We start from the raw sequence: 55,236 nt of genomic DNA, 5'->3' as shown, positions 1-55,236 counted from the left end.
TGACGACCACATCCGGCCGGTAGTGCCGCATGAGCTCCGCCAGTCGGGCCGCGCCCTCCTCCACGGGGGTCTGCCAGAAGGATCCGGGGGCGTCGTTGCTGGGCCAGCCCATCATTCCGGAGTCGGCGTAGTCCAGCAGCTCCAGATCGCTGACCTTCAGAACCTCGCAGCTCGCCTCGAGTTCTTGACGGCGCATCAAGGCCACGGCAGCCGGATCGTGCCCGGGGTCGCCCGGCTTGACACCCCCCGGTCCGTCACCGCAACTGCCGTCGGTACATGTCACGAGAACCGTGCGGATGCCTTCGGCGGCGTACCGCGCGAGGACCCCTCCGGTTCCGGTGGCTTCGTCGTCGGGGTGGGCGTGCACTGCCATGAGCGTCAAGGGGCGGTCAGTCATGTGAACAATCCTCCTGCAGAAATACTTCTCTGTGCGTGTGCGCGGCGGCGTGCCGCGATCCCCTAGGGCCCGGGTTCTGGTGGGTCGGACGACCTGCGGTCTCCCGGTTCCCCACCTGCGGCCCCGATCCCTCAGTCGATGCAACTGCGCCGACGGGACCGCCTGTTCCCGGCACGGCACGGTGCCGGCGTCGACCATCTCGCGGAGCAGGTCGGCGTGGCCGTTGTGACGCGCGTACCCCTCGATCATGTGGAGCTTCAGGTGGTGGGCAGGAGGTCGGCGACGAGGGCGGCGAATTCCTCGGGGTCGAGGATGCGGATGCCCAGTTCTTCGGCCTTGGTGCGCTTGGAGCCGGCCTTCTCGCCCGCCACCAGGAGGGTGGTGCGCTTGGACACCGACGACGAGGCCTTGCCGCCGGCCCGCTCGATCAGCTCGTTCATCTCGTTCCGGGACAGCACCGCGAGGGGGCCGGTCATGGAGCCGGTGACCACGACGGCCTGTCCGGCCAGCGGGCCGCCCGCCGCGTCCTCGCCGTCGTTCGCCTCGGTCGCGGGCTTCTGGGGCTCGGTGACCTGGGTGCCGACCTGCTGGGCCTGGAGTTTGTCGAGGAGCGGGGCGAGTTCGAGGAGTTCGGCCGCGATGACGCGGGCCTTCTCGGTGCCGATGCCGTCGACCCCGGCCAGCATGTCCGCGTCGGCGGCCCGGATCGCGGCCATCGAACCGAAGTGCGCGGCGATCCGGCGGGACATCGTGCGCCCGGTGCCGCGGACGCCGAGGGCACAGAACACGCGGCTCAACGCGGCTCCGCGGGCGGTCTCGATCGCGGCCAGGAGGTTGGCGGCGCTGGTCTCGCCCATCCGTTCCAGACCGAGGAGCTGCTCGCGGGTCAGTGTGAACAGGTCCGCGACGTCCTTGACCAGACCGGCCTCCACCAGCTGGATCGCGCGCGTGCCGCCGAGGCCTTCGATGTCGAGCTGGTCCCGGCCGGCCGCGTAGATCACCGACGCCACGGCCTGACAGCTCCGGCCGCGCACGCACCGCCACCGCTGCTCGGAGGTGTCGATCGCGTCGCCACAGCGGGGGCACGCCTCGGGGAAGACGATCGGGCTTTCGGCGCCGGTGCGCTGGTCGACCAGCGGTGCTTCGACCCGGGGGATCACGTCGCCGGCGCGGTACACGAACACCTGGTCGCCGATCATGAGCCCGCGACGGGTGATGTCGGACGGATTGTGAAGCGTGGCGTAGGTCACCGTCACCCCGTCGATGACCACGGGCTCCAGGACGGCGCGCGGGGCGATGATCCCGGTCCGGCCGACGTTCCACTCCACCGCCAGCAGACGCGTCACCTTGTGTTCGGCCGCCAGTTTCCGGGCCACCGCCCACCTCGGGGCGCGCGAGCCGTTGCCGGCCTGCCGCTGGTCCTCGGCCGTGTCGGCCTTGACGACGACACCGTCGATCCCGAACGGCAGGTCTGCTCGCAGGCCGGCGATCGCGTCGATGCGTTCCTGCACCTGTTCCACGGTCTCGTACCGCATCGGGGCGGCGGCCGTGGTGGCGGCCGTGTTCGCGCCGAGCGCGGCCAGGTTCTCCAGGAGGGCGAGGTGACCGAGGTCGTCCAGACCGATCGCGCCGTAGGCGAAGAAGGTCAACTCGATCCGGTAGGGGCGGTCTTTGGCCCGCAAGGTGCCGGCGGCCCCGCTGCGCGGGTGCGCGAACGGCGTGGCCGCGTGGGCGAGCCTGATCCGGTTGGCTTCCTCGAACTGCGCGGTCGTCAGCAGCACTTCGCCGCGCAACTCGACGTCGACCGGCTGGGTGAGAACCGTCGGCAGGCCGAGGACGGCGTCGGCGGCGTGGGTGATGTCCTCGCCGGCCAGGCCGTCGCCGCGGGTGAGGACCTGGACGAGCCGTCCGCCCCGGTACCGGGCGGCCACCGCGAGGCCGTCGAGCTTCGGCTCCACGCACCATCCGGCCACAGGGTGCCCCAGGCGCCGTTCCAGGCCCGCGGCCCACTCGGCGAGCTCGTCGGCGTCGAAGACGTTGTCGAGGGAGAGCATCGGCACCGAGTGCGGCACGTCCCCCTGCACGGCCCCACCCGCGACCTTCCCCGTCGGCGACTCTGCGAGCGCCTCGTCCGGGTGGGCCTCTTCGTAGGCCGCGATGGCGCGCAGCAGACCGTCGTACTCGTCGTCACCGAGCGGGGTGGTCCCGTCGCCGTAGTACGCGGCCGAGGCCGCCACGGCGGTGGTGACGGCCTGCACGTAGGCGGCCGGAGAGAGCAGGGCACTGTTTTCGGTCATGAACGTCATCATCCTGCCCCCCACTGACAACGCCGTCGCCCGGCCCCGCCCCCATGCCCCGTCGGCTCCCGTGCCGCACCGCGGCACAGGACGGGAACGGCACCGGCAACTGATCGGCCCCGCCCTCGCGGGAGATCGCACGGCCCGCACCGGCTCTCGGCGGATCGTCCGGACGCACGTCGTGACCTGCGGAGACGCCGCTCGTTCCGACATGTGGCCCGATTCCCACCGGCTGCCCTCTAGGGGGGTATCGTCCCCCGGTCACGGACGGCAATCGGATCGTCCGTCCAACCCGAGGGAACCGACATGACGGATCTGAACTCGCTCCGGGCCAGCCTCGCGTCCGGTGAGCACCAGTTCGCCGACACCCTGGCCTTCATCGCCGCGCACTACGAGTACCAGCCGCAGGCGTTCCGCAACGGAGACGTGGAGAACGCCGCAGGGGAGAACGAGGGATCCTGCAAGACGCTGGGCCTGGCCCTGCTGGAAGGCCTGAGCGACCAAGAGGCCCTGCAGGCGTTCGGTGAGCACTACCGCAGCGTGCTGGCAACGCCGATCGACACCGATCACGGCAACATCCGCAACCTCATGGCCCACGGCCTCGCAGGGGTGAGCTTCGCCGGGCAACCGCTGGCCCGCAAGAGCTGAACGGCGAAACCCGGGCGAGCACCCTGCGCCGTGTTCGACGTGGCTGGCTCCCCCCCTTTCCCGAGCGCGGCACCATATCGGCGCCGTCCAAGGGCGGGCTTTCATAAGGCATACGGACACCGGAAACGCAATTTCTCATATCCGGAACAGGGGAATGCGTGATGCGCCCTGTGTCCGGCCGCCGCACATCATGGATTCAACCGCAGGGCCATGACCCAGCGAGTAAGTCAAGACTTACCTTCAGGGAAATCTACTCCTATGGTGTGGATCGAATCGAAGGAGTCCCCTGTTGTCGAAACCAAATGACCCCGCTGTGCGTGCGGTGGAATCCGAACGGGATTACGTGTCCTCGTTATACGAGTTGCTCACCGAGCGGCTTTCCGAGGCGCGAGCCCACCGAGCGACCGTGTTGAAGAAACCGGCGGAAAGCGCCGAAGAGGCGTACGAGAGGGAAATCGCCGCCGCGCGTCTGGCCAAGGAAATCAGCCGGCTGGAAGGCGCCGAAAAGGGGCTGGTCTTCGGGCGCATCGACCGGACGGACGGCACGGCCCTGCGCATCGGGCGGATCGGACTGCACACGCAGGAGGACGACCTGCCTCTGCTCGTGGACTGGCGCGCGCACGCGGCGCGGCCCTTCTACGAGGCGACACCAGTCCACCCGATGGGCCTGCGGCGGCGCCGGCACCTGCGCCTCGCCCAGCGCACGGTCATCTCGGTGAGCGACGAGCTGTTGGACGGGACCGCCCCGACCGACGGGGACGTCGTGGGGGACGGCCCGTTGACCGAGGCCCTGTCGGCACGGCGTACGGGCAGGATGCACGCGGCCGTCGCGACGCTGCAGGCCGAGCAGGACGAGATCGTCCGCTCCACCCACCGCGGGGTGACCGTGGTGCAGGGCGGGCCCGGCACCGGCAAGACGGTGGTCGCCCTGCACCGGGCGGCCTACGTCCTGTACGCGTTCCCGCGCGCCGCGGAGGAGGGTGTCCTGGTGGTGGGCCCGAACGCCCGGTTCCTCGACTACATCTCCCAGGTCCTTCCCTCGCTCGGAGAGAACGACGTCGTGCTGGCGACCTGCCGGGAACTGGCCGGAGTGTCCACGGACGCCGTGGAGCCCTTCGATACGGCGCGCCTCAAGGGCGGTTCCGACCTCGCCGACGCCTTGGCCGGCCTGCTGCGCGTCCACCAGGCCCCCGCCGGAGACTTCACCGTGCGGGTCGGACAGGAACTGCTTCACCTGTGCGGTGCGGAAGTCGCCACGGCACGCGATGCCGCCGTGAAAGCCGTACCGGGGCACAACCCCGCGCGCCAGGTGTTCAAGGAGCTCCTGATCGACGCCGTCACCGACGCGGTGCAACGGGACATGGGCGACCTCCTGGAGCAGATCGACGCCGATACCGAAGCGATGACGGGCCTCAACCTCGACCGGTTCACCGGGGTCGCCCAGCGCCGTGTCGAAGGTGCGGCCGACCCGGGTCCGGTCCACGAGTTGGACCTGGACGCCCTCCGTGCCGATCTCCTCGGCGACGCCGGCGTCGACCGGGCGGTCGAGGTGCTGTGGCCGCGGTTGGCACCGGGTGACCTCGTGAAGGCGCTGCTGACGGACGCGGGCGCCCTCGCCGAGCACCTGCCCCGCCTGACCCCGCAGGAGCGGTCCCTCCTGCTGTCCGGTCCAGAGGCCCCGTGGACCGACGCCGACGTGCCGTTGCTGGACGAGGCGGCGAGCCTGGTCGACGGTCCCCCCGAGCGGACGTACGGGCACGTCGTCGTCGACGAGGCGCAGGAACTGACCGCCATGCAGTGGCGAATGATCGTCCGCCGCTGCCCGGCGAGGGCGATGACGCTGGTGGGTGACTTCGCCCAGGCAGGGCCGGTCGCGACGGCACGCGACTGGAAGGAGGCACTGGGCCCCCACGTCGGACCGCGCTTCACCCTGCACGAGCTGACCGTCAGCTACCGCACCACGCAGGAGATCCTGGAGAGCGTCCGGGGCCTGCTCACGCGGATCGCTCCGGACCAAAGGCCCACACGGTCACTGCGCAGCGGGGAGAGCCCTCGCACCGTGACCACGCCTTCGGACGGGTTGGTCACCGCCGTCGTCTCGGAACTCCGCGCCCAGAGCACCGCGCACCCGGGCGAGCTTCTGGGAGTGATCTGCGCGGACACCAGGGTGCACGAGCTGACGGCCCGGGGCATCGCCCACCACGCACGCATCGTGCCGGCGTCCGAAGCTCGCGGCCTGGAATTCGACGGGGTCGTCGTCATGGAGCCCGAGGAAATCATCACGGCCCGCCCCGGTGGGGAACGGGACTTGTACGTGGCCCTGACCCGGGCCACCAAGCGCCTGTGCACCATCACCGTCCAGCCCGCCTGACGGCGGTCTCGGCCGCTGCGGGAAGGCCGAGCCGAGCCGTGCCGGGCCGTGCGGTCGGCTTCAGCCAAGGTCGGTGGCGGGCCCGGGGGTATCGCTGCAGCGTCGAGTTGCGGAAGCCGAGGCGACGAAACCGCCCTGACGGTCCGTGCGCTGCGGGCCGATCTCGTCGGCGCACTCCGGCGCGCCGACGATCCGCCAGCGACCCCGCCGTTGCACGAATCCGTCCGGATTGACGGCAATTCACGGATCTGGTCGATCAAGAGTGTCCGGATCGTGCCCGAACAGAGGCCAAGGCGACGCATTTCCCCAGGGCAGCGCGTGGATAAGATCACGAACGCCCGGGCGACACGCCCCACGGGCACCATCCGGTGGGGCGCACCATCTCACGCCCGCTCACTCTGAATCGACTGCGCACGTAGGGCGCATCGGAAGGACCATCCGTGTCTAAGTCGCCGCAGGCCGACACCCTCACGCCGCTCGCCAAGAAGAAGAAGCTGTTCGAGGGACTCGCCCCGTGGCAGGTGGTTCTCTCCGTGCTCCCCCTGGGACTGCTCTTCGTAGGCGGTGCGATCGGCGGTGGGCTGGGCGCGCTGGGCATGGTCACCAACGTGAAGATCGCCAAGACGCAGCTGCCGACTGCCGGCAAGGTGGCCGCCATGCTGGGGGTCGGTGTCGCGGCGGTCGTCGTCTTCGTGGCGATCGCCGGACTGCTGTCCAACGCCGTGAACGGCTGATTCCACAGCCCGGCGGCTCCTGGCCGAAGGAGCCGCCCGTGGGGTGAACGCGCGTGAGCGCGGCCGACCGGGGAGGAAGCCGGGGCCGCGCTCACGTGTCACGCGGGGAAACGGCAAGGCTCCCCGGTGCGCTGCTGGGGCCGGATCAGGCGTTGACGCAGGTGTTGCCGAAGGCCGGGTTGAGCAGCGCGATGATGTTGACGGTGTTGCCGCAGACGTTGACGGGAACGTGGATCGGGACCTGAACGACGTTCCCGGAGGCAACACCCGGCGAGCCGATGGCCGCACCGTGGGCACCGGCGTCGGCCGAAGCCATGCCCGCCGCGCCGAGGATGATCGCGCCGGTAGCGGTGATGACGGCCGTGGTCTTCTTCACTGGGGTCTCCTTCAGGATGTACGTCTAACGGTGAACGAAAGCGGGCGCTGGCAGTGGACCGAGCAGACAGGCCCTGGCCGGGCGCTTGTCCTCTCCAACCCCTCCACCCGGTGTATGGACACGGTGGTCAACCCGTTCGGGTGCCGCGCGTACGCCGACCTGCGCAGGGCGGACCCGACGGCCCTCCGCTCCCAAGGCCCTTCCCGCCGTCCGACTGACGCGCCGACGGCTCAGCGGCGGAGTGCCGGTGCGGTGCTCTTCGCGAGCGACTGCATCCTGTGACCTACTGCGCCTTCGGCCCGTTGAAGGACCGGGCCGCCGACCTCCCACGAGGTGCGCCTGCGCGCCGAGGCCGGGCCGTGCGAACCCGCATGCACGTGTACCCCTACGCTGGTGCCCGCGATCTTCAACAGGGCGACGAAACGGAGCGTGACGGGTGACGGGGGCGAACGGCGCGGAGCTGGTCGGCAAGGCTCTGGGTGGGCGGTACCTCGTGACCGGGATGATCGGGCGCGGTGGCATGGGCGTGGTCGCCCGGGCGGTGGACCAGCTGCTGAACCGCGAGGTCGCCGTCAAGGTCCTGCGGGCCTACACCGACGCCTCCCCGGCCGAACTGGCCGATCTGCGGGTCAGGATGCAGCGGGAGGCACAGGCCGCGGCCCGTATCCGGCACAGCGGTGTGGTCACCGTGCACGACGTGGTCGAGGAGCAGGGACTGCCGGTCATCGTCATGGAGCTGGTCGACGGGCCCTCCCTCGACGACGTGTTGGCGGAGCGCGGCCCGCTGGACCCGCGGGAAGCGGCCGCGATCGGCGCCAAGCTGATGGACGCGCTCGACGCGGCGCACCGGGCCGGGGTCCTCCACCGGGACGTCAAGCCCGGCAACGTGCTGCTCGAGCGCAGCGGCCGGGTCGTGCTCACCGACTTCGGCATCGCCAGCATGGAGACCACCGGTGACGAGGCCCTGGCCAAGCTGACCCAGAGCGGTCAGATCGTCGGCTCCCTCGACTACTTGCCGCCGGAACGCGCTCAAGGCCGGGACCCGGGTGCCGCGTCGGACATCTGGGCGCTCGGCATGACGCTGTACGCGGCCGTGGAGGGCTCTGCGCCCTTCCGCCGTACGTCGGTGTGGTCCACGCTGGCGGCCATCGTCGGCGAACCGCTGCCGGAGCCCCGGCGCGCCGGTCCGCTCACCCCGGTGCTCCAGGCGCTGATGGCCAAGGACCCGCTGCGGCGGCCCGATGCAGGGCGGGCACGCGACATGCTGGAGGCGGTGGCCGGGGGCAGGACGGCGGACCCCGCGCCGGCACCGGCCCCCCAGCCCGTCCCTCCGCCGGCCTTCGGTCCCCCCACCGCACCGTTCTCCCCGCCCGCCCCCCGGCCCGTCGCCTCCTACACGCCGACCGACGCCTACGGCGCCCCTCCGCAGCCGGGCGCCGCGCAGCCGGCCCCGGCCCCCGGTGTACCCGACGGTCACGGCAGCGGTTCCGAGACCCGTGCCACGGCGGTCCGCGCACGGGGCCGGCGCACCCGCACCGTCGTCGCGGTGGCCGCCGCCACCGTCCTCACCTGCGGCGGCGTCGCCTACGCCCTGATGGACGGGCGGGGGGAAGCGGGCGGCCGGTCGCACACGGCGCTTCCGACGGCAAGCACCGCCGGCGACGGCGACGTGTCGAAGGGCGCGGCCTCCCCGGGAGGCCGGACGTCCGCCACTCCCTCGAAGAAGGACGAGAAGACGGGACCCACGCCGACGCCCGGAAACGGGGGCTCGGCCACGAAGGCGTCCGGCTCGCCGAAGCCGGCGACCAGCCCCCCGGTGAAGGCACCCGCACCGGTGTCGACGGCGTGCACCGGCTGGGCCCACGCGAACCGCAGCGACGGCTGGGGGCACACGGCGCAGGAAACCCACCTCTACACCGGCCCGTACGCGGAGTGCTCCTATGTGACCGGGGTCAAGTCCGGCGTGAAGGTGTACTACCACTGCTACGTGACCAATGCCCACGGCAACCAGTGGATCTACGCCCGTATCGAGGGGACGAGCACCGAAGGCTGGCTGGCCGGCGACAAATCCACCCTGAAGGCCGGCACACTCGCCCGCTGCTGAGACCGCCGCAGGGTTCGGCACGGCGCCCTCGGCTCGCTCGCCGCGGCGCGCTGTCGGCGGGGCGTCAGTGCAGTGCGGGCTCGCTCGCCGGGACGGCACGCAGGGCGCGTTCGACGGTCTCCTGGTTCTCGCCGACCGGGGCCACGTAGTCGAGGACGTCGCGCGCGGCCTGCTCCCCCAGCGTGCGGGTGATCACCCATGTGGCGAGGTACTGGGACGCCATGCACCCGCCTGCCGTGGCGATGCTCCCCTCGGCGTGGAACGGGGCGTCCAGCACGGTGACGTCGCAGGCTTCGACGAAGGGCCGGCTGGTCCGGTCCGTACAGGCAGGCATGCCGGTCAGCAGCCCGAGCCGGGCCAGGACCAGTGCGCCGGAGCACTGGGAGCCGATGAGCTGGCGCGCGGGGTCGAGGGACAGCCTGGAGATCAGCCTGTCGTCGGCGACGACGTCGCGCGTCCTCACCCCGCTGCCGATCAGCACGACGTCGGCTTCGGTCACGAACTCCATCGGGCGCTGCCCGGTCACTTCGACGCCGTTCATCGAGGTGACCCGGGGCGTCGGGGTGGTGATCCAGGCTTCCAGGCCGTCCTTGCGGCAGCGGTTGATCAGCGCGGAAGCGATGAAGCTGTCGAGTTCGTTGAATCCGTCGAAGGTGACCACTGCTACCTGCATGACGACTCCCTTGCGTACGGAAACGATCGGACCGGCACTCTCACAGACGCGTCGTTCCGGAGGGAGACCCAATCAGCGGCCAGTGGCCTGCTTCCCGGCCAGTGTCCCAAGGCTCCGGTCCTGAGCAACGGGCGGCCCCGCCCACGAGTGCGGCGGGGTAGGGCCCGTCGGTCAGGTGCGCCGGGGACCGTCCGACCTGCGCGATCGTCGGTCGCCGAGGACTACGGGTGCGGCGGGGAAGGCGGCGGCGGTCAGCCTCCGTGGGCGGCCGTGCGGGCCCGTACCTCCTCCGGGGTGAGGTACTGGTCCGTGTACTCGAAGTCGCGCAGGGTCCCCGGCTTGTCCGTCTGGAAGCCGGTCCGGACGAAGTCGTCTCCGGCCACGGCGTTCAGGAGCCAGTTCGTCATCACCCGGGTCTTCGCGGCCCCGGTGCGCAGCGCCGCCCAGTGGTAGCCGCGGGCCACGGCCTGGGCGGGCATCCCGCGCAGGTCGATGCCGAGCGGCCGGGAGACGCCGTCGCGGCCGCCGAGGTCCACGACCAGGCCGAGGTCCTTGTGGACGTACCGGCGCAGCGGTGTGCCCCGCAGCGTGGCGACGACGTTGTCTGCGGCGACCCTGCCCTGGCGCTCGGCGTGCTGTGCGGTGGGCGGGCAGACCTTGCCGTCGCCGCCGGCGGCGAGGTCGGGCACGGCGGCCGCGTCCCCGAGTGCGAACGCGCCGTCCGCCCCCGGCACCCGCAGGTCCGCGGTGACGACGAGCCGGCCGCTCTTCGCGGTCTCGGCGCCGAGCGTGGCGATGAGCGGGCTCGCGGCGACGCCGGCCGTCCAGATGAGGGTGCGGCAGGGCAGGACGCGGCCGTCGGTGAGGGTGACGTCCTCGGGGCCCGCCTTGGCGACGGAGGCGCCGAGCGAGACCTCGATGCCCCGGCGGCGCAGCACGTCGAGGGCTGCCCGGCCCAGTCGGTCGCCGAGCTCGGGCATCAGCTTGGGGGCCACGTCCACGAGGTGCCAGGTGATCTCGCGCCGGTCCAGCCGGGGGTAGCGGTCGACGGCGTTCGTGGTGAGCCGCTCCAGGGAGGCGGCCGTCTCGGTGCCCGCGTAGCCGCCGCCCACCACGACGAAGCCGAGCCGTGAGGCCCGTTCCGCCGAGCCGGGTGCGGCGGCGTCGGCCAGGTCGAGCTGGGCGATCACGTGGTCGCGCAGGTGGGCCGCTTCGGCGAGCGTCTTCATGCCGCGGCCGTGGTCCGCCAGGCCCGGGATGTCGAAGGTGCGGGTCACGCTCCCCGGCGCGAGGACCAGGTGGTCGTACGGCTGGTCCACCAGCTCCCCGGTGATCTTCCGGATGACGCAGACCTTGGCCTTGGTGTCGATGCCCACGGCCCCGCCGGGCACGATCCGGGTCCGGTGGCGGCGGCTGCGGCGCAGCGACACCGCCACGGACTGGGGGGTGAGCACCCCGGAGGCCACCTGCGGCAGCAGGGGGAGGTAGAGCTGGTAGGAGAACGGGGTGACCAGCAGGATCTCCGCCTCCTCGGGTGACAGTGTCCGCTCCAGGCGGCGTACGCAGGAGACGCCGGCGAAGCCCGCGCCGACGACCACGATCCTCGGTCGTGCCATGGTGTCCGTCCCTTCTCGGGTGTACGGGTCCCCGACACACCTTCCCCGGCATGCCGTTCCATGCACGCGGAAACCGGTACGGAGGGCTCCGCGAGGCCGAATGGCCACCGAACGGCCTGAACGGCGCCGCCCCGGGGTGCGGAAGTGGGACACGTCCGGCGGTCGGGGCCACTGCCACGCACCCGCTTGTCCCACACGGGAGGTGTGAGATCCGCCCAGTCCGGTTATCCCGAGGGGAGATATATCAAGAATCATGGACAAAGGGGCAACAGTGGCGCATCCAATGCCGGAGACCCGCTCCCGCGTCGGGCTGCATGTCAACGGTCGGCGACACGAGCTCGACGTGGACCACCGGGTCACCCTCCTGGACCTGTTGCGGGAGCACCTCGGCCTGACCGGCGCCAAGAAGGGCTGCGACCACGGCCAGTGCGGTTCCTGCACCGTGCTGGTCGACGGCCGGCGCGCCAACAGCTGCCTGCTGCTCGCCGTCGCCCACGACGGGGCGCGGGTCACCACCGTGGAGGGACTGGGCGGCGACGGAGCGGGCGGCCTGCACCCGCTGCAGGAGGCCTTCATGGAACGGGACGCCTTCCAGTGCGGCTACTGCACGCCCGGCCAGCTCTGCTCCGCCGCCGGTCTGCTCGCCGAGGCGGCCGCCGACCCCGGGGCCGCGGACCTCAGCCGCTCCGGGATCGCCGAGGCCATGAGCGGCAACCTGTGCCGCTGCGGCGCGTACCCCCGCATCGTGGACGCCGTACGGGACGTGGCCGCGATGCCGCAGGCCGCTGCCCCGGTCCGAGTCCAGGACCAGGCTCCCGGTGACGGGCGGGTGGGCGCGTGAAGCCGTTCGCGTACGTACGCGCCACCGGCCTCCCCGAGGCGATCGCCGCCCATGGCGCGCGGCCCGGCTCCCGCTACCTCGGCGGCGGCACCAACCTCGTGGACCTCATGAAGCTCGGGGTCGAGGCCCCCGACACCCTCGTCGACCTGACCGGCCTGCCCCTCGACTCCGTCGAGGAGACGCCGGACGGCGGCCTGCGGATCGGGTCCGGGGTGCGGAACACCGATCTCGCGCTCCATCCCCTCGTCCGCACCCGCTACCCCGTCCTGTCCCAGTCGCTCCTGGCCGGTGCCTCCACCCAGTTGCGCAATGTCGCCACCACGGGCGGCAACCTGCTCCAGCGCACCCGCTGCCCCTACTTCCAGGACCTGTCCAAGCCCTGCAACAAGCGGGAGCCCGGCACCGGCTGCGGCGCCCGCGACGGAGTCCACCGGGACCACGCCGTTCTCGGCCACTCCCCGCGGTGCATCGCCACCCACCCGTCCGACATGGCCGTCGCACTCGTCGCGCTCGACGCGGGCGTCGAACTCCAGGGGCCCGACGGCGCCCGTACGGTGCCCGCGACCGCCTTCCACCGGCTGCCGGGCGACCAACCCGAACGGGACACCGTCATCGAGCCCGGCGAGATCCTCACGGCGGTCACCCTCCCGCCGGAGTGCGCCGGCCTCCCTTCGCGCTACCGCAAGGCCCGCGACCGCGCCTCGTATTCCTTCGCGCTCGCCTCCGTCGCCGCCGTGTTCGACATCTCCGGGGGGCGCGTCCGCCATGTCGCGCTCGCCTTCGGCGGGCTCGCCCACCGTCCCTGGCGCGCCACCACCGCCGAGGAACGACTGCTGGGCGCCGCCCCCACGGAGAGCGCCGTACGGGAAGCCGTCGAGGCCGAGCTCGAATCTGCGGAGCCACTGCGCGACAACGCCTTCAAGGTTCCCCTCGCCCGCAACCTCGCCTGCGACGTGCTCAACTCCCTCTCCGGAAGTCCCCGCTCGGGCGGCTCCCGCTCCTGAAAGTTCCTCAGCCCGTCAGCCCCCCCAGCCCCCCAGCCCCTCAAGCCCCTCCCCCGATCGCGAGGACCGCCATGGACTCCAGCCCCGCCGCCCCGGCGCCCTCCCTCGGCACCCCCACCCCCCGCCTGGAGGGCCGGGAGAAGGTCACGGGAAGGGCCCGCTACGCGGCCGAGTACGCCCTGCCGAACCGGGCGTACGCATGGCCGGTGCCCGCCACCGAGCCCCGCGGACGCGTCACCGCCGTCGACACCGCCGGCGCGCTCGCGCTGCCCGGCGTCCTCGCCGTCCTCACTCCCTCCGACGCGCCCCGGCTGGGCCCCTCCGACGACCCCACCCTCCGCGTGCTCCAGGACCTCGAAGTGCCCCACCGCGGCTGGTACGTGGCCCTGGTCGTCGCCGAGACCCCGGAGGCCGCCCGGGCCGCCGCCGCGGCCGTCCGCGTCCGCTACGCCGCCGAGCCCCACGACAGCGTGCTGCACACCGGCCACCCCGCCGCCTACACCCCCGAACTGGCCAACGGCGGCTATCCGGCGCACCGCGAGAAGGGCGACGCGGCCGCCGCGTTCGCCGCCGCCCCGGTACGCGTCGACTGCGCGTACGCCGTACCGCCCCTGCACAACCACCCCATGGAGCCGCACGCCGCCACCGCCCACTGGGACGCCGACGCCGGCACCCTCACGGTGTACGACTCCAGCCAGGGATCCGGATTGGTGCGCTCCACCCTGGCGGACCTCTTCGACCTGCCCGCCGACAGCGTCACGGTGGTCTCCGAGCACGTCGGCGGCGCCTTCGGCTGCAAGGGCACCCCGCGCCCGCACGTCGTCCTCGCCGTGATGGCCGCACGGCACACCGGCCGCCCCGTCACCCTCGCCCTGCCCCGGCGCCACCTCGCGGCCGTCGTGGGTCACCGCGCGCCGACCCTGCACCGCGTGCGCCTGGGCGCCCGTACGGACGGCACGCTCACCGCCCTCGCCCACGAGGTCACCACCCACACTTCCCGCGTGCGGGAGTTCGTCGAACAGGCCGCCGTCCCGGCCCGCGTCATGTACGCCGCGCCCGACCTCCTCACCACTCACCGCGTCGTGCCCCTCGACGTGCCCACGCCCTCCTGGATGCGGGCGCCCGGCGAGTGCCCCGGCATGTACGCCCTGGAGTCGGCCATGGACGAGCTGGCCTGCGCCCTCGGCATCGACCCGGTCGAGCTGCGCGTCCGCAACGAACCCGACGCGGAACCCGACAGCGGACACCCGTTCAGCAGCCGCCATCTCGTGGAGTGCCTGCGCGAGGGGGCCGCCCGCTTCGACTGGGCGGCGCACCGCAGTCCGCGCCGGGACGGGCCGCTGCTGATCGGCACCGGGGTCGCGTCCGCCACGTACCCGGTGTACGTCGGCCCCTCCTCGGCGCGGGCGCACGCCCTCCCCGACGGGACGTACCTCGTGCAGACCAACGCCACCGACCTCGGCACCGGTGCCCGCACCGTCCTGGCGCAGATCGCCGCCGACGCGCTGCAGGTCGCCCTGGACCGGGTGACGGTGGAGATCGGGCACTCCGCGCTGCCGCAGGGGACGGTGGCCGGCGGCTCGGCGGGGACGGCCTCCTGGGGCTGGGCGGTGCACGACGCCTGTACGAGCCTGCTCGCCCTGCTCGCCCGCCGCTCAGGGCCGATCCCGGAGGGCGGGGTGTCCGTCCCCGCCGATACGACGGCCTCCGCCAAGCAGAAGTCCCCGTACGCCCGGCACGCGTTCGGCGCCCACTTCGCGGAGGTGCAGGCCGACACCGTCACGGGTGAGGTCCGGGTCCGCAGACTGCTGGGCGTCTTCGCCGCGGGCCACATCCTCAATCCGCTCACCGCCCGCTCGCAGTTCGTCGGCGGCATGGTCATGGGCCTGGGCATGGCCCTCACCGAACACAGCACCATGGACCCGGCTTTCGGGGACTTCGCCGAGAACGACCTCGCCTCCTACCACGTCCCCGCCCACGCCGACGTGCCCGACATCGAGGTGCACTGGCTGGACGAGCACGACAAGCACCTCAACCCGATGGGCGGCAAGGGCATCGGCGAGATCGGCATCGTCGGCACGGCGGCGGCCATCGGCAACGCCTTCCACCACGCGACCGGCCGCCGCATCCGCGAACTCCCGCTGACCCCGGACCGCGTCCTGGCGGCTCTCGACTGAGGAGGGCCGGCCGCCCGCGGAGCCGGCCCCGGCACGCGGGGGATCCTCCGGTAGGGGCTCACGGGTGCGGCCTGGCGCACGACGGCGCGGGCGAGGCTCCTTGGCGGACCCGCCGGCCGGCGAGTTCCACGGCCGCGGCCGCGGTGGTGGTCCCGTGCGTCCGGGCCGTGTGGAAGACCTGCCGGAGCGTGTCGCCGATGCGGGGCGCCTCGGGCGATGGGGACCGGCGTGCCCGGGTCCTCCCTCGCGGGGTCAACGCCCGTAGCGGGTCACCAGGGTCCGTGCGGTCTCGGCGATGCGGTCGCGCAGCTCGGCCGGTGCCATGACCTCGACGTCGGTGCCCATCCGCAGGAACTCTCCGTGGGCGTGGTCGATCGACTCGATGGGCACCCGGGCCTGCGTCCATCCGTCACCCGTGGGCGTGGGCGTCACGCCGAGCCGGCGGGCGCCCTCCGGGGTGAGCCGCACCAGGGCCTCTGCCGTGTGCAGCCGCGCTCGGAAGTCGGCCAGGTGACTGGTCCAATACCCGGCCAGGTCGAAGCCGTCAGGAAGGACGAACTGCTCCCCCAGCGGCCGGAGTCCGAGGATCTGGTCGATCCGGTAGGTGCGGATCCCGGACGGCCCGCCCGCGACCAGGTACCAGCGGCCGGCCTTGAGCACGAGCCCGTAAGGCTCCACCCGCCGCTCGATCTCCTCCGGAGCCCGCCAGCGCCGGTACCGCAGGAGCACCGCCCGCCGTGCCCACACCGCGGCGGCGACCGGGGCCAGGTGAGGCGTGCGGTCGGCATCGCCGTACCAGCCGGGGGCGTCGAGCAGGAAGCGCTCCTGGATCTGCCCGGCGTGCTCTCGCAGCTCGGCCGGAAGGGCGGCCCGCAGCTTGAGCTGGGCGGTGGCGAGCGCCTCGCCGAGGCCGAGCTCGGCGGCGGCGCCGGGGAGTGCGGCGAGGAACGCGGCCTGCGCCTCGTCCGCGGTCAGTCCGGTGAGCCGGGTCCGGTAGCCGTCGACCAGCCGGTAGCCGCCCGCGTGTCCGGCCGCGCCGTACAGGGGGATCCCGGCGGCGCCGAGCGCCTCGACGTCCCGGTAGACCGTACGGACGGAGACCTCCAGTTCCTCGGCCAGCTCCTGGGCCGTCATCCGTCCCCGGTTCTGGAGCAGGAGGAGCAGGGTGACCAGTCGGCTCGCGCGCATGCCGCCCAGTATCCACTGACAGTGGATGTCAGTGGAGTGCCCCTAGCCTGCGGCGCATGAACGACTTCGACTTCCTGCACGGCTCCTGGGACGTGGCCAACCGCCGTCTCACCGCACCGCTCGGCTCCGGCACCGCCACCTGGACGGAGTTCCCCGGGCACGCGGTGGTCCGGCCGCTGTTCGGGGGCGCCGGCAACATCGACGAGATCACCTTCCCCACGCTCGGCCGCCAGGGCGTGACCCTGCGGCTGTTCGACCGCGAGACGGAGCACTGGTCGATCCACTGGTCCGACAGCCGGACGGGTCGTCTGGATCCGCCGGTGGTGGGCGGCTTCACCGGCGACCGCGGGGACTTCCACGGCGAGGACACCTACGACGGCCGGCCGATCGGGGTGCACTTCACGTGGTACCGCCTCGGCCCGGACAGCGCCCGCTGGGAGCAGGAGTTCTCCTGCGACGGCGGCCGGACCTGGGAGCTCAACTGGACCATGGACTTCGCCCGCAGCGGATGCGCCGGCGCATGAGCATCGTCGAACTCCGCCGGTACACACTGCACCCGGGAGCCCGGGAGACGCTGATCGAGCTGTTCGAGCGCGAGTTCGTGGCCGGTCAGCAGGCGGTCGGCATCGCCGTCGGCGGCCGATTCCGCGACCTGGACGATCCGGACCGCTTCGTCTGGCTGCGCGCGTTCCCCGACATGGCGCGCCGTCGGCGCGCGCTGGAGGCCTTCTACACCGGCCCGGTGTGGCGGGAGCACCGCGCCGCCGCCAACGCCACGATGATCGACAGCGATGACGTCCTGCTGCTGCGCGGCCCGGGCTTCACACCGGCGCCGGGCACCCGCGAGGTGGTCGCGACCGTCTGCCGTCCGACCGACGCGGCCGCCTTCGACTCGTACGCCGCCCGGCACCTGGGCCCGGGGCATGCACTGCACCGCACCGAGCACGCCGAGAACGACTACCCCCTCCTGCCCGTCCGCACCGGGGAGGACGTCCGGGTCTGGTTCGGCCCGCCGGCGTCACCGCCACCGCCCTGGCCGACCCGGCGGCTGCGGCTCGAACCCGTGAGGGCGGCTGCGCGGCGGGCCGTCTGACAGCCTGGGGCGGCTGCCTGCTCGCCGGCGCAGAGCACCCTCCGGCCTGCACCTGACGATCGTCGCGCGCCGACCGCGCAGTGTCGTGGGAACCAGCCGGCCGACTCGGTCGCTGCCGGCTCAGGAGCCTTCGATCGGCCCGGCCCGATCCCATCCAGGCGCCCGCACGTCGATCGTGAGGCCTCCCGACCGGGCCTCCTCACCGCAGGTCCGGCACATCGCCATCAGATCGAGGTCGTGCTCGGCGTGGTGATCCGATCCGGGCCCGCCGTGATGCCGGAAGGCGACCGGTGGAGCGTCCACCGCCCAGCGATCACCCCAGGCCAGCAGCGCGTGCATCACCGGTGCGAGATCGCGGCCTGCCTCCGTGAGGTGGTATTCGAACCGCAAGGGGCGCTCGCTGTAGGGGCGGCGCTCCACCACGCCCGCCTCCTCCAGCGCGCGCAGTCGGGCGGCGAGCCGGTCGCGGGGCGCGCCGGTGTTGCGGACGATCTGGTCGAAGCGCTGGTTGCCGTAGAAGATCTCGCGGATCGCCAGGAGGGCCCAGCGTTCACCGACGAGTTGCAGCGCGGCGGCCGCAGAGCACGGCCGACCAGGCACTTCGGGGTGCGGAACCGAGTTCTCGTCCTGCTTCGCGTTCGAGGTCACGGCCCCATCCTCTCGCGAGTCCATTGTGTTTTCAAACCTGCCCGGCTAGCCTCCGGTCCATGACAGTTGGAATTTCAAACCGACCCATGGCGTCCCGAGCCGTGTTCGCGACCGTCGCGGCCGCCGTCTTCATGTCGAACCTCGACCTCTTCATCGTCAACGCGGCCCTCCCGGCGATCGGCCACTCGTTCGGCGGCAGCGGCCTCGGCTCCCTCTCCTGGGTCCTCAACGGCTACGCGATCGTCTTCGCCGCGCTCCTCGTGGTCGCGGGCCGCGTCGCCGACCGTTCCGGCCACAAGTCGGTCTTCCTGACCGGCTTGGCCGTGTTCACCCTCGCCTCGGTCGGCTGCGCCCTCGCTCCCAACGTCGGGACGCTGGTCGCGGCACGGCTCGTACAGGCCGCCGGCGCTGCGCTGCTGATGCCGACCTCGCTCGCGCTGCTGCTCGACACGACGGCCCCCGAGAAGCGCGCCGGGGCAGTGCGCGCCTGGGCGTCGATCGGCGGGATCGCCGCCGGGCTCGGGCCGGTGGCCGGCGGGCTGCTGGTCGAGGCCGGATGGCACTGGGTGTTCATCGTCAACGTGCCGGTGGGGATCGCGGCGTTCGCGCTCGGCGTCAGGGTGCTGCCGTCGCCCGGACGCGCCGGGACGGAGAAGAGCCCGCTGCCCGACCTGTTCGGCGCCGCCCTGCTCACCGCATCGATCGCCACGCTCGCGCTCGCCCTGATCAAGGCTCCTGACTGGGGTTGGGCGAGCGCCCGCACCCTCGGCGGCCTGGCCGCCGCGGTGCTGCTCGGCGTCTGGTTCGTCCTGCGATCGGCCCGCCACCCCGTGCCCATCGTCGAGCTGCCGCTGCTCCGGGTCCCGGCGTTCGCCTCCGCCGCGGCCGCCCTGACGCTGTTCACCATCGCGTTCGCCGGAATGCTGCTCGGCGCGGTGCTGTGGTGCCAGGGCGTGTGGGGCTACTCGGCTCTGCGCACCGGTTTCGCCATCGCGCCGGGACCCCTGCTGGTGCCGCCCGTCGCCTTGCGGATCGGACCCGCCGTCGCCCGATTCGGTGCGGGCCGCATCGCGCTGGCGGGATCCGTCGTGTTCGCCGCCGGCATCCTGTGGTGGGCCGCGACGCTCGACACCGGCTCGGCCTACGCGGCCTCGCTCCTGCCCGGCATGATGCTGACCGGCCTCGGCGTCGGCATGACGCTCCCGGTCCTGACCGGGGTGTCGGCGGCCGCCCTGCCGCCGGCCCGCTTCGCCACCGGCTCGGCCATCACGTCGATGGGCCGCCAGATCGGCGCGGTCCTCGGCGTCGCGATCCTGGTCGGCGTCCTCGGCACCGCGGGCCCCGGACACACGGTCGCCGCCTTCCGGCACGGCTGGTACGCGGTCGCCGCGGCCGCCCTCCTCGCCGCGTGCGCGACGATCCCGCTCGTCCGCACGCCGCGGCCGGCCGCCGCCCAGTCGACCGACGGCGCCGAGGCCGTGGAGACCGCGCGGACCGGCGCCGCCTGAGGGGACGGGGACGGGGCGCCGTCTCCCGGTCGCCCGTCGCGCGCCCCCACCCCTTGCCCCACCTATCGAGATTCGATAGATTTCCATCGTAACTCGATGGAAGGAGGGGTCGTGGGGAAGCTGACAGTGCGTGCGCTGCGCGCCGTGCTCGTGGTGGTGCTCACCGGCACCGTGTGCGTACAGGCAGGAATGGTGTGGACGCTGGTCAGCGGTGACGACCCGGAAGACGGTTCGGTCCCGCTGACCCCGCTGCGCGTGATCACGATCCTGGGCATGGTGTCGGCCCAGGTCGCCGTCGTCTGCGTGTGGCGGCTGGTGACCATGGTGCGGCGGGGAACGGTGTTCTCCCATGCCGCCTTCCGCTACGTGGACGGCGTGATCGGCGCGATCGTGGGAGCTGCCCTCCTGTGGTTCGCGGTCACGGCCGTCAACGCGCCGGGCCAGCGGGAGGACCCGGGCGTCACCGTCATCATGGGCGGGGTCGGCCTGGCCATCCTCGGGGTCGCGCTCATCGTCCTCGTCCTGCGGATGCTGCTCGCCCAGGCCGTCGCCCGCGACGTCGAAGCGTCGCAGATGCAGGCCGAGTTGGACGAGGTCATCTGATGCCGATCGCCGTCGACATCGACGTGATGCTGGCCAGGCGGAAGATGTCCGTGGGCGAGCTCGCGGAGCGCGTGGGGATCACCCCCGCCAACCTGGCCGTACTGAAGAACGGCCGCGCCAAGGCCGTGCGCTTCGCGACGCTCGCCGCGCTCTGCGAGGTGCTCGACTGCCAGCCGGGCGAACTGCTGCGCTGGGAGGCCGAGGACGCCGACGACGGATGACGCGGCTCCCGGCGCCCGTCCTTCCTGCACGGAAGGACGGGCTTCGCCGTTTTTCGGGCGGGCCGGCCAGGGCTGGACGGGCCCGCGGGCCCGGATGACGCGCGCGCCGGTCGCTTCCCGCACGCCACGCGTCGTACGGCTGCGACGCGGGGCGTGATCAGGAATCGCGACGGCGCTCCGTGAGCGGATCGACCGGATCCGCGCGGCCGCGAAGTCCCGCGGCGGTCGTGTCCGCACCGCATGCGAGCAGCGCCCTCGTCACCTCGTGCGCATGGACGGAGAAGGGGCCGAGGTCGGTGGCGCGGGCGTAGGCGGGGTGGTCGCGATAGGCGCCGAGCCGGTCCAGGGCGCGCAGGCCGTAGTACGCGGACGGTTCCGCCGTCGCGGCGCGTGCGGGGTGGGCGGTTCCGGCGGCGACCGAAGGGAGGATCTGCTCGAACAGGGCGTGGCAGGCGCGGATCCCGCGGAGCATGACCTGGTGGTAGCGGTCCTCGGGCCCCACGGGGAAGCGGTGTTCGGCCAGGACCGGACCGGTGTCGATGCCGGCGTCAACCTCGTGGACGGTGGCGCCGTACTCCGTGTCGCCGTGCAGCAGGGCGAACAGGACGGCTACGGAGGGCAGTCCGCGGTGCCGCGGCAGCAGGCCGTTGTGGACGTTGAGGATGCGCAGGCCGTCGGCGCGGAGCAGGGGCTCGCGGAAGATCTGCCGGTTGTTGAGCGACCAGACGATGCCGTCGGTGCAGGCCCCGGCCAGGGTGCCGGCGTGGGCGTTGACGTCCGCCGCCGCGAGGTGGGGTGCGTCGGCGGCCGCGGCGTCCAGCGGGTCGGCGGAGCAGACCAGGTCGACCGGGTGGCCGCGGGTGGCCGCGTGGGTGACGGCGCGGCGGAGCAGGGCTCCCTCTCCGACGAAGATCATGCGTCGGACTCCTCACGGGCGGCGGTCAGATGGGCGCAGACCTGTTCGAGCGTCAGGTTCCGTACGAGGCAGTCGAGACGGCCGGTGAACCGCTGGGCCTGGCCTGGGGTCAACAGGTCCGAGGAGACGGCGGTGAGCATCTCGACGAGGGCGAGGGAATCACCGCCGAGGGCGTGGAAGTCGGAGTCCGCCGACAGCAGGGCGCCGTCGACGCCGAGGATCTCCGCCCAGTGCTGCCTGACCCGCGCCTCCAGGCTGCCGGACGGGGGCGCGGCCGGCGTGGTGTGGACGAAGGGATCCGGTAGGGCGGCGAGATCGGTCTTGCCGCCGACCGTACTGGGCAGTGTGTCGATCAGGACGACATGGGCGGGGACGAGGTACGCGGGAAGGGTCCGGGTCAGCTCGGCCCGCAGGGCGCCGGCCAGATCCTCGCGTACCGCGGAGCGGGCGGTGCGGTCCGGCAGTACGTACGCACAGAGCACGGCCGCCGTGGAGTGCGGGCGGCGGCGGGGCATGACGACGGCGCGGTGGACGGCCGTGTGCGCTTCGAGGGCGGCGACGACCTCGGCGGGGTCGACGCGGTGCCCGGCGATCTTCACCTGCTCGTCGATGCGCCCGACGAACTCGACGGCTCCGTCGGCCAGTCGGCGTCCGAGGTCACCGGTGCGATAGGCGCGGACGCCGTCGGGGCCGGTGGTGAAGGGTGAGGGACGGCCGTCGGACGGCCCGAGATAGCCGCGGGCCACCTGGACCCCGCGTACGACGATCTCGCCGGTGCGGCCCGTGTCGGCGGGTCCGCTGCCGATGATCCCGTCGTCGGCGACGAGGTCGACCCGGGCGTACGGGCCCGGGAGGCCGATCGGGACGGTGGCGCCGAGCTCGCTGCCGTCCACGGTGTGGGCGAGCACGGCGACGGTCGCCTCGGTGGGTCCGTACGCGTTGATCACGCGGCAGTCAGCCCCGAAAGCGGCGTGTGCGGAGCGTACGGCGGTGGGGGTGAGGGGCTCGCCGCCCAGCAGCAGGGTCCGCAGGCCGGGCGTGGGACCGCTGCCCGCGGCGCCGAGGAGGGCGAGGTGCGAGGGCGTGAGCGCAAGGGTGTCCGCGCGGTGCTCGGCGACGAGCTCGCGCAGGGCGGCGGGTGACGGCGCACCGGGTGCGAGGACGGCCGTACCGCCTGCGAGCAGCGGCAGGTAGAGGGGGAAGCACGAGATGTCGAAGGCGTAGGAGGAGGTGAAGCCGAAGCGGGTACGACCGGTGACCCGGCAGACGTCGGTCATCCAGCGGACGAATCCCATGAGGCTTCCGTGCTCGATCTGCACGCCCTTGGGGCGGCCGGTGGAACCGGAGGTGTGGATGACGTACGCGAGGTCCGCGGGCCGCACTTCCGCCGCGTCGGCGGGGCCGGCGGCGCGCACCTCGCAGGCGTCCTCCTCCGCGCCTGCGTCGGAGCCGGGGCCAAGGCCGGGGGCAGGGGCCGGAGCGTCGAGGAGGTCCTCGACGGCGAGCAGGGTCCCGGGCACGAAGGAGGAGAGTTCCTCGGCCCGACGTCGTTCGGTCAGGCAGAGGGTGACGGCAGCCCCTTGGAGGATCTCTCCGATCCGCGCACCGGGATGACCGGGGTCGAGCGGCACGTAGGCGGCGCCCGCCTTGAGGATGCCCCACAGGGCGCACACTCCGGCGGCCGTGCGGTCGACGACCAGCCCCACCAGGTCCTCGCGCCCTGTGCCGCGCCGCGCGAGCGAGGCCGCGACCACGTCGGAGCGCCTGTCGAGTTCGGCGTACGTGACCACGCCCTCGGGTCCGTCGAGCGCGGGAGCGTCGGGGGTGCGGGCGGCTTGGGCGCGGAAGGCGTCCACGACGGTGGGCTCGGCGGCCGCGCCGGAGCCGGTTGCGGCGCCCGGGCACGCTCGCGCCGGCGTCGCCGACCGGGCTTCACCCGACACCGCGAGCACGCCGCCCGCTTCGGCAGCCGGCCCGGCCCGGCGGACCGTCTCGGCCGTGCCCTCGGCCTCGAAGCCGGCCAGGACCGTGTCCAGCAACTCCGCGGCGCGTGCCGGGAGGTCCCGGCCCCCGCCGCGGACGCCGAGCGTGATCTCGGTCGCCGTTCCGCTCTCGGCGGCGACGAGGGAGAGCGGGACCAGTGGGGCATGCACCGGCAGCGCGTAGGCCGTGGACGCCGTGAAGCCGCCGCCGGAGAGTTCCGCCGGGTCCAGGCGGCCGAGATGGGAGACGACGGCCGAGGCGAGGTGCCGGTCGGTACGTGAAGCCACGGCCTGGGCGCCGCGCAGCAGACCGGCGGTCACGGGCAGCGGCAGTGGCGCGAGGGCCGTCTCGAACCCGGCGGCGAGTTCGCGGCCCTCGGCGAGGGCGGTCAGCAGGCGGGTGTGCGCGGCCGTCCAGTCCGTGCCCGGCCGCAGGTCCAGGAAGAGGGGCAGACTCAGGTTGCCCGTGGCCTCGATCCCGGGGCAGTGGCGGCGCAGGTCGACGGGGACCATCACACGGGTGTCGAACCGTGCGGCGTCGGTCAGTGCCTGGGCGAGGCGGGCGGTGAGCGCGGGATGGCGGCCGGGCAGGGTGCGGCGCAGCCACAGCGTCCGGAGCGGGCGGCCGTCGCCGCTGCCCGTGCCGAGCGGGGAGCGGCGGGGAGGACTCGGGGTGGGCCGCGGTCCGGTGCTGCCGAGCCGGCGCAGCAGACCGGCGTCGGTGTCCGCGTCGAGCGCGGGCCGGGCGGGCTCGCCGCGCAGGGCCCGGAAGACCTCCCGTACCCAGGTCAGGGCGCCGTGACCGTCCATCACGGCGTGCGAGGCACTGAAGACGACGGTGGTGGTCGCCTTCCCGTCGAGGCCGGGCACGACCAGTACCTCGCAGCCCGGCGGCTCCGCCCGCCGCGACGGCCGGGCGGGCAGCTCGACGGTTCCCGGCGCCGAGTCGGCGTACGCACCGGCGCGCGGTGCGTCGTAGCGCACCCGCGGCAGCGGTCCTCCGGCCCTCCACATCGCCCCGGTACGCACGAGCCGCGACCCCGGGCAGGACGCGGCGGCGCGTACCAGGGCCGCCTGGAGGTGCTCGGCTTCGGGTGCGCCGTTGCCCTCGACGACGATGCGCAGGGCCATGGTGCCGCGGGCGTCACCGGCGGAGAGGTAGAGGCGTTCGGTGGGCGAGACGGGCCGCCGGTAGCGGGTGTCGGCGCCGGCACGGGCCGCGTCACGGGCCCCGGCACGGGCGCCGGAACCGACCTGATGGGACGTCATGAGTGCGTGCTCCCTTGTGCGGTGGGGTCGGGTGCGGGGCCGTCCGCTGCGGTGGCGCCGGTCCAGGCGGCCGGGCCGGCGGTCCAGGCCGCGATGCCGCCCACCGCCGTGACCCACTCCCGCAGTCCTCGCAGCCCTTCGGCTTGGGTCCGCGGAGCCGCGTAGCCGAGGTCGTGGCGGGCGGCCCTGGTCTCGTACGTCGCCGAGCGGGTCAGCAGCGCCATCATGTAGCGGCTCAGGGGCGCAGCCGCATCGGTACCGGCTCCCGGGCCGCTGCCGCTGCCCGCGGACCGGCGGCGCAGGTGGCGGCCCGTCTCGACCGCCGCGGCCATCGCGCGGCCGAGGACGAGCGGGATGCGCGGAGCGGGCGGCGGGCAGTCGAAGAGGGCGCCGACCCGGGCCAGGAACGGCCACAGGTCGGTCTCTTCGCGGTCCACGACGAAGTAGGCCTTGCCGCGGACCCGCTCGGCGGGGGCGAGCGCGGCCCGCATACAGGCGTCCACCGCGTTGTCGACGTGGCAGAGCGAGACCAGCACCCGTTTGCCGCCCGACAGGTCGGGCAGTCGGCCCGCGCGCAGGGCGCCGACCGTGCGCGGCAGGAATCCGGCGTGGTCGCGCGGCCCCCAGATGGCGCGCGGCCGTACGGCGCAGGTGGTGAAGTCCGGTTCGTCGGCCGCCCGTACGTACTGTTCGGCGATCGCCTTCGTCTCGCAATAGGGGTTGAACCACCGATCCGGGTACGGGGTGCTCTCGTCGATGCCGAGACGGTCGCCCTCCCGTACCCGCATCAGCGCGCTCGGGCTGGACACGAACACGAACCGCCGCGCCCCCGCCGACCGCGCTGCCGCCAGCAGCCGCCGCGTGCCGGTGACGTTGGCGGCCTCGAACTGCGCACGGCTGCCGTGGTCGACCACGCGGGCCGCGCTGTGCAGGACCGCGTCGCAGCCCTGTGCCGCCCGCCCGAGCGAACCGTCGTCGGTGAGGTCGCCGGTGACGACCTCGACGCCGGGCAGGGAGTGCAGCCGTACGGCATCACTGCCGGGCCGTACGAGGGCGCGGACCCGATGGCCCTGGCGCAGGGCGCCGTCGACCAGGTGACCGCCCAGGAATCCGGATGCTCCGGTGACCAGGATCTTCACAGCGCCCGCCACCAGGTCGCGCCGTAGAGCATGGTGCGCCCGACCACCGAGGCGGTCCCGTGTCCGGCCGCTCGGCCGCGCGGCAGCGCGAACGGGATCTGCGCGGCGTGCACGCCGATGCTGAGGAAGGCGTCGGCCCACCAGATCCACCGCAGCACCGGGAGGTCGGGGGCTCCTCCGGCCGCAGCCCAGGCCGCGCCGGCCATGAGGTACGCCCATCCCGCGAGCGGCACGATCCGGACCGCTCGCCGACCCGGGGACGTCGCGGTTCGTACCTGCCGGCGCTCGGCCCAGCGGGCCAGCTCCTCGCGGCCGATCTTGGCATTGTGCCGGATGTCCACGGGGAAGCCGGGGTGGCGCAGGAACTCCTGGAGGCCGCTGGTCGGGGTGTGTGCCTCGGCCATCGTGCGCAGCTCGGCGACCAGCTCCGTCCACGCGCTCTCGTCGAGCGCCGCCCCGTCCGCCCCGACCTCGGTCTCCACACAGATGACGGGCCGCTTCGCTCCGGCCGGGCCGATGCCGACCAGAGCGGTGCGCCGGACCAGGGGGTGGGCGTTGAAGACTCCCTCGCAGCGCACGGTGTGCAGGTCGCGGTCGGCGGTGCGGACCCGCTGCGCGGCGCGCCCGCAGAACCACAGCCGTCCTTCGGCGTCGAGATGGCCGAGGTCGCCGGTCCGGTGCCAGGTTCGGGGGTCTTCGCCGCCGGGGCGGTCCTCGGTCACCTTGTGCGCGGCGTCCGATTGGGGTGCCTGGTGGTAGCGGCGGCTGACGGAGTCGCCGTGGACCAGGATCTCGCCGACGCACCCGGCAGGCAGGCCGGTCGGGGAGTCCAGGCGGGCGAGGGGGCCGTCGGTGACGGGAGCGATGGTCACGCGGGTGCCGGGGACGGGCCGGCCGACACAGGTCCCCTCGCCCGCGGCGGCGCCGGCGGCGGTACCGCCGTCTTCGCGGCTGGTTTCGGCGTCGTCGTCGCCGAGGATCTCGGCCGCTTCGATCGAGGTGATCGGCAGTACCTCCGTGGCCCCGTACGTCACATGGATCTTCGCCTTCTCATCGAGTACGCGGCGCAGCGTGGCCACGACCGCGTCGGGCACGGGGGCTCCGCCGGAGACGACGCAGCGCAGGTCGGGCAAGGGGTGGCGGCCGCGCGCGGTGCCTGTGAGGTGTCCGGCGAGGTTCCGCAGGAGGGCGGGCGAGGCGAACATCGTAGTGACGCGGAATCGTTCCAGCGCGTCCACGAGCAGCGTCGGGTCCGCCTGGGCGACCCGGGCGGGGGCCAGCGGCGCGAGGACCAGGGTGGATCCGTAGACGAGGTCGAGCACTCCGTAGAAGGGCAGGGTGACCAGGGAGACGTCGTCGCGGGTGCGGCCGTGTACGGCTTCTATCTGCCGGGCGATGGACAACGCCATGCGGTGGGTGTACTCGACTCCCTTGGCGGGGCCCGTGCTTCCGGTGGTGAAGCCGATCATCAGCAGGTCGTCCCCGCCGATCGGGGCCGCCGCGTCCGTACGGCCGGTGGCGGGGGTGGCGCGCAGCGCGGCCAGCGTGTGGCCGCGGCCGAGCCGGCGCCGTCCCAGGGTGACGGGCACGCGTACCCCGGCGAAGGTACGGCGCCCCAGGACGCGCACGAGCTGGGCGAGGGGCGGCCCGATGAACGCCTCGGCGCCCACGGCGCGGTAACAGTGGAGCATGCGCCGCACTCCCATGCCGGGATCCACGACGACGGGCACGGCCCCGACGCGGAACAGTGCGAAGCACAGGGCGAACAGCTCCGGCCCGGGTGGGGCCATCAGCACCGTCTTGGTGGCCCGGGTGATCCCGGCGCTCCGCAGTCCGTGGGCCAGTTCCTCGACCGTCTGCTGCAACGCGCCGTAGGTGAGGGTGCCGTAGCCGCCGGGGGCGCGTCCGTCGGGGTGGATGACTGCGGGCTTGTCGGGAAAGGCGCGGGCGTTCCGCTCGAGCCATCCGGCGACGCTGTCCGTGTCGGGGGCCGGTTGCGCCGCGGCAGGGCCCCGGCCGGTGGAGGTCGTCTGCGGCACGGAGCTCACCACCCCTCGGGCCGGTAGAGGGCGCACGCGGCGCTGGGGCCGGCGCCGACCGACACGAACAGGAACTGCTCGTAGTCGTCGCGACGTACGACGTCCATCGCCCGGAGGTAGCCGAGCACCGGCGCGGCGGTGTGCGGCTCGCCCCGCACCCCCGCGTCGTCAGCGGTCGCGCACGGGCCGATCACCCACGTCCGGTCGAGGTCGAGGCCCATGTCCCGCGCGTAGTCGGCGGCGACGGTCGCCGCGAATTCGCTCCGCCGCTCGGCGTGGCCCGGCGCGCGGCGGACGGTGATCGTGGTCCGCCCGTGCCGGCCCATGGTGTCGGTGTCGAGGTGACCCTCGACGTCGGTGGGCCGGTCGGCGGTGTAGTGGCGTACCGGGCCGAACCCGGCGCGGGGGTCGGCGCTGCGCTCCAGCAGGAGGGCTCCGGCCAGGTCCGCGTACGGGTAACCGGTGTCGTGGTCCGCGTCGCCGCCGGGGTGGACGTCGGCAGCGGTGATCAGCAACCGCTCGGTGCTTCCGGTTGCCAGCAGGGCCTGGCCCACCTGGACGGCGTTGAGGACGCCGCAGGCTCCGTTCATCAGGTCGAAGGAGAATCCGGCGGCCGGTTCGGGGTCGGCGATGTAGTCGCGGTTGATGCCGACCTCCTTCTGGACCAGGGCCGACATGGCCGGTTCGAAGGTGTTGTGCTCGCGGTAGACGCCGACGTTGACGAGTACGCCGATCGAGGAGGCGGACACCCGAGCCCGGGCCAGGGCGCCGCGGGCGGCCCGGCCCGCGAGGTTCACGACGGAGGTCGGGGCGGACGAGTCGGGCAGGGCGGTGCCGGCTGCTGTGATGACCACGGCCATGGCTCAGACCCCCACGTTCGTGAGCGTCGCGGACAGGGCTCCGGTGACCACTCCGGAGGCGGCCGGCACCAGCAGGTACGTGGCTCCGGGGCGGTCGCCGCCCGCCCTGAGGTGCTCGCACAGCGTCAGGAAGTGCGAGGTCGTGGCGGTGTTTCCGTAGCGCTCGACCACAGAGAGGGAGGCCGGCATGGGGGCGGCGAATTCGGCCTCGGCCGTCTGGTTGGCGTAGTCGATGAAACGGGTGCCGACCTGGTGCTGGATGACGTAGTCGAAATCCTCACCGGCGAACGACCGGCCCCTCTTGGCCAGGAAGTCCCCGTGGAAGCGTGGCCACAGCTTGAGCCTGTCGCGGTCGTGCATCTTCTTGTTGTCCGTGTAGAGAGCGATGCCCGGGGTGCGGTCGCTGGGCATGCCCATGCACAGGTGGGAGTACTCGGAGCAGGTCATCAGCTCGACGTAGTGGATGCGGTCGGCGGCGTCGACGGACTCGTCGAGGACGACGGCGGACGCCGAGTCCCCGACGGAGAGCGAGGCGAACTGCGGGTCGTAGGAGTCGGTCATCTCGCGAGCGGCGGTCTGCGCGACGCGGGTGGCCTGCTCGCCGCTGACGACCAGGCCACGACGCACGGCGCCGGAGCGGATCATGCGGTCGAGCAGCCACACGCCGGTCATCATTCCGGCGCAGGCGTTGGAGACGTCGAAGTGGATGGCGGAGCGGGCACCCAGCTCTCTGGCCAGCATCGCGGCGAAGGAAGGTTCGAAGGTGAAGCGGCTGCCGTCCTTGAACCGGGTGATCGAGGCGGAGATGACGATGTCGAGGTCGGCGGCCCGGTGGCGGGAGGATTCCAGCGCGTCCCGGGCTGCGGCCAGGGCCATCCCGAACGAGTCCTCGCCGGCGGCCGGTTCGGGGGCGTAGACGCGCCGCTCGGCGATCCCGGTGATCTTCTCGATGTCCACCTCCCCCAGCCCCGGGACCAGGGCGGCGAGTTGGGGGGTGGTCTGGACTGCTGCCGGAAGGAAGCTGCCTAAGGCTTCTATTCGGCTGTACGCGGTGGCGCTCATGCGTGTCGCTCTCCGTTGCGGTCCGCCGGGGCATGGGAGTGCCAGGGCGGTGGTCGGCATGGGATTCAAGGGGTGTCCGGAAAGTAACGGACAGTTAAGTTACCGTAGCGTACGGAGGTGCTGCCGAGCTGCCCGAGATCCGCATATGCAGAACATTCCCTCCAATACCGGCCACGCGCTCCTCCCGCGATACCGGGCAGAACCATGGCCTCCGCGCCTCTCAGCGGCGCCCGCGCCCTCGAAAACCTGTCCGGAACCACTCGGCCCACTCCACGGGGCGTCACCTACGACCCTGGCTGGCGGGAGCTCGGCGCCGAGGCCCGCTTCACGCAGGCGTGCACCGCGGACCCGGTCCACACGTGGAAGGCCTGGTCAGCTTCGGCGATCAGCCGCAGGGGGCGCTCCTGGCCGACCTGGGCCCGGGCGGCTTCAGCGGGGCGCTGCAAGCATCTGCGCGGCCTCCGCGGCGCGACGCAGATTCCCGGTGGGGTGGGATAGACCGTCGAGCAGGGCGTTCCCCGACCGGAGTGCGGCCCGGGCCACCTCGTGAAGACCGAGCGGCACGGCGGCCTGGCTGATGAGGAAGTGCTCCTCGGCGACCGTCATCCCCAGGCCCAGCCCCCGCCAGGTGACGCTCTGACAGGGCGCTTGCGGTAGACCGAGATCGAGATCGAACGCCAACTGATCGGTGGGCGGCAGCGGCGACGGCCCGTCGAGTACCGCGACCGCCTGTTGGAGGGACCGCCAGGCCGCCTCCACCTCCCCGTGACGGCGTTGCAAAGAGGCAAGGTCGACAAGGGCCGCCCCGCGCCGGCCGGTGTCGTCCTCCAGGGACGCGTGCAGGCGGCGTGCACGGATCGCCTGCCCGAGGTCTTCGAGGGCTGTGAACTCGTGGACAAGAGAGCCGAGGAGGGCGCCGTCCCGGGGACCCGTGTCGTCGAGGATGCGTATGAGCGCGGCACGGGCCGGCTCGGTCTGCCCCTGGCGGCGGGCCAGCGCCGTCCAGGTGAGGTCGGTCTCGTCGCGGGGATCCTGGCCGTAGTGCGACCAGTCGAAGTCGGCCGCCCACTGGGTGAGCCCCCGTGCGGAATCGGGGAATCCGCCGAGCAGGAAGCGGACATCGGGCTCGGCCGCCCGCAGGGACTGCAGCAGAGCGTGGTCCGCCGTCCTGCCGTGGAGGGCGAGCAGGACGGCGGCGAGGCGGAGCTCCTCGGTGGGGCCGCGGCGGACCTCGTGCCGTAGGAGCACGCGCAGAAGCTGCGGGTCCCCCGGCCGCCGGTCGTACTGGGCTGCGCGCAGGACGGTGGCCCGTCGCACCGGGTCGTTCGCCACCACGCCCCAGCAGTCGCGGTCAGCCCGCATCCGGGCCAGATCGGCCCGGCCGGGAGCGAGGACCGCCTGCCGGAGCGGCGGACGCGGAAGACGTCCAGCAACTCGTACGCGCAGCCTTCGTCCGCACTCAGCAGCAGGAACTCCGGCTCGGTCCGCAGGAGGGATTCCTGGAGCCTCCGCAGCAGCTCCCGCTTAGGTCGCCGGCGCAGCCCCAGCCCGCTGAGCAGCCTGCCGCGGTCAGCGTCCAGCTCGGGGTGGCAGCTCCGCATCTCGTCCTCGACCCGCGCGAACACCGCCTCCAGCGCTTCGTCGTCGTCATCGGTCGCGAGGTCGAGTCCGATGTGGTCGTGCCAGCCCGGCAGACCGAAGAGGATCTCCAGAGCCTCGTCCATGCACGCGCCGATGAGGCCCGCTGCGCCTTCGGAACTCGCGTAGAGCACAGCCCCGTCGGCACACGTGAAGTAGGTTCCGCCGGTGTCGTCACCCGCCACGGCCCTCAACGGCGCTCCGTTGGCCAGACGGACCTCTTCCACGTGCTCGGCGCTGTCGAGATCAAAACCGAAGGATCCTGCAGCCACCCTCGCCAGATCCGGACGCCGGCGCAGGACGGTGAGCACGTCGTCGGGGCACGTCATGGCCGGACCGTAACAGCCGCCGCTGACACCGGATGGTGCACGGTCCCGGCGACGGAGGGCAGCCCGCCGGAACCCGACCCGTCCCCGCCCTACGACGGTGCGGGAGCGGTGGGAAGCGGTGCGTCCGCGTCCGGCTCGCGCGGTGGTTCGGCGAGCTGGTCGCGCAGGTAGTTCCAGACGACGGCGACGAGTGCGGCCGCCGGTACGGCCAGCAGGCTGCCCACGACGCCGGCCAGGCTGCCGCCCAGCGTCACCGCCAACAGGACCACCGCCGCGTGGAGACCGAGACTGCGGCTCTGGATCATGGGCTGGAACACGTTTCCCTCGAGCTGCTGCACCGCGACGATGATGGCCAGCACGATCAGCGCGTCCGTCAGGCCGTTCGACACCAGCGCGATGAGCACCGCCACCAGGCCGGCGAACAGGGCTCCCACGATCGGTACGAAGGCGGAGACGAAGGTCAGAACGGCCAGCGGCAGCACGAGGGGTACACCCACGATCCACAGGCCCAGGCCGATGAAAACGGCGTCGAGGAGGCCGACGAAGGCCTGGGACCGGACGAACGACCCCAGGGTCTGCCAGCTGCGCGCGGCCACGACCGGGATGTCGGTGGCGAGCCGGCCGGGGAGTTGGCGGGTGAGCCACGGCAGGAAGCGGGGGCCGTCCTTGAGGAAGAAGAACATCAGGAAGAGCGCCAGGACGGCGGTGACCAGGCCGTTGAAGACGGTGCTCACGCCCGTGACGACGGTGGAGACCGCGCTGCCGACGCTGTTCTGGAGGCGGTCGATCGCGGCGTCGGACGCGCCGGTGATCTGCTCGTCGCCGATGTTCAGCGGCGGCCCGGCCGCCCACTCGCGCAGTCGTTGGATGCCCTCGGACACGCCGTCGACCAGTTCGCCCGACTGGGAGGCCACGGGTACGGCGATCAGCGCCGCGATGCCCGCGGCCAGGAGGAGGAACAGCACGGTCACCGTGGAGGCGGCAAGGGCGGGCCGCCACCCGCGCCGGCGCAGGAAGTCGGCGACGGGCCAGGTCAGGGTGGTGAGGAACAGGGCGACTATGAGCGGCCAGACGACCGACCACATCCGGCTCAGAATCCACAGGGCCGCCGCCGCCATGACCAGGACCACCAGCAACTCGGCGGAAACCCGTGCCGACGTACGGAGTGCGGCAGCGGCCTTCGAGGAGCTCAACGTGACAGACATGGGGTCACCCTATTCACAATTCCCCACGCCTCTGGGCACCGCCGATGACAGCCACGAACCCCGGCCGCTGGGGCGTACCTGAGACGGCTGTCACGTGGCGGGGCAGGGCGGGTTGAAGTCGACCGCCGTGAAGTACTGCGCCCATTGGGTTCTGGTGATCCGGGGGTACGCGCTGTCGCAGATGCGGGTGGCGACCGCGTCCAGGCCGGTGTCCCGCAGCCGGATCGTGAAGTCGTTGCCGCCGGTGGCCAGGGTGGTGCCGTCCGGGCTGAAGGCCACGGCCGGTACGGGGTTCGAGTGACCGGTGAGGACGGCGGGGGTGGCCTCACCGCTCAGGTCCCACAGCAGCGCCTTGCTGTCCCCGGCGCCGGCCGCCAGCCTGCGGCCGTCCGCGTCGAAGGTCAGGGTGTAGAGCCAGGACCCGGAAGCCGGCAGCTGGGCCACCTTCGCCGGGCGGTCGATGTCGCTGACGTCGATCAGCCAGACCGTCTTGTCCGTGCGGTGGAAGGCGGCCAATCTCCGGTCGTCGGCGCTGAAGACGCCGCCGGTCAGGGGTTCGGAGCGGAACGGCGACGGCCGTTCCCGGGGGTTGCGCGGTTCGCTGATGTCCCAGAACCGCAGCGAACCGGACTCGCCGGTGCTCGTCACCAGCGTGCGGCCGTCCGGCCGGAACGAGGCCATCGTGACGTGCGGCCCGTCCTCGGCGATCCGGCTCAGCGGCCGGGGGTTGCCAGGATCGGTCAGGTCCCACAGTCCGGCCGTGTCCTGTGCCCAGACGGCCAGCAGGTGCCCGCCCGGGCCGAAGCCGGCGCCTGCGACTTCACCCCCGTCAGGGGCGAGTACCGAGGCGAGCCGCGGTTTCCGCGGATCGGTCACGTCCCACACCCGGACGGTGCCGTCCTCGCCGGCGGTGACGAGGATGCGCCCGTCCGGGCTGAACGCCACACAGCGGACGAACCTGGTGTGTCCGTGGAGGACCGACAACGGCCACAGGGCCCGGCCGCCGGTCACCTGCCACAGCCGTGCGGTGCCGTCCCAGCTGGGGCTGGCGAGCAGGTGGCCGCCGGGGGCGAACGCCAAGGAGGTGACCACGTCGTCGTGGGTCGCGAGCGACAGGTCCCGTAGGTCCAGGAGCTTGTCGGCGTTGGCGAGCAGGCGTCCGTCGGGGCTGAACACGGCTTGGTAGAAACCGCTCTGAAGCATGCTGGTCCGCTTCGGGTCCGCCGGGGCGGCGACGTCCCAGAACAGGGTGGTCCCGCCTACGGAGACGAGCGTGCTGCCGTCCGGGCTGAACGCCACCGACCAGACGATCGCGGGATGGCCGCGCAGGACGGCCAGTGGCTGTGCTCGCCGACCGCCGCCGCTGCTACTGCTCCTACTGCAGGCGGCGGCGATGTCCCAGACCCGCGCGGTGCGGTCCCAGCTCCCCGTCGCCAGGGTCCGGCCGTCAGGACTGAAGGCCGCCGAGGTCACGGTGAATCGGTGTGGCCGCGCAGGACGTCGAGGAGCAGCGGCTCCGCTGGGTCGTCGACATTCCACAGTCGGGTGGTGGTGTCGCCGGTGGTCGCCGCCGTGCGCCCGTCCGGGCTGAAGGTCACCGAGGTGACCGTGCCGGAGTGGCCGGGCAAGGTGCCCAGCAGCCGCGGGTGGCGGGGATCGTGCACGTTCCACAGTCGCGCCGCACCGTCGGTGTGGCCGGTGGCGATGAGGCCGCCCGGGCCGGACGCCACCCATGTCGGCGCGGCCCGCTGGTCCGGCAGCGTGCTCAGCTCGGCGGGCGCACGCCGGTCCGTCACGTCCCACAGCCGCACCGAGCGTTCGCTCGCCGTGGCGAGGACGCGGCCACCGCCGTCGAAGGCCACCGCCATGAGCCGCTCCGGCTGGTGCACGACGGCCAGTTGTACGGGGTGGTGGGCGTCCCCGATGTCCCACAGCCGGGCCGTGCGATCCCAGCTCGCCGTGGCCACGACCCTGCTCTTCGCGGCGAAGGCGATCGAGACGACGTCGGAGGTGTGGCCGCTGAGCGGGCTCGTGTAGGGCGTCGCGAACGTGCTCATGAGCTGGTCGCGGACGTCGCCGGTGGCTGCCAGCCGGTACGCGGCCAGGTTCAGCTGCGCCGCGAGCGCGGGGTCGTGCTGCCGCACCTCGGCGGCGTCGGCGGCGGCCTTCCGCGCGATGGCGACGTTGCGCTGCCGGAGGGCGGAGTCGCGCGAGTCCACGGCCAGCCCGCCCGCGGTCGCCGCGATGACCATCAGCACGGTGAGCAGGGTGACCAGCTGCCGGAGGCGTACCGTCCGCCGCCTGACCGCCGCGATCTCGCGGCCTCCGCTTCCCGGCTCGCGTCGACGAAGCGCCGTTCCCTGGAGGTCAGCCGGCTGCCGTCGGCGGCGGCCAGGTCCAGCGCCGCGGCCAGGCGGGCACCCCGGTAGAGGGCGTGCGGGTCGTGGTCGTGCGCCTCCCAGCCGGCGGTCGCGTCGGTGAGCTGCCGGTGCAGGTGCAGCCGGTCGCGGTCTTCGGTCAGCCAGCCGCGCAGCCTCGGCCAGCAGCGGATGATCGCCTCGTGGGTGATCTCAACGCTTTCCTGGTCCAGCGTCACGAGCCGTTGCCGGGCCAGGGATTCGAGCACGTGGACGGTGTCGGCACTCGGGTCCAGCTCGTCCCTGGTGATCCGGCGCCTGGTGTCCTCGGTGCCATCGCCCAGTGCGGTCAGCCGCAGAAAAAGCGACCTGGCGAGGTCTTGCTGCACCGGCGAGAGGGCCCCGTACGCGGCCCCCGCGGTATGCGCGAGCGCGTGCTGGATTCTGCCGGCCGCCAGGTACCCCTCCAGCGTCAGGCGGCTGCCGCTGCTCCGGCGCCAGGTCTCGACCATCGCGTGCGAGACCAGGGGCAGCGCACCTGGCTGACCGGTCGCGTCCGCGACCACGGCGGCCTGCAGCGGGCCGGTCACCGTGCAGTCGGCCAGCACGGCCAGCCGGGTGATGGCCTCGCGCAGCTCCTGGCTGCTCATCGGACCGACCGCGATCTGCGCGTCGCGGATCGCCTCCACCAACCGGGAGTCCTGGACGCAGTGGCCGTAGAAGTCGGCGCGCACGCCCAGTACCACCCGGGTTCGGCTGGTCGCCGCCGTGGTCGCGGCGAGCAACATGGCGATGAACGCCTCGCGTTCGTCCCGGTCCCGGCAGAGGGTGAAGACCTCCTCGAACTGGTCGACGACGATCAGGGTGTCGACGTCCGGTGCGCGGTCGACCATGGTCTGCCGGATGCGCAGGTGCAGTGCCAACGGATCGTCCAGCAGCTCGGTCACCAGGGCGCCGGGTGCCTCTCCCGTCGCCGCGGCCAGGTGGATCGCGCACTCCTCCACGGGATGCGGACGCGGCGTGAACAGCATCACCGGCCATCCCGACGCCCGTGCGCGGGCGACGAGCCCTGCCCGCAGCAAGGAGGACTTCCCCGATCCGGACGGCCCGAAGACGGCCAGGAAGCGGCGGTCGTACACCTTCGCGAGCAGCTCGCCGGTCAGGCGCTCGCGCCCGAAGAACCGGTCGGCGTCTTCCGGCTGGAACGCCGACAGCCCCGCGTACGGCGGGTTCTCCCGCGTGGTGTCCCCGGGCTCCTCGCGCTGTGCGTTCGCGGCGATCTCGGCGGCGGCCGCGTGCCAGCGGGTTTCCCATGCGCGGCGGTCGCCCTGGCACGCCTCGACGTAGGCGAGCGTGACGGCCAGGCTCGGAAACGTGTGCCCGCCCGCGGCGTCCGACAGTGTCGTGGACGAGTAGTGCGCCCTTTTCGCCAGTGCCCGATAGGGCGGCCGTCCCGCCGCCTCGCGCAGCTTCCGTAGGTCGGCCGCGAAGTGTGTCAGAAGACCGGAGTCCGGGTCGAGCGGGCGTTCGGGGCGTGGCATTGCCTTCCTTTCTGCGGCATTCCGCAGCCGTGTCGGGTGGTGTGTGTCCAGCTTTTGATGTCCGGAACCCTCCCTCCGGCGCCGGACAACAACCGGCGGCTACACAGGGTCCAGCGCAACCGCGCAACCGTGATGGGAAGGGGAAAACATGAGGTCCGTGCGACGACTGATGCTGCTGGCGGCGGTCACCGGGCTGCTGGCCGGCCCTGTTCTGACGGGCTCGCCGGCGTACGCCGCGGCCCCGCTGCTCAAGTCCAACCTGAACGGGAGGTGCGCCGACATCTTCATGTTCCACCAGGAGAACGGGGCCTCCACCGTGACGTGGGACTGCCACGGCGGCACCAACCAGCAGTGGTACTGGGACGGTGAGCAGATCCGTTCCAACATGAACGGAAAGTGCCTGGAGATCTATGGCCCCCACCTGGGTGACCAGGGCTCGGTGAGCATGTGGGACTGCAACGGCGGCCTCCACCAGAAGTGGTACCGGAACGGGAGCGAGATCCGTAACCGGGTGAACGGGAAGGGCCTCGACATCCTGGCCGGACGGCCGGACATCGGCCAGCTCCTCGTGAGCTGGAGCTGCAACGGCGCGCGGAGCCAGAGCTGGGACTTCTGAACACCTGCCCGGCCCGGCACATCACGTGCCGGGCCGGGCGGGCTCGCGCCGGGCGGGGCCGTGCCAGGCGGGGCGGGGCGGGGTCGGCGGCTGGGGAGAGTCGACCGTTCAGCGTCGGGGGTGCAGCCCGCCGGAACCAGCCGTCCGACTGTCTGCCGGGACCTGTCCGGCCACCAGGCGCTGCAGGTGCTCCCTGCCGCGCGTGAGCTGTTCGGGCAGGTCGGCGGCGTCCGGGTACCAGCGCTTCTCGTACTCCCAGCAGAGCCAGCCGTCCGTCGGTGCGGCGGCGACCGCTTCGGGGAGGGGGAGGACCCCGGTGCCGAGGCCCGTCGGGGTCAGCTCCTGTGCTGACCGCACGTCCTTCACCTGTACGTAGCCCAGGTGCGCGGCCAGCGCCTGCCGGGAGCGGGCCGGGTGTTCGCCGGCGAGCCAGGTGTGCAGGACGTCCCACACGGCGCCCACGGCCGGGTGGGCGACCCGGTCGAGCACTCGGGCGGCCGCGGCGGCGGTGCGATGGGAGTCGTGGGTCTCCAGCAGGATCCGCACGCCGTGCCGCTCGGCGAACGGCGCCGCGGCGCGCAGGCGGCGCACGGCGTGGGCGTCGGCGGCCTCCTCGGGCAGGTCGGCGCCCCCTGGGAAGACGCGGATGTACGGGGCCTCCAGATCGGCGGCGAGGTGGATCAGGGCGCGTAGTTCGGCGAGGACGGGCTCGTCCGTGCCGGGGGCGGCCACCCTGGCGTACCCCGCGACCGCGAGGGCGGTGACGCCTGCGGCGGTGAGGGTGCGCAGTCCGGCGGCGCGCTCTCCGGCCGTGCTGTGGGGGTGCAGCGGTTCCTCGGGGTGGGCGCGCAGTTCGAGGCCGTCGAACCCTTGGGAGGCCGCGAGGGCCGCGCTGCGGTCGAGCGGCGCGCCGGGCAGGCCGAGCGTGGAGAAGGCGTACTTCACGGACGGCTCCCCTCGGTCGACGGCGGCGCGGTGGAGGCGCGCACCATCAGCTCGGTGGGCAGCGTGGTGATTCCGCCCGGTGGCTGCGGCCGGCGGCCGGTGACCAGCTGGGCGGCGAGCACGCCCGCCTCGCGCAGGGGCACCCGGACGGTGGTGAGCGCGGGGGCGGTGTCCGCGCAGAAGGGCAGGTCGTCGAAACCGGCGACGGACACGTCCTCGGGGATCCTCATCCCCTCCTCGCGCAGGGCGGCGGCGACCCCGGTGGCGATGGTGTCGTTGGCGGCCGCGACGGCGGTAAAGGGGGCCCCGCGGCGGAGCAGTTCCCTGGTGGCGTCGTAGCCGGCGGAACGTTCGAAGGCGGCGTGCACGGTGAGGGCGGCGCAGGCCTCGGGGAGGTCGGGGTCGTGCCGCAGGAGGGCGGCGCGGTGTCCGGCGAACCGCTCGCGGGTGGTGCTCAGGCCCTGGGGGCCGGCGACATAGGCGATGCGACGGTGACCGAGTGCCAGCAGGTGTTCGGCGAGGCGGAAGGCGCCGCCGTGGTCGTCGAACATCACGGTGGTGACGGGCAGTCCGGCGGGGACGGGCAGCGGAGGCCGCCCGCACAGGACGACGGGGGCTCCGCCGGCGGCCATCCGCGCGATGCGGGCGGCCAGTGCGGCGGTGTGCTCGGGGTCCTCGACGGCGCCTCCGGTGAGGACGATCCCGCCGGCGCGCTGCCCCTCCAGCAGGGTGAGGTAGGCCAGTTCGGCCGCGGGGTCGCCTTCAGTGTTGCAGACGACGGCGAGTCGGCGGCCTCCGGTGTGGCCGGTGGGCGCCAGGGCTCCTTGCAGGGAGCCCGCGAGGATCCCGAAGAAGCTGTCGGCGACGTCGTGGACGAGGACGCCGACGAGGTCGGAGGTGGCGGCCGCGAGGGCGCGGGCGGGGCCGTTGGCGACGTAGCCGAGCTCCTCGACGGCGCGCTCGACCCGGGTCCGGGTGGAGCCGGCCACCGGGTATCCGCCGTTCAGTACGCGCGAGACCGTGGCGGGCGATACGCCCGCCTGCGCCGCGACCTCGGCCAGTGTCACCGCCATGCTGCACCCCTCCTTCAGGAACCGGGTCATCGTCTCATCCTGGGTCTGGATCTCCATACTGCCCGATTCAGCAAGCGCTTTCTATCACTCGAACGAGTGTTGCGCTGGCAATGAATGCCGCCCTAGCCTGATCGAAGAGAAAGCGCTTTCTGTCGATGGAGGGGGAGCCATGGAGCGCAGGACGATCAAGATCGCGATGAACGGCGTCACCGGGCGCATGGGGTACCGGCAGCATCTGGTCCGCTCTCTGCTCGCCCTGCGCGAGCAGGGCGGCCTCGACCTCGGCGACGGAACGGCGCTCTGGCCGGTGCCGGTTCTCGTGGGGCGCCGGGAACCCGCCCTGCGGGCCATCGCCGAGCGGCACGGCCTGGAGCACATCAGCACGGACCTCGCGGCCGTGCTGGCCGATCCGGAGGTGGAGATCTATTTCGACGCGCAGGTCACCGGGGCACGCGAGGCGGCGGTCCGCCAGGCCATAGGGGCGGGGGCGCACGTCTACTGCGAGAAGCCGACGGCCCTGACCTTCGAAGCCTCTCTCGACCTGGCCCGGTTGGCTGCGGCCGCCGGGATCAAACACGGCGTGGTCCAGGACAAGCTGTTCCTCCCGGGGCTGCTCAAGCTGAGGCGGCTGATCGAGAGCGGCTTCTTCGGCGAGATCCTGTCCGTGCGCGGGGAGTTCGGGTACTGGGTCTTCGAGGGCGACTGGCAGACCGCGCAGCGGCCGTCGTGGAACTACCGCACGCAGGACGGCGGGGGCATCGTCGCCGACATGTTCCCGCATTGGGAGTACCTGCTCCACGAGCTCTTCGGCCGGGTGCGCACGGTGCAGGCCCTCACCCGCACGCACATCGGCCGCCGCTGGGACGAGGCGGGCAAGCCGTACGAGGCCACGGCCGACGACGCCGCGTACGGGATCTTCGAACTGGACGGCGGCGCGGTCGCGCAGATCAACTCCTCCTGGACGGTCCGGGTAAACCGTGACGAACTGGTCGAGTTCCAGGTGGACGGCACCCACGGGTCGGCCGTCGCCGGGCTGCGCGGTTGCCGGATCCAGCACCGCGGGGCGACACCGAAGCCCGTGTGGAATCCCGATCTGCCGCAGACCGAGGACTTCCGCTCCCAGTGGCAGGAGGTACCGGACCACGATCCCGCCGACAACGGCTTCAAGGCCCAATGGGAGCTCTTCCTACGGCACGTCGCCCTCGACGAGACCTGGTGGTGGGACCTCCTGGCCGGAGCGCGCGGAGTACAGCTCGCCGAGCTGGGCCTGCGCTCCTCGGCCGAGGGCCGGCGGCTGCCGGTGCCGGAGGTGACGCTGTGAGCATCCGACTCCCCTCGGCCGACGGCGGGTTCCGCCTGCACCGGCCGAACACCGCTCCGTATCCCTCGCTCACCTGCGGCCCGGGCCGCAGCCGCGTCTTCTACGCGGCCGCCCACGTCGTCGCCGATCCGCTTGCCGCGTCGGCCGAAGCCGGGCCGGTGGTCGACTGGGAGGCCACTCTGGCCTTCCGACGCCGCCTGTGGGCACAAGGGCTCGGGGTGGCCGAGGCCATGGACACCGCGCAGCGCGGCATGGGCCTGGACTGGCCGACGGCGGCTGCGCTCATCCGCCGGTCGGCGGCCGAGGCCCGGGCGGTGGGCGGCCGGATCGTCTGCGGCGCGGGCACGGACCAGCTCGCGGCCGGCCGCGCGTACTCCCTCGCCGAGATCGCCGCGGCGTACGAGGAGCAGCTCGCGCACATCGAGGCGTGCGGGGCGGGGGCGGTCCTGATGGCCTCGCGGGCCCTGGCCGCGGCGGCGCGTGGCCCCGAGGACTATCTGGAGGTGTACGACGGCCTGCTCCGGCAGAGCTCACGGCCGGTGGTGCTGCACTGGCTGGGGACCGTGTTCGACCCGGCGCTGGCCGGCTACTGGGGCCATGCGGACCTCGACCCAGCCACGGACGTCCTCCTGAAGATCATCACTGATCGTCCGGAGAAGGTGGAGGGGATCAAGGTGTCGCTGCTGGACGCGGAACGGGAGATCGACATCCGGCGCCGGCTGCCGGCCGGAGTGCGCTGCTACACCGGCGATGACTACCACTATCCCGAACTGATCGCCGGGGACGGGAAGCTGGCCGGCGACGCGCTGCTGGGGATCTTCGACCCGATAGCCCCGGTCGCCGCCAGGGCAGCGCTCGCGCTCGACCGGGGCGACACCGACGGATTCCGGGAGTTGCTGGACCCGACGGTCCCCCTGTCGAGACACCTCTTCGCCCCGCCGACGCGTTTCTACAAGACGGGCGTGGTCCTGCTGGCCTGGCTGGCCGGGTACCAGGAGCACTTCACGATGGTGGGCGGGCTGCAGTCGGCCCGCTCCCTCCCCCATCTGGCGACGGCGTACGAGCTGGGCGACGGTCTGGGACTGTTCCCCGATCCCGAGCTCGCGGAGGACCGGATGCGCCGGCTGCTCGCCGTGTACGGGGTGTCGTCATGAGCGCGGCGCCGGCGCGGTTCAGCCTCAATCAGGAGACGGTCCGCCAGTGGTCGGTGCCCGAGCTGGTCGCCGGGTGCGTGGCGGCCGGAGTGGGAGCCGTCGGGCTGTGGCGCGGACCCGTCCGCGGGTTCGGGGTGCGGGAGACGGCGAAGTTGGTCGCCGGGGCCGGGCTGCGTGTCAGTTCGCTCTGCCGCGGGGGGTTCTTCACCGCGGCCGATCCGGCCGGCTTGGCGGCCGCGCTGGACGACAACCGCAGGGCGGTGGAGGAGGCCGCCGAACTGGGTGCCGACACGCTGGTCCTGGTCTCGGGCGGGCTGCCCGCGGGTGACCGGGATCTGGTGGGGGCACGCGGACGGATAGCCGGGATCCTGGGCGAGTTGGCGCCTTGGGCGGCCGGGCACGGGGTACGGCTGGGGATAGAGGCGCTGCATCCGATGTTCGCCTCGGACCGCTGTGTGGTCTCCACCCTCGGCCAAGCCCTGGACATCGCCGAGCAGTTCCCGGCGGAGCAGGTGGGGGTGGTGGCCGATTCGTACCACCTGTGGTGGGACGAGCGGTTGCCCGCCGACCTGCTCCGGGCCGGCGGGTCCGGGCGCCTCGTGTCCGTCCAGGTGGCCGACTGGGTGACCCCCCTGCCCGAGGGCGTGCTGTTGGGGCGCGGGCAGCTCGGCGACGGATCCATAGACCTGCGGGGCTTCCGGCAGCTGGCCGACGCGGCCGGCTACCGGGGCCCGGTGGAGGTGGAGATCTTCAGCCCGGAGCTGTGGGCCCGGGACGGTACCGAGGTGCTGCGGGAGGTGATCGAGCGCTACCGCGAGCACGTGGCCTGAGCGGTCGGCGGGTCAGCCCTCGTAGTCGTACTTCATGCCGATGCCCAGGGTGCTCCGGGTCGGGAGGATCCCGGCGCCGACGATGTCGAGGACCGGCGGGAAGAGGAGTTCCACGAGTCGGGCCGTCTCCTTCGGGGTCAGCGCCGACCAGGGACTCGAGGCGAGTTCGTCGGTGAGCTTCTCGACGGCGGTGCGCAGGACCAGTCCGGCGTCGGTGACCGTGCCGTCCGCGGCGAGCAGGTTCCGGGCGGCGAGCCGGTCCCGGGCGGCGCTCCACTCGTCGGCGGACCACTGGCGGCTCTCGAACCACTCGGCGGGGGCGGCGCCCGCGGCGGAGTGCAGGACCAGCGACTCGACCGCGTCGAGGTGGTGGGCCTGGAGGGCGGCGAGGTGGCCGTCCCCGCGGTGCTCGCGCAGGATCGTCGCCGCGTGCCAGAGCACGGCGTGCGGAGCGTCGGGCCAGGGCAGGGCGGCGTTGGCGGCGGCCAGCGGGCGGCCGGCGGTGGGGGCGGCTTCGGCGGCCCGCCGGGCGAGCACGGCCGCCTCGGCCAGGTCCGAGGAGGCGGTCCGCTCGCCGAGGAGGGCCCGCAGGGAGCGGTCCGCGGCGACGGCGCGGGCGGCGAGCACCCCGGCCGGCGGGGCGGTGTGCCAGGACTGTGCGACGTACCGCTCCACCATCCGCGGGCTGAAGCTGAAGAAGAGGGCGTTCACGAGTTCCGGTGCGGCCGGGCCGAGAGGGGCGGCCCGGAAGGCGAAGTACATCGGCCACCTGTCGTCGGTGGCGTAGCCGAGCGCGCCGGCCTCCTCGTAGGCCTCGGGGGCGAAGTAGACGATGGCGTGGACGGGTTCGAGCAGCTGCCACAGCTGCCGGACGGCGCCCGGTCCATGTGCGTCGCTGTACGTCATATCGCTTTCCCCCAGGGTCGGTTGGTGCCCTAAACGACAGGAGGTCAGCGTAGATCAGGAGGGGTTGTGGGAAGGGGACAGGGGCGGGTGAGGGGGTGGTGGGGGTGGGGGTCCAACGGTGACATACCGTGCCCACCATGGATCAGGAGCACATAGCCGGACCGGCCGGTGACGGCGAAGGCGCAGGCAGGCGGCGGTTCCTCGCGATCGCGACGGGGGCGGCCACGGCTGCCGGGCTCGGCGCCGTGGCCGGCTGTGGGGGCGGGGACGGCGGTGCCGACGGGCCGGGCGGTGCCGGGGCCGGCGGGTCGGTGGCGGGCGGGGAGCCGTCGGCGGGGCGTGCGCAGGGTTTCGACGTCAAGGCCGAGAACGCGAAGCAGGGCCACGCCGACTGGCCGGTCACCAAAGCGGGGCCGGCGCGGGCGATCGAGGGCTTCGCGGACAAGGTCAGCGTCCTGCCCGGCGAGTCCTTCGGTCTGCACGTGTCGACCACCGCGCCGCGGTTCACCGTCGCCGCCTACCGGATGGGCTGGTACGGCGGGGCCCGGGCCCGGCTGGTGTGGCGCTCCGAGGCCCTCCCGGGGGCGCGCCAGCCGGAGCACACGGTGGACCCGGGCACCCGGATGGTCCGCACGCGCTGGGCCCGTACCACCACGGTCGAGACCAGGGACTGGCCGGAGGGCTGCTACCTGCTGCGGCTCGACGCTCAGGGCGGCGAGGGGCAGCGCTTCGTCCCCATCACCGTCCGGTCCGCGGCGACGGCCGGGCGTACGGTCGTGGTCAACGCGGTGGCCACCTGGCAGGCGTACAACCGGTGGGGCGGCTACGGCAGCTACGACGGCCCCAGCGGCGGCTACGCCTCGCGCTCGCTCGCGGTGACCTTCGACCGGCCGTACGAGTACGACGACGGCGCGGGCCTGTTCCTGGTCTACGAGGCTCCGCTGATCGCGCTGGCCGAGCGGCTCGGCATACCCCTGGCCTACGCGACGACGACCGACGTGGCTCGGGAGAAGCGGCTGCTGGAGGGTGCGGCCGCGGTGCTCTCGCTCGGGCACGACGAGTACTGGTCCCCGGAGCAGCGCGCCCATTTCACGGCCGCCCGCGACGCCGGCACCAACATCGCGATCCTCGGAGCGAACTGCTGCTTCCGCCGGATCCGGCTGGAGGCCTCCGACCTGGGGCCGGACCGGACGCTGGTCTGCTACAAGTCCTCCTACGACCAGGACCCGGGGTTCAAGCGGGGCCATCCGGCGACGGTGGACTTCCGTTCGGCGCCCGGCGCGGACCCGGAGAGCTCGTTGCTCGGCGTGATCTACGACGGCTATCCGGTGGACGCCCCGTACGTGGTGACCCACCCGGATCACTGGCTGTTCGAGGGCACCGGCGCGCGGGCCGGCGACCGTTTCGAGCACCTCGTCGGGGTGGAATACGACAAGGTCGACACCGGTTTCCCGACGCCGCGGCCGATCGAGATACTGGCCCACTCACCCGTGGTGTGCGAGGGACGTCCCAGCCACCAGGACACGGCGTACTACACGGTGGCGAGCGGGGCGGGAGTGTTCGCGACCGGCACGATGCGGTGGGTCGAGGCCCTGGACGCGACGGGCGACGGCCGCGGAGGGAGGAACCACGGCCTGGACGCGCGGTCCGGGGCGCTGACCACCCGGGTGACGGAGAACCTCCTGCGGGTGTTCGCCGCGGGCCCGGCGGGCCGGTCGCACCCGGCGCAGGACAACGTCAAGGCGGTGTACGGGGGTTCGTGAGACCGGTGCGTTCCGGGACGCGGGCGCGGGGTGGACTTCGCGCGGGCGGGGTGCCTAGGATCGTGATCACGGCATCGCGTGTCGGTCACCGGCTGGGTGAGGCATGGAGGCGCCCGTGATGTGCCTTTCGGAGGCATTCACTCATGTCCGTGCAACTGAACCACACGATCATCCACTCCCGTGACAACCGGGAGTCCGCCGCGTTCCTGGCGAACGTCCTCGGCCTCCGGGTCGGGGAGGAGTGGGGACCTTTCGTCCCCGTCGAGACCGCCAACGGCGTCACCTTGGACTTCGCGACCGTCCCGGCCGAGTCCATCACCCCGCAGCACTACGCGTTCCTCCTCTCCGAGGAGGAGTTCGACGTGGCGTTCGAAAAGATCCGGACCGCGGGAGTCCCGTACTTCGCGGACCCGCACGGCAGGCACCCCGGGGAGATCAACCACAACGACGGGGGCCGCGGCGTCTACTTCACGGACCCCGCGGGGCACGGGATGGAGATCATCACGCGCCCGTACGGCTATCAGGAGCCGGGCAGCGCCGGTTGAGCCACCGGTCCACCTCGTGAACCGGTGGCGGTCAGGCGGTCCATGACCGCCACCGGCAGGGCCGGGTTCAGCGCCGCCGCCCCCGCCGTCTCCTCGTCGCCGAGCAGCCCGATCAGGACCGGCACGGGCAGCCGCGGATGCCGGGCGGCGGTCGCCCGGACGTCACCGTCGGGGTCGTCGAGCATCCGTACCGCCGAGTGCACCGACAGCCGCGGGTCGGACGCGGCGCGCACGCGGACCTCCGCGTCCGCATCCCGGCTGAACCGTTCCACCAGCCCGGGCGTCGAGTCGGGGTCGTCGAGGGCCAGTTGCCGCAGCCGCGGATGCGGGTCCTCGGCGTAGCGGAGCAGGTCGCGGCGCGGGAAGTTCGGGTGGCCGTAGGGCCGGTCGGGGGTGGAGAGGCTACCGTTCCACCACTGCCACACCTCCAGGAGCAGGTCCGCCGGAGCGTCGTTGCAGCGCTCGGCGAGGAAGAGGCGTACGACCCGGTCCTCGTCCCGGGCCAGCCGTTCCACCACGTCCGGCGGCAGCCGTCGGGCCGTCGCGACGCTGCTGCGCAGCAGTACGTGGCCGGAGGCCGCGAGGCGGCGCATGGCTTCCTCGTCCTCGTGCAGCGCGACCACCCACGGGAGCGGGTGCCGCATCCGCCTGGGGTCGACGGCCACGTCCACGGCGGCCCGCTGCTCCTCCGTCAGCTCGGGTCGCAGCGACACCGCGAGGCGTACGTCGTGCTGCGGGTCGGCGGCGAGGAGCTCGACGAGGTCGGGGTCCAGGTAGGGGTTTTTGGCGAGGTGCTTGCGCTGCTCCGGGTCCGCGTCGGCGCAGAGCTGTGCGGCGAGGTCCCGGTCCAGGCGGAGCCCGGCGATGTCATGGGTGGCGCTCACCGCCTCGAAGTCCTCCTCGGTGATCGGCTCCTCCTCGTGCCGGGCCACCACGGCCGCCAGCCGCACCCGCTCGACCGGGTCCGCGCTCAGCCCGGCCCGGGCCTCGGGATCGAGGTGCGGCCAGGCCGCGTGGCAGGCCGCCGAGCGGACGGCGGGAACCGGGTCGGCGGTCAGGGCCACCGCCAGGTCGGGGGGTACGGCGGGCAGTTCGAGGAGTGCTTCCCGGACCGCGCCGGACGGGTCGCGGGCGAGCATCTCGTACGCCTCGGCCGTGAGCCGGGCCCCGGCGGCCACCGCGACCGTGAGGAGGGCGTACCGCCGTCGCCCGACCTCTTCCGTCGACAGCAGTCGGGACCAGCGCTCGGCCGACATCCCCCACGGGACCCGGGTCTCCGCGAGCCGGGCTCGCACCGTCCACTGGGGGTGGTCCACGGCCGCATCCAGGACCGCTTCGGGCAGGTCACGGCGCCAGAGCAGGTGGGCCGGGGGCGTGTCCAGCAGCCGCACGAGGATGTGGTCGGGCACGGCACGGTTCCACGCCAGGGCCTCACGGGCCCGTTCCGCGGCGGCCGTCCCGTAGTCCAGCCCGGCCCACTCGTCCCCGGTCCCCCGCGTGCTCCCCATCCGGGGGAATGTAGTCGGTGATCCGGGCCCCCGGATCACCCAGGGCCTTGCACGACCTGCACCTGCCCGTCGTCGTCCACGGTGAGCGCCACTCGTTCGACCTGGTTTCCGACCGCGAGCGCGATCCACACGATGCCCCAGAGCAGGCAGGTGAACACCGTCAGGATGGCGTGGAGCACATGGTTCACCGGCTGCCCGCGGACGAGGACCGCCTGCGTCGGAGAGCGGGATTCCACCCGCCAGCCCGTCGCGACGTACTGGCTCACCGTCCAGTCGAGGATCGCCGTCCGCCGAGCCGCGTCGACGGGACGGCCGTCCTCGGGACGGAGCAGGTGGGCCGGTGGTCGCGGCGGCACGCCCCAGTACCGTCCTTCCTCACGCCCCGGTCGGTCCCGTCGCGCCCATCGCTCCCACATCCGGCTCGCCTCCCCGCACCATCGGTCCGGTGGCCTTCGTCTGTTCGGCCATGCATCCAGCCTGCGCGGCCGGAGGGGGTCCGGCACGCCGAGCGCGGTGGACCCCGGGAGGACTCGAACCGGCCGGAGGCGTGGCAGCAGGGCACTTCCGACGCGCCCGGACAAACCTCCGAGAACCCCACCCCCGTGGAGGCTCTCGCGCGTCACAGACCTGTCACGTCCGCTCCATGACTGCCGGCGCCCCGGCAGAGTGGCGCGATGCGCACACACCACACCGTCACCCTCCTCGCCGCCGCCGGCCTCCTCGCCCTCACCGGCTGCTCCGGCGCCGTCACCAGCGAGCCCAAGCCCGACGACAAGGTTTCCGCCCCGCCGGCCGCATCGCAGTCGAGCATCTCCCCCGACGCCCCCAGCTCCGCAGCCGCCGCCGGCACCCCGCCGAGCCCCGCCCCCGAGCAGCGCATGATCTACCTCGCGGCGCTCAACAAGATCGACCCCGAGATCGTCAACGGCGACGACGAGAAGGCCATCTCCCGGGGCCTGAGTCAGTGCCAGTCCATGAAGGACGAGAAGGACCCGACCAAGCGCGTCGAGTCCACGAACAGGCGTTTCATCGGCCCGAACCACCCGGACGGCTTCGGCCTCACCAAGGCGGCCTTCATCCTCGCCGCCGTACAGACCAATCTCTGCCCCACGTACTGACGGGGCCACCGGCCACCTCGGTGCGGGTGGCCGCGGGACGGCCGGGGTTCCGCGGCCGATCATGAAAGCACGAGAGCCCCGCCGGTCTCCCGGCGGGGCTCTGGCGCGCGTTCCCGTACCGGGGCCATCGGCTTCGGGTACTGGACAGCAGGGGCGGCAGGATTCGAACCTGCGGCCTTCGGTTTTGGAGACCGGCGCTCTGACCAGCTGAGCTACACCCCTTCGGTGGGATCAACCTTGGCACGGCCGGACCCGGACATCCACTGCATTTCGCGCTCAACCGGGTGCGAGTCGCTGGCCGCTGTGGGCGCCCGAGCTCCGCAGCCAGCCGATCAGTTCGGCGTTCTCGCTCGTCAGGGCGATGTCGAGCGGGGTGAGCCGGTCGTAGCCGATCCAGTCGATGTCCGCTCCGTGGGACAGCAGACGGCGTGCCGTGGACAACTGACCGCCGTGGCAGGCCTGCCAGAAGGCGCTGGTGACTTCCTCGGCGCAAGCGCCGGCCGTGAGGAACTCCTCGACCGTGTCGAGCGGCCGAGGGCGGCCGCGTCCTGCAGGTCGGGGCGGGCTCCGAGGGCGAGCAGCCGGCGCGCGGCCCGCCACTGGCCGAAGCCGCAGGCGTCCGTGAGCGGCGTACCGCCGCCGAGGACGGCGCCGGGGGCGTCGACATCGGCGCCGGCGGCGACGAGGGCGTCGACGGCGGCCACGTCGTCGTTGCTCGCCGCCCAGTGCAGCGGGGTCTCGGCGTGCGCCCCGACGAAGCGGGCGCCCGGGTCGGCTCCGGCCGCGACGAGCGTACGGATCACCGCGGCCGTGTCGGGGTAGTGGCCGGGCCAGTCGGTGGCGATGTGCAGCAGGCTGCGCCCGCCGGCCGCCGGCCCGCGCCCCACGATGCGCGTGGCGGCGAGCCCCGGGTGCGCGTCCAGGAGGTCCCGCAGGCGCGGCAGGTCGCCGCCCCGGATCGCGGCGGTGACGGCGACGGCGAGCGGGTCGCCGGATTCGAGGAGGGGCACGTGCCGCCCCTCCCCGGGGTCTTCCTGGGTCATCCCTGGACCTGTCCCGGCCCTCCGCAGGCCGTCCGCGAAACGCCCGCGGCCGCCGCCGTTCGCGGCAGCCCGCCGCAGGCCGTGGGCGTCCGCCGCCGTCCGTGGGCCGTTCCCGCGCGTGGCGCCCACCCTACGGGCCCGGGGTGGCGGGGCAGGCGGACGGCGCGGGTGGCGGGGGCCGCCGGCGCGGAGGATCGTGAGCAGGGTGAACCGTGCGACGGGGGGTCCGTCCGTGCCCCGGAGCCGGAGGACGGGCCGCCCGGGCAGCCCGCGCCCCCCGGGCCGTGCGACGCGGCGTCGCCGCCGCCTCCGCGGCGCCCTGGTGGCGCTCGCCCTCCTCGCCCCCGCCCTGCTGCTGGGCGCGGCGCCCGACGGCTCCGGCGAGACGATCTCCCTCGCCGGGAACGAGCCCGGCCAGCGCCTCGACGTCACGCTGACGCACGTGGTCGACCCGGCGAGCCCGGCGGCCGACCTCCCGGCCGAGGCCGACGCCGACGGGCCGGATCGGCTCCTCGCCGTCCGCTTCCGGCTGGAGAACACCGGTACCGCCGTCTACCGGGACTCCCCCGCACCGGCCGCGCACCTCCTCGACACCACCGGGCAGCGGTTCACCGGCCTCGACGTCCCCACGACGGCGGGCCCGAACTTCCCCGACACCGTCACGCTCGAACCCGGCGGCACGACGGAGGGCTTCGTCACCTTCCGGCTCCCCGAGGACGCCGGCGCGGCCGCGGTCCAGTTCGCCCTCAACACCGGTCTCGGCGACGACGTCGGCCAGTGGAGCCTCCCGTAGGCCCTGGGCCCCTGGGCCGCAGGTGAGTTTCGGCCACCCCCTTGACCGCTCTGGTCCAGACCAATAGTTTCCGGCATGCACCGCGCACGCGCTCACGCCCACTCCCCGCCTCCGCAAAGGAAGCCCATGCGCCGCAGCATGCTCGGCAGGCTGGCCGTCGCCGCCTGTTCCCTCTCCCTGCTCACCGCCTTCGCGCCCGCCGCCGGTGCGGACGTCAGCGGTGCGGCGAGCGGACCCGACCGCTCGTACAAGAAGGTCGGATACTTCACCCAATGGGGCGTCTACGGACGGGACTTCCAGGTCCAGGACCTGGAGGCGAACGGCTCCGCCGGCAAGCTCACCCACATCAACTACGCCTTCGGCAACGTCAGCCCGCAGGGCACCTGCTTCACCGGGAACGTGCCGGGCGAGGCCGACGCCTGGGCCGACTACGTCCGGCCGCTGGACGCCGCGAACTCCGTCGACGGGGTCGCCGACACCGCGGAGCAGCCGCTCGCCGGCAACTTCAACCAGCTGCGCGAGCTCAAGGCCAGGCACCCCGGCCTCAAGGTACTCATCTCGCTGGGCGGTTGGAGCTGGTCCACCCACTTCTCCGACGCCGCCCTCACCCCCGCCTCCCGCAAGGCCTTCGTGGCCTCGTGCATCGACCTCTACATCAAGGGCAACCTCCCGCAGGACGGCAGCCGCGGCGGTGCGGGGGCGGCCGCCGGCGTGTTCGACGGGATCGACCTCGACTGGGAGTGGCCCGGTTCCGCGGGCGACACCGACACGAAGTTCCGGCCGGAGGACAAGCGCAACTTCGCCGAGCTCGTCAAGGAGTTCCGCACCCAGCTCGACGCGTACGCGAAGAGCCAGCGCAGGAAGACGAAGTACGAGTTGACCGCCTTCGTCCCGACCGCCCCCGCCAAGATCGACGCGGGCTTCGACGTCCGCCGGATCATGCGCGACCTCGACTTCGTGACCCTGCAGGGCTACGACTTCCACGTCTCCGGCGAGCCGAGGACCGCCCAGCAGTCCGCGCTCTACGCCCGGGGGGACTTCAGCGTCGACGGCACGGTGGACGCCTGGCGCCTGCGCGGCGCTCCCGCGCACAAGCTGGTGATGGGCATGCCGTTCTACGGGCAGGGCTGGACCGGCGTCAGCGGCGGCGGGGACGGCATGGGACAGCCCGCCACGGGCCCGGCGCCGGCCACCTGGTCCGCCGGGTACGAGGACTACAAGGCGCTGAGGAAACTGGCCGACTCCGGCACCTACCAGGTCCACCGGGACCGGCGCGGGGGCCATGCCTGGCTGTTCGACGGCACCACGCTGTGGACGTACGACGACCCGCAGGTGCTGCGCGCCAAGACCGACTACGTACGCGAACACGGCCTGGGCGGCGCGATGTTCTGGTCGCTCGACGCGGACACCTCCGACGGCGAGCTGATGACGGCCGTGGACCGGGGGCTGCGCGGACACTGACCGGCACAGCCCCCGGCCGACGCCACCGACCGGCGCCGCCGGGCCGCGGAAACCCATCCGGCCCGGCGGCGCCCTCCACCCGTACGGCAGGGACCACCCCGACCTACAACTGCGACGTGGCCCTGCGCGGCGGGCGGCCTGTCAGGGGCGAGCCGTGCTCTCGCGGGCCGCGTCGCGCGTCCCCGTGGCGCGGTGGGCGGCGGCCAGGGTCGCCGTGTCCGTGAAGGTGGGGACGTGGCCGGTGCCGCCGCGGCCGGAGACCGAGAGGGAGGCCGCGGCCGCGCCGTACGCCACGGCGTCCGCGAGGGTGTCGCCGAGGACGAGCCGGGCGGTGGTGGTGCCGGTGAAGCAGTCGCCCGCGCCCGTCGCGTCCACCGGTGCGGGGTTCACGGGTACGGGGTGGTACGCCGCCCGCGTGCCGTCGTCGAGCAGCAGCCGGTCGGCTCCGGCGGTCACCGCGACCGTACGGGCGCCGAGAGCGCGCAGGCGGGCCGCGGCGGTGCGCGGGTCGGTGGTGTCGACGAGGGCCGTCGCGTCGGCCGGGCAGGAGGCCTTGAGCAGCCCGGTCAGCGGGGCGATCCGGGCGAGCAGCTCCCGGGCCTCGGCGCGGCCCGTCAGCCGGGGGCGGAAGTTGGGGTCGTACGTGAGGTGGCCGCCCGCCCCGTGCACGAGGTGGGCGGCGGCCAGTACGGCGCTGCGGCTGCTCGGCGACAGGGCGCCGGTGATGCCGCTGGTGACGAGGGCTCCGCAGCGGGTCAGCAGCTCGCGCCAGGAGTCGACGTGCGCGGGCCCGAGGGTGGAACCGGCGCTGCGGGTGCGCCAGTAGACGAACTGACGGTCGCCGTCGGTGTCGGCGGAGAGCAGGTAGGCGCCGTTGGGGTGCGGGGCGCGGCGCAGGTGGGCGACGTCCACGCCGAGTTCTGTGGCCCGGCGCAGTAGCGGGGTGCTGAGCTCGTCGTCGCCGACCACCCCGAGCAGGGCGGTGCGGGCCCCGGCCGCCGCTGCGGCGGCCGCCGCGTTGAGTGCGTCACCGGAGTAGGAGATGCGGGCCGGGGTGCCGTCGGCGGCCTCGCGCAGGGTGGTGCCCGCGTGGATCTCGACGAGGACCTCGCCGAGTACGAGCACGTCGTAGGCCGGGTCGGGTCGTCGGGGCACGGTCAGCGCTCCCCTGCCACGGCCGCGCCGGCACCCGTACCCGCACCCGTATGCCTGCTCACGGCGGCGAACACGGCGGCCAGTTCACCCGGGTCGTCCGGCAGGCCGTTGCCGATGCCGACGGCCGTCGCGCCCGCGGCCAGCCAGTCGGGGACCTCGGCGAGCCGGATGCCGCCGGTGGGGATGAGGACCGCCGCGGGCAGGACCGCCTTGAGGGAGCGGAGGAATGTCGGACCGCCCACGTGGGCCGGGAAGATCTTGGCGGCGCCCGCGGCGCGGACGGCGGCGGCGATCTCCCCCGGGGTGAACCCGCCCTCGATGAAGACGGCTTGGCGGCGCCGGGCGACCTCGCGGACCTCGGGGGCCGGGTACGGGGAAATCAGGAAGGCGGCGCCCGCGTCCAGCGCGGTCCCGGCCTGCGCGGCGGTGGTGACCGTGCCGACGCCGATGAGGGCGGGTCGGCCGTGCGCGTCATCGAGGAGGGCGGTGCAGGTGAGGGCCTCGGCCCAGCCGGGGGTGGAGGTGGTCAGTTCGACGGCGCGGCAGCCGGCGGCGAGCAGCGCGGTGGTGCGGCGGACGGCCTCGTGGGCGTCGGCGTCGCGCAGCACCGGCAGCAGCCGCTGGCCCGCCAGCACCTCGAAGGGGTGGCCGGCTGGGTCGTCGAGCGGCGCGTCGTACGGGTGGCTGGACACGGAACGACCTCCCGTTGTTCCACGTAGCGGAACACCGTATCGTGTAGCGGAACCATTTGGTCTAGACCCTATCCACCTCGAGAGGTCCCATGTCAACGGATGTGGACGAAGTCCCCGACGGCCCGCGCGCCGGGCGGACCTCGGCCGCCGGTTCCGCGCTGGAGAAGTCCCTGCGCGTCCTGGAGGCGGTCGCGGCCCCCGGCGGACCGCACCGGCTCACCGACGTGGCGGCCGCGGCCGCGGTGCCCAAGTCGAGCACCTTCCGGATCCTGGCCTCGCTCGTCGAACAGGGCTTCGCGCGCCAGGAGGCCGAGAGCCGGTACGGGGTGGGGCCGCGGCTGCGCGAACTGTCCGCCCTGGTCGGCGCCGGGGAACCGCCGAGCATCGGACGCGTCCTGGGCGAACTCCAGCGGACCACCGGCCAGACGGTCCATCTCGCCCTGCACAGTGGGGAGACCATCACCTACATCCGCAAGCTGGAGGGCGACCAGCCGTTCCGGACGGCCTCCCGGATCGGCATGCGCATGCCGCTGCACTCCACCGCGATCGGCAAGAGCATCCTGGCCCGCCTGCCCGCCGCGGAGGTGCGGGACCTGATCGCCTCCACCGGACTGCCGCGCCGGACGCCGCACACGCTCACCACCGGGCACGCCCTGGAAGCGGAGTTGGCGGCGGTCCGCGCCCGCGGCCACGCCCTGGACGACGAGGAGAACGAGCCCACCATCCGCTGCATCGGCGCCGCGATCCCCGGCCCGACGGGACGGCCGGTCGGCGGGGTCAGCGTCACCACGGTCACCTTCCTGGTCTCCCGCGAGGAGATCGAGACGTACGCTCCGGCCCTGCGCGCGGCCGCGGAGGCGCTGGCTCCACTGCTGTGACGGGCCCGGGGACCGGGCCCAGCGGGTGCGTGCGGCGGGGGGCTGCTCTAGCGTCGAAGGTGGAAGGGGAGGCTCTGCCGAGCCGGTCCGGTGCGGGGGCCCCGGCACAGGGGCCGCCACCGCAGGCCGCATGCCGTACGCCGCACACCGGCCGCATGCGCTCGGCGCAGTTCCCGCGCGGATCCCCCACACCAGGTCCGGGCCGCGCGACGATCCCGGAGAGCAGGTGCATTCCATGCGCACGTCGACCCGTATCGCAGGTGTCCTCACCGGCCTGACCCTCGCCCTCGGCGGCACGGCCCTCGTGGCCCCCGCCGCCCACGCGGACGTCTCGGCCTGCATCAATCAGGTCGAACGCGAACTGCGGGGCGGTGAAGCCTCGGCCGCCATCCGGACGGCGTGCTCCGACGCGCAGTCCGGCAACCACGAGAAGTGCGTGACCGGCCTGACCGCGAGCAGTGTCACCAACGGGACCGCGGTGAGCGCCTGCAAGGTGGCACGGAACTAGTGACCTGAGTCAGAGATTCACTGTTAGTCGGGCATGAGTCGTCCAGGCCCGAAGATTCCGCCGTTGTCGGTCACCGATGCCCAGCGGGCGG

The 55,236-nt window shown here is 73.2% G+C and carries 49 protein-coding genes and 1 tRNA gene (1 of these 50 only partly in view); 23 read left to right on the top strand and 27 right to left on the bottom strand.

Annotated features, from left to right (window positions below; all coding sequences use genetic code 11):
- Both ACFYP3_RS29985 and ligA read right to left on the bottom strand, forming a co-directional pair.
- Positions 1-397: the 5' portion of a PIG-L family deacetylase gene (locus ACFYP3_RS29985; RefSeq protein WP_388839192.1), read on the bottom strand. Its footprint begins 437 nt before the window's first position; 397 of the gene's 834 nt are visible here — the first part of the coding sequence; its start codon is at positions 395-397; its stop codon lies beyond the left edge, outside the window.
- Between the two features lie 257 nt (positions 398-654).
- Positions 655-2,703 carry an NAD-dependent DNA ligase LigA gene (gene ligA / locus ACFYP3_RS29980; RefSeq protein ID WP_388839189.1) on the bottom strand — a complete coding sequence of 683 codons (2,049 nt, stop codon included), beginning with the start codon at positions 2,701-2,703 and terminating at the stop codon, positions 655-657.
- Between the two features lie 297 nt (positions 2,704-3,000).
- Between ligA and ACFYP3_RS29975 the strand changes: the two genes are divergently transcribed.
- From ACFYP3_RS29975 to ACFYP3_RS29965, 3 genes are all read left to right on the top strand, one after another.
- Positions 3,001-3,342: a HopJ type III effector protein gene (locus ACFYP3_RS29975; RefSeq protein WP_388839164.1), complete on the top strand. Its 342-nt coding sequence runs from the start codon at positions 3,001-3,003 to the stop codon at positions 3,340-3,342.
- A 343-nt stretch (positions 3,343-3,685) separates the two neighbouring features.
- Positions 3,686-5,713 carry a HelD family protein gene (locus tag ACFYP3_RS29970; protein ID WP_388839161.1) on the top strand — a complete coding sequence of 676 codons (2,028 nt, stop codon included), beginning with the start codon at positions 3,686-3,688 and terminating at the stop codon, positions 5,711-5,713.
- Positions 5,714-6,153: 440 nt separating this feature from the next.
- Positions 6,154-6,447 carry a hypothetical protein gene (locus ACFYP3_RS29965; protein ID WP_388839158.1) on the top strand — a complete coding sequence of 98 codons (294 nt, stop codon included), beginning with the start codon at positions 6,154-6,156 and terminating at the stop codon, positions 6,445-6,447.
- 145 nt (positions 6,448-6,592) lie between these two features.
- On the opposite strand, the gene ACFYP3_RS29960 is transcribed toward ACFYP3_RS29965, so the two are convergent.
- Positions 6,593-6,763, bottom strand: coding sequence for a chaplin (locus ACFYP3_RS29960; RefSeq protein ID WP_388839186.1), 171 nt, complete (start codon positions 6,761-6,763; stop codon positions 6,593-6,595).
- 496 nt (positions 6,764-7,259) lie between these two features.
- Between ACFYP3_RS29960 and ACFYP3_RS29955 the strand changes: the two genes are divergently transcribed.
- The gene (locus ACFYP3_RS29955; protein WP_388839156.1) at positions 7,260-8,927 is read left to right on the top strand and encodes a protein kinase; all 1,668 of its coding nucleotides are present in this window, start codon (positions 7,260-7,262) and stop codon (positions 8,925-8,927) included.
- 64 nt (positions 8,928-8,991) lie between these two features.
- On the opposite strand, the gene ACFYP3_RS29950 is transcribed toward ACFYP3_RS29955, so the two are convergent.
- A complete protein-coding gene (locus tag ACFYP3_RS29950; RefSeq protein WP_388839153.1) occupies positions 8,992-9,600 on the bottom strand; it encodes an AraC family transcriptional regulator in 609 nt (202 codons plus the stop codon).
- 251 nt (positions 9,601-9,851) lie between these two features.
- The gene (locus tag ACFYP3_RS29945; RefSeq protein ID WP_388839150.1) at positions 9,852-11,216 is read right to left on the bottom strand and encodes an NAD(P)/FAD-dependent oxidoreductase; all 1,365 of its coding nucleotides are present in this window, start codon (positions 11,214-11,216) and stop codon (positions 9,852-9,854) included.
- A 283-nt stretch (positions 11,217-11,499) separates the two neighbouring features.
- Between ACFYP3_RS29945 and ACFYP3_RS29940 the strand changes: the two genes are divergently transcribed.
- The 3 genes from ACFYP3_RS29940 (at position 11,500) to ACFYP3_RS29930 (ending at position 15,238) form a co-directional block, all read left to right on the top strand.
- A complete protein-coding gene (locus ACFYP3_RS29940; protein WP_388839147.1) occupies positions 11,500-12,057 on the top strand; it encodes a (2Fe-2S)-binding protein in 558 nt (185 codons plus the stop codon).
- Positions 12,054-13,061: an FAD binding domain-containing protein gene (locus ACFYP3_RS29935; protein WP_388839144.1), complete on the top strand. Its 1,008-nt coding sequence runs from the start codon at positions 12,054-12,056 to the stop codon at positions 13,059-13,061. The genes ACFYP3_RS29940 and ACFYP3_RS29935 overlap by 4 nt, the downstream gene beginning before the upstream one ends.
- Before the next feature lie 71 nt (positions 13,062-13,132).
- The gene (locus ACFYP3_RS29930) at positions 13,133-15,238 is read left to right on the top strand and encodes a xanthine dehydrogenase family protein molybdopterin-binding subunit (protein WP_388839141.1); all 2,106 of its coding nucleotides are present in this window, start codon (positions 13,133-13,135) and stop codon (positions 15,236-15,238) included.
- Positions 15,239-15,490: 252 nt separating this feature from the next.
- On the opposite strand, the gene ACFYP3_RS29925 is transcribed toward ACFYP3_RS29930, so the two are convergent.
- Positions 15,491-16,426, bottom strand: a complete 936-nt coding sequence (locus ACFYP3_RS29925; RefSeq protein WP_388839138.1) for a helix-turn-helix transcriptional regulator — start codon at positions 16,424-16,426, stop codon at positions 15,491-15,493.
- Between the two features lie 56 nt (positions 16,427-16,482).
- On the opposite strand from ACFYP3_RS29925, the gene ACFYP3_RS29920 reads away from it, so the two are divergent.
- Positions 16,483-16,950 carry a hypothetical protein gene (locus tag ACFYP3_RS29920; RefSeq protein WP_388839135.1) on the top strand — a complete coding sequence of 156 codons (468 nt, stop codon included), beginning with the start codon at positions 16,483-16,485 and terminating at the stop codon, positions 16,948-16,950.
- Positions 16,947-17,519 (top strand): NIPSNAP family protein, encoded by a 573-nt coding sequence (locus ACFYP3_RS29915; RefSeq protein ID WP_388839132.1) that lies wholly within the window; start codon positions 16,947-16,949, stop codon positions 17,517-17,519. The genes ACFYP3_RS29920 and ACFYP3_RS29915 overlap by 4 nt, the downstream gene beginning before the upstream one ends.
- A gap of 120 nt (positions 17,520-17,639) precedes the next feature.
- On the opposite strand, the gene ACFYP3_RS29910 is transcribed toward ACFYP3_RS29915, so the two are convergent.
- The gene (locus ACFYP3_RS29910) at positions 17,640-18,167 is read right to left on the bottom strand and encodes a winged helix-turn-helix transcriptional regulator (RefSeq protein WP_388839129.1); all 528 of its coding nucleotides are present in this window, start codon (positions 18,165-18,167) and stop codon (positions 17,640-17,642) included.
- A gap of 86 nt (positions 18,168-18,253) precedes the next feature.
- Between ACFYP3_RS29910 and ACFYP3_RS29905 the strand changes: the two genes are divergently transcribed.
- The 3 genes from ACFYP3_RS29905 to ACFYP3_RS29895 all read left to right on the top strand — a co-directional run bounded on the left by ACFYP3_RS29905 (position 18,254) and on the right by ACFYP3_RS29895 (position 20,499).
- Positions 18,254-19,675, top strand: coding sequence for an MFS transporter (locus tag ACFYP3_RS29905; protein ID WP_388839126.1), 1,422 nt, complete (start codon positions 18,254-18,256; stop codon positions 19,673-19,675).
- Between the two features lie 111 nt (positions 19,676-19,786).
- Positions 19,787-20,278, top strand: a complete 492-nt coding sequence (locus ACFYP3_RS29900) for a DUF2975 domain-containing protein (RefSeq protein WP_388839123.1) — start codon at positions 19,787-19,789, stop codon at positions 20,276-20,278.
- Complete coding sequence (locus ACFYP3_RS29895) at positions 20,278-20,499, top strand: helix-turn-helix domain-containing protein (RefSeq protein WP_388839121.1); 222 nt, start codon at positions 20,278-20,280, stop codon at positions 20,497-20,499. Before ACFYP3_RS29900 ends, ACFYP3_RS29895 begins: the two co-directional genes overlap by 1 nt.
- 157 nt (positions 20,500-20,656) lie before the next feature.
- Here ACFYP3_RS29895 and ACFYP3_RS29890 read toward each other — a convergent pair whose 3' ends face one another.
- The 11 genes from ACFYP3_RS29890 to ACFYP3_RS29840 form a co-directional block, all read right to left on the bottom strand.
- On the bottom strand, positions 20,657-21,415 hold the full coding sequence (locus tag ACFYP3_RS29890; RefSeq protein ID WP_388839118.1) for a formyltransferase family protein: 759 nt from the start codon (positions 21,413-21,415) through the stop codon (positions 20,657-20,659).
- Positions 21,412-24,666 carry an amino acid adenylation domain-containing protein gene (locus tag ACFYP3_RS29885; protein ID WP_388839116.1) on the bottom strand — a complete coding sequence of 1,085 codons (3,255 nt, stop codon included), beginning with the start codon at positions 24,664-24,666 and terminating at the stop codon, positions 21,412-21,414. Before ACFYP3_RS29885 ends, ACFYP3_RS29890 begins: the two co-directional genes overlap by 4 nt.
- Positions 24,663-25,817, bottom strand: coding sequence for an NAD-dependent epimerase/dehydratase family protein (locus ACFYP3_RS29880; RefSeq protein ID WP_388839113.1), 1,155 nt, complete (start codon positions 25,815-25,817; stop codon positions 24,663-24,665). The genes ACFYP3_RS29885 and ACFYP3_RS29880 overlap by 4 nt, the downstream gene beginning before the upstream one ends.
- A complete protein-coding gene (locus tag ACFYP3_RS29875; RefSeq protein WP_388839110.1) occupies positions 25,802-27,844 on the bottom strand; it encodes a fatty acid CoA ligase family protein in 2,043 nt (680 codons plus the stop codon). Before ACFYP3_RS29875 ends, ACFYP3_RS29880 begins: the two co-directional genes overlap by 16 nt.
- Before the next feature lie 5 nt (positions 27,845-27,849).
- Complete coding sequence (locus ACFYP3_RS29870; RefSeq protein ID WP_388839107.1) at positions 27,850-28,704, bottom strand: hypothetical protein; 855 nt, start codon at positions 28,702-28,704, stop codon at positions 27,850-27,852.
- 3 nt (positions 28,705-28,707) lie between these two features.
- The gene (locus tag ACFYP3_RS29865) at positions 28,708-29,766 is read right to left on the bottom strand and encodes a 3-oxoacyl-ACP synthase III family protein (protein WP_388839104.1); all 1,059 of its coding nucleotides are present in this window, start codon (positions 29,764-29,766) and stop codon (positions 28,708-28,710) included.
- A gap of 429 nt (positions 29,767-30,195) precedes the next feature.
- Positions 30,196-31,128 carry a hypothetical protein gene (locus ACFYP3_RS29860; protein WP_388839102.1) on the bottom strand — a complete coding sequence of 311 codons (933 nt, stop codon included), beginning with the start codon at positions 31,126-31,128 and terminating at the stop codon, positions 30,196-30,198.
- A gap of 694 nt (positions 31,129-31,822) precedes the next feature.
- Positions 31,823-32,938, bottom strand: a complete 1,116-nt coding sequence (locus tag ACFYP3_RS29855; RefSeq protein ID WP_388839100.1) for an AI-2E family transporter — start codon at positions 32,936-32,938, stop codon at positions 31,823-31,825.
- 90 nt (positions 32,939-33,028) lie between these two features.
- Positions 33,029-34,411: a WD40 repeat domain-containing protein gene (locus tag ACFYP3_RS29850; protein ID WP_388839097.1), complete on the bottom strand. Its 1,383-nt coding sequence runs from the start codon at positions 34,409-34,411 to the stop codon at positions 33,029-33,031.
- A complete protein-coding gene (locus tag ACFYP3_RS29845) occupies positions 34,408-35,190 on the bottom strand; it encodes a WD40 repeat domain-containing protein (RefSeq protein WP_388839183.1) in 783 nt (260 codons plus the stop codon). Before ACFYP3_RS29845 ends, ACFYP3_RS29850 begins: the two co-directional genes overlap by 4 nt.
- Positions 35,190-36,836: a hypothetical protein gene (locus ACFYP3_RS29840; RefSeq protein ID WP_388839094.1), complete on the bottom strand. Its 1,647-nt coding sequence runs from the start codon at positions 36,834-36,836 to the stop codon at positions 35,190-35,192. The genes ACFYP3_RS29845 and ACFYP3_RS29840 overlap by 1 nt, the downstream gene beginning before the upstream one ends.
- A 157-nt stretch (positions 36,837-36,993) precedes the next feature.
- On the opposite strand from ACFYP3_RS29840, the gene ACFYP3_RS29835 reads away from it, so the two are divergent.
- Entirely contained in the window at positions 36,994-37,452 is a 459-nt protein-coding gene (locus ACFYP3_RS29835; RefSeq protein ID WP_388839091.1) for an RICIN domain-containing protein, read from the top strand.
- Positions 37,453-37,560: 108 nt separating this feature from the next.
- Here the strand turns inward: ACFYP3_RS29835 and ACFYP3_RS29830 are convergent, their stop codons facing one another.
- Both ACFYP3_RS29830 and ACFYP3_RS29825 read right to left on the bottom strand, forming a co-directional pair.
- Positions 37,561-38,397, bottom strand: coding sequence for a sugar phosphate isomerase/epimerase family protein (locus ACFYP3_RS29830; RefSeq protein WP_388839088.1), 837 nt, complete (start codon positions 38,395-38,397; stop codon positions 37,561-37,563).
- Positions 38,394-39,470: a LacI family DNA-binding transcriptional regulator gene (locus ACFYP3_RS29825; protein WP_388839085.1), complete on the bottom strand. Its 1,077-nt coding sequence runs from the start codon at positions 39,468-39,470 to the stop codon at positions 38,394-38,396. Before ACFYP3_RS29825 ends, ACFYP3_RS29830 begins: the two co-directional genes overlap by 4 nt.
- A gap of 169 nt (positions 39,471-39,639) precedes the next feature.
- Here ACFYP3_RS29825 and ACFYP3_RS29820 point away from each other — a divergent pair, with 169 nt between their 5' ends.
- The 3 genes from ACFYP3_RS29820 to ACFYP3_RS29810 are packed head-to-tail and all read left to right on the top strand — an operon-like array spanning position 39,640 to position 42,775.
- The gene (locus tag ACFYP3_RS29820) at positions 39,640-40,791 is read left to right on the top strand and encodes a Gfo/Idh/MocA family protein (RefSeq protein WP_388839082.1); all 1,152 of its coding nucleotides are present in this window, start codon (positions 39,640-39,642) and stop codon (positions 40,789-40,791) included.
- On the top strand, positions 40,788-41,945 hold the full coding sequence (locus tag ACFYP3_RS29815; RefSeq protein WP_388839080.1) for a dihydrodipicolinate synthase family protein: 1,158 nt from the start codon (positions 40,788-40,790) through the stop codon (positions 41,943-41,945). The genes ACFYP3_RS29820 and ACFYP3_RS29815 overlap by 4 nt, the downstream gene beginning before the upstream one ends.
- Positions 41,942-42,775, top strand: a complete 834-nt coding sequence (locus ACFYP3_RS29810; RefSeq protein ID WP_388839077.1) for a sugar phosphate isomerase/epimerase family protein — start codon at positions 41,942-41,944, stop codon at positions 42,773-42,775. Before ACFYP3_RS29815 ends, ACFYP3_RS29810 begins: the two co-directional genes overlap by 4 nt.
- 12 nt (positions 42,776-42,787) lie before the next feature.
- Here ACFYP3_RS29810 and ACFYP3_RS29805 read toward each other — a convergent pair whose 3' ends face one another.
- On the bottom strand, positions 42,788-43,681 hold the full coding sequence (locus ACFYP3_RS29805; protein ID WP_388839074.1) for a hypothetical protein: 894 nt from the start codon (positions 43,679-43,681) through the stop codon (positions 42,788-42,790).
- A 137-nt stretch (positions 43,682-43,818) separates the two neighbouring features.
- Here ACFYP3_RS29805 and ACFYP3_RS29800 point away from each other — a divergent pair, with 137 nt between their 5' ends.
- Positions 43,819-45,444 carry a N,N-dimethylformamidase beta subunit family domain-containing protein gene (locus tag ACFYP3_RS29800; protein WP_388839071.1) on the top strand — a complete coding sequence of 542 codons (1,626 nt, stop codon included), beginning with the start codon at positions 43,819-43,821 and terminating at the stop codon, positions 45,442-45,444.
- A gap of 143 nt (positions 45,445-45,587) precedes the next feature.
- Positions 45,588-45,989, top strand: a complete 402-nt coding sequence (locus tag ACFYP3_RS29795; protein WP_388839068.1) for a VOC family protein — start codon at positions 45,588-45,590, stop codon at positions 45,987-45,989.
- On the opposite strand, the gene ACFYP3_RS29790 is transcribed toward ACFYP3_RS29795, so the two are convergent.
- Complete coding sequence (locus ACFYP3_RS29790) at positions 45,965-47,497, bottom strand: PE-PGRS family protein (protein WP_388839065.1); 1,533 nt, start codon at positions 47,495-47,497, stop codon at positions 45,965-45,967. The two genes, ACFYP3_RS29795 and ACFYP3_RS29790, sit on opposite strands and share 25 nt — an antisense overlap.
- 35 nt (positions 47,498-47,532) lie before the next feature.
- A complete protein-coding gene (locus tag ACFYP3_RS29785) occupies positions 47,533-47,853 on the bottom strand; it encodes a hypothetical protein (protein ID WP_388839062.1) in 321 nt (106 codons plus the stop codon).
- A gap of 318 nt (positions 47,854-48,171) precedes the next feature.
- Here ACFYP3_RS29785 and ACFYP3_RS29780 point away from each other — a divergent pair, with 318 nt between their 5' ends.
- On the top strand, positions 48,172-48,615 hold the full coding sequence (locus ACFYP3_RS29780; protein ID WP_388839059.1) for a DUF732 domain-containing protein: 444 nt from the start codon (positions 48,172-48,174) through the stop codon (positions 48,613-48,615).
- 148 nt (positions 48,616-48,763) lie between these two features.
- Here the strand turns inward: ACFYP3_RS29780 and ACFYP3_RS29775 are convergent.
- Positions 48,764-48,837, bottom strand: a tRNA-Trp gene (locus ACFYP3_RS29775).
- A 131-nt stretch (positions 48,838-48,968) separates the two neighbouring features.
- Positions 48,969-49,658 carry an ankyrin repeat domain-containing protein gene (locus ACFYP3_RS29770; protein WP_388839056.1) on the bottom strand — a complete coding sequence of 230 codons (690 nt, stop codon included), beginning with the start codon at positions 49,656-49,658 and terminating at the stop codon, positions 48,969-48,971.
- A 322-nt stretch (positions 49,659-49,980) separates the two neighbouring features.
- Between ACFYP3_RS29770 and ACFYP3_RS29765 the strand changes: the two genes are divergently transcribed.
- Positions 49,981-50,451: a hypothetical protein gene (locus tag ACFYP3_RS29765; RefSeq protein ID WP_388839054.1), complete on the top strand. Its 471-nt coding sequence runs from the start codon at positions 49,981-49,983 to the stop codon at positions 50,449-50,451.
- A 126-nt stretch (positions 50,452-50,577) separates the two neighbouring features.
- A complete protein-coding gene (locus ACFYP3_RS29760; protein WP_388839051.1) occupies positions 50,578-51,912 on the top strand; it encodes a glycoside hydrolase family 18 protein in 1,335 nt (444 codons plus the stop codon).
- 141 nt (positions 51,913-52,053) lie between these two features.
- Here the strand turns inward: ACFYP3_RS29760 and ACFYP3_RS29755 are convergent, their stop codons facing one another.
- A complete protein-coding gene (locus tag ACFYP3_RS29755) occupies positions 52,054-53,067 on the bottom strand; it encodes a PfkB family carbohydrate kinase (protein ID WP_388839049.1) in 1,014 nt (337 codons plus the stop codon).
- Positions 53,068-53,069: 2 nt separating this feature from the next.
- Entirely contained in the window at positions 53,070-53,759 is a 690-nt protein-coding gene (locus ACFYP3_RS29750; protein ID WP_388839046.1) for a bifunctional 4-hydroxy-2-oxoglutarate aldolase/2-dehydro-3-deoxy-phosphogluconate aldolase, read from the bottom strand.
- A gap of 89 nt (positions 53,760-53,848) precedes the next feature.
- On the opposite strand from ACFYP3_RS29750, the gene ACFYP3_RS29745 reads away from it, so the two are divergent.
- Together ACFYP3_RS29745 and ACFYP3_RS29740 are read left to right on the top strand one after the other, a co-directional pair.
- Complete coding sequence (locus ACFYP3_RS29745; protein ID WP_388839043.1) at positions 53,849-54,637, top strand: IclR family transcriptional regulator; 789 nt, start codon at positions 53,849-53,851, stop codon at positions 54,635-54,637.
- Positions 54,638-54,872: 235 nt separating this feature from the next.
- A complete protein-coding gene (locus ACFYP3_RS29740; protein WP_388839040.1) occupies positions 54,873-55,145 on the top strand; it encodes a hypothetical protein in 273 nt (90 codons plus the stop codon).
- Positions 55,146-55,236 lie beyond the last annotated feature (91 nt).

This window comes from Streptomyces sp. NPDC005533, from assembly GCF_042871845.1.
Classification (GTDB): Bacteria; Actinomycetota; Actinomycetes; order Streptomycetales; family Streptomycetaceae; genus Streptomyces.
Note: the sequence above shows the minus strand (reverse complement) of the source record. Positions and strands in the feature narration are given on the sequence as shown.

What these genes read in the sequence shown, in the direction of transcription:
- ACFYP3_RS29790 (WP_388839065.1), bottom strand. Translation starts at nt 47,497, where the DNA reads ATGGGGAGCACGCGGGGGACCGGGGACGAGTGGGCCGGGCTGGACTAC.
- ACFYP3_RS29745 (WP_388839043.1), top strand. Translation starts at nt 53,849, where the DNA reads ATGTCAACGGATGTGGACGAAGTCCCCGACGGCCCGCGCGCCGGGCGG.
- ACFYP3_RS29925 (WP_388839138.1), bottom strand. Translation starts at nt 16,426, where the DNA reads ATGCGCGCGAGCCGACTGGTCACCCTGCTCCTCCTGCTCCAGAACCGG.
- ACFYP3_RS29770 (WP_388839056.1), bottom strand. Translation starts at nt 49,658, where the DNA reads ATGACCCAGGAAGACCCCGGGGAGGGGCGGCACGTGCCCCTCCTCGAA.
- ACFYP3_RS29890 (WP_388839118.1), bottom strand. Translation starts at nt 21,415, where the DNA reads ATGATCTTCGTCGGAGAGGGAGCCCTGCTCCGCCGCGCCGTCACCCAC.
- ACFYP3_RS29915 (WP_388839132.1), top strand. Translation starts at nt 16,947, where the DNA reads ATGAGCATCGTCGAACTCCGCCGGTACACACTGCACCCGGGAGCCCGG.
- ACFYP3_RS29940 (WP_388839147.1), top strand. Translation starts at nt 11,500, where the DNA reads ATGCCGGAGACCCGCTCCCGCGTCGGGCTGCATGTCAACGGTCGGCGA.
- ACFYP3_RS29865 (WP_388839104.1), bottom strand. Translation starts at nt 29,766, where the DNA reads ATGAGCGCCACCGCGTACAGCCGAATAGAAGCCTTAGGCAGCTTCCTT.
- ACFYP3_RS29960 (WP_388839186.1), bottom strand. Translation starts at nt 6,763, where the DNA reads ATGGCTTCGGCCGACGCCGGTGCCCACGGTGCGGCCATCGGCTCGCCG.
- ACFYP3_RS29740 (WP_388839040.1), top strand. Translation starts at nt 54,873, where the DNA reads ATGCGCACGTCGACCCGTATCGCAGGTGTCCTCACCGGCCTGACCCTC.
- ACFYP3_RS29860 (WP_388839102.1), bottom strand. Translation starts at nt 31,128, where the DNA reads ATGCGGGCTGACCGCGACTGCTGGGGCGTGGTGGCGAACGACCCGGTG.
- ACFYP3_RS29845 (WP_388839183.1), bottom strand. Translation starts at nt 35,190, where the DNA reads ATGGTCATCGCGGCGACCGCGGGCGGGCTGGCCGTGGACTCGCGCGAC.
- ACFYP3_RS29945 (WP_388839150.1), bottom strand. Translation starts at nt 11,216, where the DNA reads ATGGCACGACCGAGGATCGTGGTCGTCGGCGCGGGCTTCGCCGGCGTC.
- ACFYP3_RS29825 (WP_388839085.1), bottom strand. Translation starts at nt 39,470, where the DNA reads ATGGCGGTGACACTGGCCGAGGTCGCGGCGCAGGCGGGCGTATCGCCC.
- ACFYP3_RS29805 (WP_388839074.1), bottom strand. Translation starts at nt 43,681, where the DNA reads ATGACGTACAGCGACGCACATGGACCGGGCGCCGTCCGGCAGCTGTGG.
- ACFYP3_RS29800 (WP_388839071.1), top strand. Translation starts at nt 43,819, where the DNA reads ATGGATCAGGAGCACATAGCCGGACCGGCCGGTGACGGCGAAGGCGCA.
- ACFYP3_RS29820 (WP_388839082.1), top strand. Translation starts at nt 39,640, where the DNA reads ATGGAGCGCAGGACGATCAAGATCGCGATGAACGGCGTCACCGGGCGC.
- ACFYP3_RS29950 (WP_388839153.1), bottom strand. Translation starts at nt 9,600, where the DNA reads ATGCAGGTAGCAGTGGTCACCTTCGACGGATTCAACGAACTCGACAGC.
- ACFYP3_RS29780 (WP_388839059.1), top strand. Translation starts at nt 48,172, where the DNA reads ATGCGCACACACCACACCGTCACCCTCCTCGCCGCCGCCGGCCTCCTC.
- ACFYP3_RS29905 (WP_388839126.1), top strand. Translation starts at nt 18,254, where the DNA reads ATGGCGTCCCGAGCCGTGTTCGCGACCGTCGCGGCCGCCGTCTTCATG.
- ACFYP3_RS29975 (WP_388839164.1), top strand. Translation starts at nt 3,001, where the DNA reads ATGACGGATCTGAACTCGCTCCGGGCCAGCCTCGCGTCCGGTGAGCAC.
- ACFYP3_RS29855 (WP_388839100.1), bottom strand. Translation starts at nt 32,938, where the DNA reads ATGTCTGTCACGTTGAGCTCCTCGAAGGCCGCTGCCGCACTCCGTACG.
- ACFYP3_RS29840 (WP_388839094.1), bottom strand. Translation starts at nt 36,836, where the DNA reads ATGCCACGCCCCGAACGCCCGCTCGACCCGGACTCCGGTCTTCTGACA.
- ACFYP3_RS29795 (WP_388839068.1), top strand. Translation starts at nt 45,588, where the DNA reads ATGTCCGTGCAACTGAACCACACGATCATCCACTCCCGTGACAACCGG.
- ACFYP3_RS29920 (WP_388839135.1), top strand. Translation starts at nt 16,483, where the DNA reads ATGAACGACTTCGACTTCCTGCACGGCTCCTGGGACGTGGCCAACCGC.
- ACFYP3_RS29930 (WP_388839141.1), top strand. Translation starts at nt 13,133, where the DNA reads ATGGACTCCAGCCCCGCCGCCCCGGCGCCCTCCCTCGGCACCCCCACC.
- ACFYP3_RS29895 (WP_388839121.1), top strand. Translation starts at nt 20,278, where the DNA reads ATGCCGATCGCCGTCGACATCGACGTGATGCTGGCCAGGCGGAAGATG.
- ACFYP3_RS29885 (WP_388839116.1), bottom strand. Translation starts at nt 24,666, where the DNA reads ATGACGTCCCATCAGGTCGGTTCCGGCGCCCGTGCCGGGGCCCGTGAC.
- ligA (WP_388839189.1), bottom strand. Translation starts at nt 2,703, where the DNA reads ATGACGTTCATGACCGAAAACAGTGCCCTGCTCTCTCCGGCCGCCTAC.
- ACFYP3_RS29870 (WP_388839107.1), bottom strand. Translation starts at nt 28,704, where the DNA reads ATGGCCGTGGTCATCACAGCAGCCGGCACCGCCCTGCCCGACTCGTCC.
- ACFYP3_RS29760 (WP_388839051.1), top strand. Translation starts at nt 50,578, where the DNA reads ATGCGCCGCAGCATGCTCGGCAGGCTGGCCGTCGCCGCCTGTTCCCTC.
- ACFYP3_RS29810 (WP_388839077.1), top strand. Translation starts at nt 41,942, where the DNA reads ATGAGCGCGGCGCCGGCGCGGTTCAGCCTCAATCAGGAGACGGTCCGC.